The following is a 55917-nucleotide window of genomic DNA, read 5'->3' as shown; positions in this document are numbered from 1 at the left end:
CTACTGCACCGCATCTGATTGCCGTTTACCAACAGTTACTCGATCTCAGCCAGGGTATGCTGCGTCACGCAGCACAGGGCGAATGGGATGAATTGATCAGCAGGGAGATGGAGTATGTCAGCGCGGTGCAGAATTTAGCCCAGTCGACAGATAAGGCCTCGCCGTCGGCGCAGACGCAGGAGCAGCTGCGCCCGGTGTTGCGGCATATCCTGGATAACGAAAGTGAAGTGAAACGTCTGCTGCAGGCGCGGATGGATGAGCTGGCCGCGCTGGTGGGTCAGAGCAGTCGCCAGAAATCTGTCATGTCCGCCTATGGTAACCAGGGCGGTGTGGTGATGGTGCCCCGCGAAACCCTCTCCTGATCCCCTGCTCTACCACGCCGCCAGATTTATTTTTCTGCGCGGCGTCTCTTTTCTGCCGCTTACTCCATACTTGATTTTCATCATCCCCCCTGGAGAGCGGTACATGCAAAACCCAACGTTATTACAGTTTTTCCATTGGTATTACCCGGATGGCAGCAAACTGTGGCCTGAAATCGCCGATCGCGCGGCCTGGCTCAGCGAAACTGGCATTACGATGGCATGGTTACCACCGTGTTACAAAGGGGGTTCGGGTGGTTATTCTGTCGGTTACGACAGCTATGATCTTTTTGACCTTGGGGAATTCGATCAGAAAGGCGGGGTTGCCACCAAATATGGCGACAAACAGCAATTACTGGCCGCTACAGAGGCGCTGCGCAGCCATAACATCGGGGTGCTGCTCGATGTGGTGGTGAACCACAAAATGGGCGCGGACGAGAAAGAGGCGATCAGCGTTAACCGCGTCAATCCGGATAACCGCGATGAAATTGACGATGAGGTCGTCGAGTGTGAAGCCTGGACCAAATTCACCTTTCCGGCGCGCGCCGGGGAGTATTCGAAATTCATCTGGGATCACAAATGTTTCAGCGGCGTAGACCACATCGAAAATCCGGACGAAAACGGTGTGTTTAAAATCATTAACGATTACACCGCGGAAGGCTGGAACGACCAGGTGGATAACGAGCTGGGTAATTTCGATTATCTGATGGGGGCCAACATCGATTTCCGAAACAATGCGGTCAGAGAGGAGCTGAAATACTGGGCGCGCTGGGTCATGGAACAGGTTCCCTGCACCGGTTTCCGACTGGATGCGGTAAAACATATCCCGGCGTGGTTCTACAAGGAGTGGATCGACCATATTCAGGAGGTGGCCGAAGAGCCGATGTTTATCGTCGCTGAATACTGGTCGTTTGAAACGGAGAAGCTGCAGGAGTATGTGCATCAGGTGGAGGGCAAGACCATGCTGTTTGATGCCCCGCTGCATATGAACTTCCATCAGGCGTCAACCGCAGGCAGTGCCTACGATATGAGCCAGATTTTTGCCAATTCTCTGGTGGTCGCTGACCCGTGGCACGCCGTGACTATCGTGGCGAACCACGATACTCAGCCGCTGCAGTCACTTGAGGCGCCGGTTGAAGCCTGGTTCAAACCGCTGGCCTATGCCCTGATCCTGCTGCGTGAACAGGGCGTGCCAACCGTTTTCTATCCTGACCTGTTCGGCGCGACGTACGAAGATGAGGGTGGCGACGGTGAAACGCACAAGATTGAGATGCCGGTGATCCCGGAACTCGAAGGCCTGATCCGGGCGCGGCAGCAGTATGGCTGGGGTGTTCAGACCGACTACTTTGATCATCCCAACTGTGTCGCCTTCAGCCGCAGCGGCACGGAAACCCAGCCGGGTTGCGTGGTGATTATGTCAAACGGTGATGCGGGTGAGAAAAGCGTGCCCATGGGTGAAGGCTTTGCCGGTAAGGTGTGGCGCGACTATCTGGGTAACCGTGAAGAGACAATCACCGCCGATGAGCACGGCACCGCAGTGTTTGCCTGCAACGGCGGCAGCGTCAGCGTCTGGGTAGTGGCGGACTGATTTTTTGCTGACCTCAGTATGAAGCCCCGGCAGTCAGAGCATCAGGATGGCTCTGCCCTGCCGGGGCTCTTTTACAGCTGGCGTTATGACTGAGCGTTGTGCTCGGTAATCGATGTACGCAGTAACTGGGGTTCGATATTCTGGATCACCGTGGCTTTAGGTTGCTTTGCCATCTCCTCCAGCGCCTGCTGACACTCAACCGTCGGACGGGCCACTTTTCGCAGCGTCAGGCCATCGTAGCTAAGCTCGCCATTGTCGACATCCAGCGGCATCACACGCAGCTGACGCGTCACGTTAACGTAGTCGCCATTCAGTCGGGTCAGCTTGCCGGGCTTGGCGATCACCCGCTGCCACTGACGGCAATCCAGCGTGCTGCCATCCGCATTAATAATGATGCTGCCTGTCGCCTGGCTGCTGATCAGACCGCTCTGCGGTCCGACGGTTTGCCAGTTGCCCTGCAAATCGGCAGGTGCCGGGGTCTGCACCGCATTTTCATAATCGTTGATTTGCGCACAGCCACCCAGTGCCAGCGCCGCAATCAGCATCCACTTTTTCATGTTTAATCCCTAAAATCGCGTTAATGGCGGCTACGTTATAATTTTTTCCCCGCGCTGCGCAAGATATCTGACGGTTCGGGCTGCTGCTTCCCCCGGATTGCAGCCCATTTCTCACCTTATCCGTTACCTGGCGTTCCCGGCGCGGCCGTCTGCGGGCGGCCCCCGCCGCGACATTCCGGCGCGACGGTGCCTGACAACCGTAAGACAACCCGTTACACTGGCGCGCTGCAACAGACTTTCAGGAACAGAATGATGAAAACCCCAGAAGCCTACTACGCGCAGGCACGCGAGATGTTTTTTACCGCCCACCCGGACTTTCAGGCTGCCCTTGATGAACTGACTGAGAGCGATGCCCGCGCGGCCAATCTCTCACTGCGAGAGCTGCGCGAATGGCATGCTGAACGTATCTATGCAGCCTTCCTGCGTCAGAAGAATCTGGATGGCATGATTTTTTCTATCCAGCTCGCTGAGCCGGATAAAGCGGTGGCGGCTGAAGCTATCGAGGCTTATCTCAAATCGCATGCTGCGTCACTGGGGATGAGCTGGGAAGAGTTCTGCATTAAAAACGAACTCTGATTGAGGCGACCTCTGAAGACGCGTGCCGGTTAATCTTCTTCAGAGGTCAGTTTCACCCTGCCCGCGCGTTCAGGGGGTCCTGCCCTTCACCTCAACATAACTGGCCACGGCCAGCAGACGATTAATGTGGGTCAGCAGCAAATCAACATCGGACTGCATAAATTCGGCTGAAGAGCGGGAGGCGGTGACAATCGCATCCTGTACGGTTTCGGTAATGGTCAGGGAGTTATCCTGTTTTGCCTGTACCAGCAGCGCCGCAACCAGCAGCGACTGGGCTTCAATCTGAGCGGTCAGCTCTTTCGCATCCACATCCATTTTCGCCAGCTTAAGCAGAATATCGATTACCAGTTGTCGCATCGCGCAGGCCTCCTGAAGAGTAAGCCGCCATTATGTCGCGATGCGCGCGCATTTTTCCAGCTGAAGATGGCGGCCCGGACGGCATAAAAATTTGCGTCAAAACCGGCGCGCAACCTTGCTACTGTTTTTATTTACAGTATTATAGATCAGCGATTTTGCCCTGAATGGATTGCCATCATGTTTGTTGAATTGATTTATGACAAGCGCAACGTTGCCGGTTTACCGGGTGCTCGCGAGATGATTCTTGAGGAGCTGGAAAAGCGGGTGCATCGGGTCTTTCCTGACATTGAAGTTAAGGTTAAGCCGATGGAGCGTAATGCGATTGACACAGATTTGAGTAAGAACGATAAAGCGACGGTTGCGCGTATCGTGGAAGAGATGTTTGACGAAGCGGAAATGTGGCTGGTGGCCGATTAATCCCTGATCGGCCACCACATCAGTTAGCGGGAGAGGAATCAGCTCTCCTGCTCACTGTGATTAATTTCAATCTCAATATCCTGAATGGCGGCATCCAGGTCGTCCAGCAGCTTACCCTGTTTGTTGAGCAACGCATCGATTCGGTCAGCGTTGGTCTTGTCTTTATATTCACCGGCATCAAAGGCTAACCAGTGGCTGGAGAGGGTTTCAGTGTTGGTCTGCGCATAGTGGCGCATCTCTTTCAGCTGCGACGCTACGTCACGCAGATAATCGTTTTTGGTCTTGGTTTCGGTCGAATCGCTCATGCTAATTTTCCTTCTGGTCAGTTTTCCAAAGTGATTAGGCTTTGCGGTTCATCAACCAGCCAATCAGCGGGCCTGCATTTAAGATAGAAAATGTCGCCCGGAGATTTAAACGTAGTCGATAATAGCGAAGCCGCCCTAGGAATAATCGGAAGTTACGGCTATTGCCCCGTTTCGGCCGAAGGTAAATCGCCCTCTTTCACCACCTCTTTGACTTTATTGACCGTTTTATCTGCTGTGCGATCGGGCAGCGCATCAAGCTTATGCTGCAACGCCGCAACCTGATCCGTGAGCAGATCGACTTTGTCCTCACGGCGGGCGGCGATCACCCGGTAATCCGCCCGGATCTCCTCCACCCGTTTATTTGCGGTGTTGCTGACATAGAGAAAAATGATGGTCATCAGAATGCAGATCATCGAACAGCTCAGCAGAATCCCGCCAAGAATCACTTTTCGCCGGTATGTCAGAACGGTCAAAGGACTATTTATCGGTGTCATCGCTGCGATCCTCCAGAGTTGAGATAAGCCGATCAATTTCATTACGAAACTTATCGTTCTGATCGGTTTCGGTCATTGCCAGTAAAATACCCACTGCGTTTTTGATTAACCGGAGATCGGTTTCAAGCGTGGCAATACGCCGCAGATTTCTGTCGTGCCGTTCGCGTAACTCATCATTCTCCTCCCGTATCAGCGCATTGCTCTCTTTCAGCAACACCACCTGCTCTTTGTAACTGGTAATAATTTCGCCGCCTGCCCGATTACTGGTCACGATTGAGGCGATACCCGCCAACAACGGTTTCCAGAAAAGTGCTGCGGCGCCCCCACCCAGAACTAACGCACCCATACTGGTAATCAGACTACTTTCCATGCCACACCCCTTTTTCCGGTAAGGTCTCTGGAACTCACGGCATGCTTAACAGCCACCTTTTTCCCCCACGAATTTAAGATTGCTTAAATACCAGGTTTAAGTATACTTAAGTCACTCTTAACCAAAAAGTCAAGCAGATGAAAAACGAAACCCTGGGTGATCGCATCCGACTCCAACGCAAGTCACTGCAGTTAACGCAGAAGCAGCTGGCGCAGCAGGTAAACGTGTCCCATGTGGCCGTTTCGCAATGGGAAAAAGAGGAGACTCTGCCGCGTGGCGAAAACCTGCTCCGGCTCTCTGAAGCACTGGGCTGCGCACCGGCCTTTCTGATAGAGGGTGATGGTCCTGTTTTCAGCGAAAGCGCCTGGGCCGGGCTGCACCAGATTCCTTTGCTGGCGCAGCGCGATGTGGCGCAATGGCTGAGTGATGCCGGTTCTGTCCGGCAGGATCGTCTGATGCATAACGATATGGCGCTGTCTCAGCAGAGTTTTGCCTTTCGGGTAGAGGATCAGTCGATGGCACCGGCGATTCTGCGCGATGATGTGGTGATTATCGATCCCATCCTGTCACCGCAGCCGGGCGACAGCGTGCTGGCGCTACAGCAACAGGTCGCCCTGCTGCGAACCTGGCGTCAGCGAGGCAGTGAAGAGGGTGTCACGCAGTTTGAACTCGCGCCGGTCAATATCAATTTCCCTGAGCTGCACTCCCGGCGCGATAACCTGAAGCTGATTGGCACGCTGGTCGAACTGCGCCGCTTTCGTCAGCCATAAAAAAACCCGCCGGGTGCGGGTTATCGGTTCTGCATTTAACCGAAGTGGCAATATGTCGGGAAATCAGAGTGCGTCGGTCAGCCGATCGACAACCACATTACCCTGCAGGTCGGTCTGCATAATCCGGTAGCTGACCGGCCATGAGCGGCGGGTTGTGAGTTTATCGAACAGCGTGACGCCGCCCTTTTTAACCCCTTCGCGGTTAACAATAATCCACTCCGTGACCTCTTCCTGACCCCGATTTCGCAGGCTCAGCGACCGCTGCTCGATTAACTGGTCTTCCGCTTCAATCTTTAAATGATCTCGTAACATAATCTCTATCTCCTGGTAACGCAGCTCACTATATTCCTTTTATTAATCAGTTCAATCGAATTTTTTAATCGAAGTCACTGGCAGCCTGGTGCTGGCGTTACCCGCAGTGAAGAGAGATCCTTTCACGTCGATGTCTCTGACAGGGCCGGAGGCGAGATCTCAGCGCTGGTCTAGACTTACAGCACTGGGAACCAAAAGGAGCGAATGATGTTTAAGCATAAAACGAACGAAGAACGTAAGCATGAAGGTGATGTGAGCAAGAGTCTGCCGGAAGCAGCGCCGCACGTGGGCAACGCTTATGAGGAAGATGATCACCCTGCGACGGATGCCCCAAAAGATCACGGGGAAGTGCCGCGCAAAAATGATGACAGCCAGGATGATAAAAAAGATCCTTTCAAAGCGCAGTAACTCCTGTGAGGCGCGTCCTCCGGGCGCGCTGGTCTGTCACGCTCTCTGTCGCCCTCCTCACTGTAATTGACCGCTGAAGATTGACGGGTCTGATGCGCTGCCCGCTTTCCCCTCTTCTCTTTTACGACGCCTTAACAGCACACGAACATCGTGATGCAGCCGAATTATCATTGTGTAATTCGCTATTATCTGTCCGGAATGACAGGGAGCCGTTTTCTTTGTCACGACGCAGAGCGTCAGCAACGATGAGAGTATATGGAATGAAAAAAAGCGTTATTGCCCTGAGCCTGATTCTGCTGAGCGGATGCGTGGACATGGGACGCGTCGGACTGCATCCTCAGGTAAAAATGGTTTATTTTGACGGGCATCCCTGGCAGCTTGAGTCCTGCCTGAGTGAGGCGGCACAGAATCAGCAGCTTTACTTGGCTCAGGATGATCCGCTGCCGGGAGGAACAAAAAGATTTAATCTTGAACAGGATGGCGAAACGATCGCGTGGGTCGAGATTGACAGATTTAGCCGCAATCAGACCAGTGCCACCTTCTACGCTGACCCGAAGGCGTATGACGTTCAGGCCGCGATTTCAGATATGGTCACAGCGTGCCGGACATCACGATAGTCTGATAGCCTGGCCATGACCACGGCGTTTGCACGCAGGCAGTGAATCATGGCCTCCCCTGGTCCGATGCTGATCACCGGAAGCGGCGACACGCTGACAGAGGCGGCCAGGGCAGCCTGGCTTACTCCGCCTGTACGCAATCGTACGAACCGCGTATCCGAATCTGATTCTGGCTGGTTCGGACGATTTCAGCCCTGAGCTCTGCTTTCCCCGCGCGCGTTGTCTGCTCTAAATCAACCATACCCGGCGCCCGGGCGTTTTTGGCCCGCAGCTTTACCGTTGCGTTTTCGTAATCCCCCTTCTCCTTACTGAACGTCACTTTCTGCGTTTTCGCACGTTCGCCATTGACGGAGAACCAGTGATTCTTATCCGCTTTCAGGTAGAACGGCCCGCACTGCGTGGCAGAGAAGGCGGGGGCTGACATGGCGAACAGACAGGCTATCAGGGTGACTCTTTTATTCATAATGCTGGCGTCCTGCTGGAGCGAAGGGAAAGAGAGCAGCGATACAGGAGAAAGCGCGTTTCCTCCCTCGCCGCCCGGGATGTGAAGGAGTATAGCGAAGGATGGCGCGATTGCTGATGCCACTGTTCTCAGCGCCACCCTTCTGTGCAGACTCGGGAGGGAGGTCCGTTACGCGACCTCAACCTTCACACGCTGTTTTTACCCGTCCAGCCGGTTCAGCTTTGCTACACCTGCATATTCATAATCTCGCTGTACGCCGAGACCAGCTTGTTCCTGACCTGAATCCCCATCTGCATGGAGATAGAGGATTTCTGGAGATCGACCATCACATCATTCAGCGCCACGCCGGGTTTCCCCATCTCAAAATCCTGCGCCTGGGTGCGGGCGGTCGTCTGCGTTTCGCTGATCTTATCCAGTGCGGCCTTCATGGTTGCACCAAAGTCGATCTGATTTGTGGCTTCACTGCTGCGGTTGCTGGCCTGCAGTGAGGTGACCTGAAGCTGCTGGAGTACGCCGTCAATAGCCTGAATAGACATGAACGATACCTTATAAAAGAGGGTGGGATTTTTTCTGTGGGCAAAAGTTAACACGTTGTCAATGAGACAAAGGCGCTAAATGACAGCAAAAAACCTACCTTATCCACGCATCGAATTTTGCTTATCACCTAATAATGCCTGGCATTGAAGTGGAAATTTTATCTACGCAGGTCAGGGAGTCTGTTTTGCCATCTCAACTTACCCGGTCAATTACGTCAGGCAGGAATCGGTCATGAATGCGAGTACAGCCGCCACACCAGATCAAGAAAAGAAAGGCTTCGGTGACCTGCTCGCTCGCCTGCGCGCCAATCCGCGTATTCCTCTTATCGTCGCCGCCGCCGCCGTTATCGCGATCGTCATCGCGATGGTGCTGTGGGCAAAACAGCCCAGCTACAGCGTGCTTTACAACAACCTCTCTGATGAAGATGGCGGGGCTATCGTCACGCAGCTGACGCAGATGAACATCCCCTATCGCTTCGCTGAAAACGGCGGCGCACTGATGGTGCCTGAGGCTAACGTGCACGAGCTGCGTCTGCGTCTGGCTCAGCAGGGTCTGCCGAAAGGCGGCTCGGTGGGATTTGAACTGCTCGATAAAGAGAAGTTCGGCATCAGCCAGTTCAGCGAGCAGGTTAACTATCAGCGCGCGCTGGAAGGCGAACTGGCCCGCACGATCGAATCACTCGGCCCGGTCAAAAGCGCCCGTGTCCATCTGGCGATGCCAAAACCGACCCTGTTCGTGCGTGAGCAGAAAGCCCCGTCTGCCTCTGTCACCTTAACGCTGCAGCCTGGCCGTGCGCTCGATGAAGGCCAGATTCAGGCCATCGTCCATATGGTCTCCAGCAGCGTCGCCGGTTTACCGCCGGGCAACGTGACGGTCGTTGATCAGACCGGTCGCCTGCTGACCCGCTCCGACTCAGTTGGGCGCGATCTGAATGATGCACAGCTGAAATATGCCTCTGAAGTGGAAGCGCGTTATCAGCAACGTATTGAAGCGATCCTGAACCCTATCGTGGGCCAGGGCAACGTGCATGCACAGGTCACCGCGCAGATTAACTTCGATACCAGCGAGCAGACTGACGAGAAATATCAGCCTAACGCGAATCCGTCGAATACGGCGATCCGCTCGCGTCAGACCAGCACCAGCGATCAGTCGGGCAGCCCGTATCCAGGTGGCGTGCCGGGCGCACTCTCTAACCAGCCTGCGCCAGCTAACTCTGCGCCGGTCACAACGCCAAATAACAATGCGGCCAATGGCCAGAACGCCAATGGTCAGAATGCTAACGGACAGAACAACGCCGGCCAGACCACCAGCACGGCCACAGCCAGCGCGACGCCGACCAACTCACGTCGTGACGACACGGTGAACTACGAGCTCGACCGCACCATTCGTCATACCAAACTCAACGTGGGTGACGTACAGCGGCTTTCCGTTGCGGTGGTGGTGAACTTCCGTACCGATGACAAAGGCAAAACGGTCGCGCTGAATGAAGCGCAGCTGAAGCAGATTGAAGATCTGACCCGTGAAGCGATGGGTTACTCCCAGACGCGTGGCGACAGCATCAACGTGGTGAACTCGCAGTTCAACTCGACTGAGCCGGTGAGCACCGACCTGCCCTTCTGGCAGCAGCAGTCCTTCTTTGATCAGCTGATGAGTGCGGGTAAATGGCTGTTGATTGCACTGGTGGCCTTCATTCTCTACCGCAAGATGGTGCGTCCGCATCTGGTGCGTAAGCAGGCTGCCGAGAAAGCCGCCGCCGAAGCCGTTGCCGCCCGCGCCACGCAGCAGGAAGAAGAGGAAGCCTTTAGTGTGCAGCTCAGCAAAGATGAGCTGGAGCAGGAACGTAAGTCTAACAACCGCATGAGCGCAGAAGTGATGAGTCAACGCATCCGCGACATGTCAGAAAACGATCCGCGCGTTGTTGCGCTGGTGATTCGCGAATGGATGAGTAAAGAGCTATGAGTCTGACCGGAACTGAAAAAAGCGCCATCCTGATGATGACCATTGGCGAAGAGCGCGCCGCGGAAGTGTTTAAACATCTGAACCAGCGCGAAGTGCAGCACCTCAGCGCCGCGATGGCCAGCATGCGTCAGGTGTCACACAAGCAGCTGACCGAAATACTGCGTGAGTTCGAAACCGATGCCGAGCAGTTTGCGGCGCTGAGCCTGAACTCCAACGAATACCTGCGCTCGGTGCTGACCCGTGCGCTGGGCGAGGAGCGTGCCGCCAGTCTGCTGGAAGATATTCTCGAAACGCGGGAAACCACCAGCGGGATGGAAACGCTCAACTTTATGGAGCCGCAGGCCGCTGCCGACCTTATCCGCGACGAGCATCCTCAGATCATCGCCACCATCCTGGTTCACCTCAAACGGGGTCAGGCGGCCGATATTCTGGCGCTGTTCGACGAGCGTCTGCGCCACGATGTGATGCTGCGTATCGCGACCTTTGGTGGGGTGCAGCCTGCCGCGCTGGCCGAACTGACCGAAGTGCTGAACGGCCTGCTGGATGGCACCAACCTCAAGCGCGCGAAGATGGGCGGCGTGAGAACCGCAGCCGAGATCATCAACCTGATGAAAACCCAGCAGGAAGAGGCGGTTATCGAAGCCGTTCGCGACTTCGATGGCGAGCTGGCGCAGAAAATTATCGACGAGATGTTCCTGTTCGAAAACCTGGTGGAAGTGGACGACCGCAGCATCCAGCGCCTGTTGCAGGAAGTGGAGTCCGAGCAGCTGCTGGTGGCATTGAAAGGGGCCGAACAGCCGCTGCGCGAGAAGTTCCTCAAAAACATGTCAGCCCGTGCGGCCGACATTCTGCGCGACGATCTGGCCAACCGCGGTCCGGTGCGGATGTCTGCTGTAGAGAACGAACAGAAAGCAATCCTGCTGATTGTTCGCCGCCTGGCCGAATCTGGCGAGATGGTGATTGGTGGTGGCGAGGAAACCTATGTCTGATGCATTTTCTGCCCGCCCGTGGCAGCTGTGGCAGCCTACCGATCTGGGTCGTTTTGATGAGCCTGAACCGGAGGCACTGCCGGAGATCGCTGAATCTGACGACGGCGTTGATGAGCAGCAGCAGCAGCTTGAACGTCTGCAGCAGCAGATGCGCAAAGAGGCGCAGGGCCAGGGTTACAACGAAGGCTTTCAGCAGGGCGTCACCGAAGGCCAGAAAGCGGGCTACGATGCCGGTTTTCAGCAGGGTCTGGCCGATGCTCAGCAGCAGCAGGCCCCTCTGCAGGCGCGGATGTCCCAGCTGGTCACCGAGTTTCAGAACACGCTGGAGTCGCTGGACAGCGTCATCGCTGCCCGCCTGATGCAGCTGGCGCTGGAAGCCGCGCGCTCGGTGATTGGCCAGGCCACCACGGTGGATGGCACCGCCCTGCTGCGTCAGATTCAGGGTTTACTGCAACAGGAACCAATGTTCAGCGGCAAACCTCAGCTGCGCGTCCACCCTGACGATCTGCAGCGCATTGAACAGACCCTGGGTCCGACGCTGGATCTGCACGGCTGGCGGCTGATCGCTGACAGCACCCTGCACCCTGGCGGCTGCAAACTCAGCGCGGAAGATGGCGATCTGGATGCCAGCGTCGCGACACGCTGGCAGGAACTCTGCCGCCTCGCCGCACCGGGAGAAATCTGATGACCACCCGTCTGAACCGCTGGCTGGGCTCGCTGGACGCCTTTGAAAAACGCATTTCCCAGGTGCAGCCGGTACGCCGTTATGGCCGTCTGACCCGCGCGACCGGCCTGGTGCTGGAAGCCACAGGCTTACAGCTGCCGCTGGGCGCAACCTGCATCATCGAACGCAACGATGGCAAAAACATCAGCGAAATCGAAAGCGAAGTGGTGGGATTCAACGGTCAGAAGCTGCTGATGATGCCACTGGAAGAGGTGGACGGCATTTTACCCGGTGCGCGGGTCTATGCGCGCCAGAGCGGCGACAATCCGCAGGCGGGCAAACAGCTGATGCTGGGCCCCGAACTGCTGGGCCGCGTCCTTGACGGCAGTGGCCGGCCGCTGGATGGTCTGCCATCACCGGATACCGGCTATCGCGCCCCGCTGATCACGCCGCCTTTTAACCCGCTGCAGCGTACGCCGATTACCGACGTACTGGATACTGGCGTGCGTGCCATTAATGCCCTGCTGACGGTGGGTCGCGGGCAGCGTATGGGCCTGTTTGCCGGTTCAGGCGTGGGTAAAAGCGTGCTGCTTGGCATGATGGCGCGCTACACCAAAGCGGACGTGATCGTGGTTGGCCTGATTGGCGAACGTGGTCGCGAAGTTAAAGATTTTATCGAGAACATTCTCGGGGCTGAAGGCCGCGCCCGTTCGGTGGTCATCGCCGCCCCGGCAGACGTTTCACCGCTGCTGCGTATGCAGGGTGCCGCCTACGCAACCCGTATCGCGGAAGATTTTCGCGACCGCGGCAAGCATGTGCTGCTGATTATGGACTCCCTGACCCGCTACGCCATGGCGCAGCGTGAAATTGCCCTGGCGATCGGTGAACCCCCGGCAACCAAAGGCTATCCGCCTTCCGTGTTCGCCAAACTGCCTGCGCTGGTTGAGCGTGCCGGTAACGGTATCGACGGCGGCGGTTCCATCACCGCGTTCTATACCGTCCTGACCGAAGGTGACGATCAGCAGGACCCGATTGCCGACTCCGCGCGTGCGATTCTCGACGGCCATATCGTGCTGTCGCGCCGGCTCGGTGAAGCGGGTCACTATCCGGCCATTGATATTGAAGCGTCGATCAGTCGTGCGATGACCTCGCTGATCGATGAGAACCACTATGCCCAGGTGCGCCAGTTCAAGCAGTTGCTCTCCAGCTTCCAGCGTAACCGCGATCTGGTCAGCGTGGGCGCCTATGCCGCCGGCAGCGACCCGATGCTGGATAAAGCCATCCGGCTCTATCCGCAGATGGAAGCTTTCCTGCAACAGGGCATCTTTGAGCGCAGCGATTATGACGACGCCAGCCTGCATCTCCATGCGCTGTTTGGCGCCTCAACCTGATTAACGCGAGGTAATGGCTATGAAAACGGCAAATGCTATCGATACGCTGCGCGACTTAGCGGAGCAGGATCTCGAACGGGCCGCCATCTATCTGGGCGATATGCGCCGCGGTCAGCATGCCGCCAACGAGCAACTGACGATGCTGCTCGACTATCAGGATGAATATCGCAACAAACTTAACGATGACATGTCGAGCGGCATTGCCAGTACCCGCTGGACTAACTATCACCAGTTTATTCAGACGCTGGAAAAAGCGATTGAGCAGCACCGTAATCAGCTTAATAACTGGAATCAGCGCCTGGAGCAGGCGCTGATCAACTGGCGTGACAAACAGCAGCGGCTGAACGCCTATCAGACCCTGATCACGCGGGCAGCGGAAAATGCATTACGACAGGAAAACCGTCTCGACCAGAAACGGATGGACGAATTTGCCCAACGGGCCGCATTGAGGAGAGGCGAATGATTACGCTGCCAAACATTGCCATGAAAGCGACGGCTAAAACCGACGCAGAACCATCAGTCGCAACCGACGCTGCGGCAGGGTCAGATACCCTGCCACAGGACTTTCTGACCGCGCTGGGAAACCAGCTGCTTGGACTGGCAAAACAGCAGGGAAAAGCGGCGCAATCCGCTGACGCCAAAGCAGAAATGGCCGATGAGCGTCGACCGGCTTCTCCGCTCAGTGCGCTGCTGGCAACACGGGATAATCCTGCTGCCCTGGCTGCCCTGCTGAAACCGGAAAATATTAAAGCTGGGTCAAAATCAGCCGATGATAAAGAGAGCCTGGACGCGGCATCCTTAAGCGCCAGCGAGCTGCAGAATGTGCAGGCGCTGTTCGCCATGTTGCCGGGTGCGGCCACGGCGACAGCCAGCGCGCCACCGCCGATCAGCAGTGAATCGGGTGAGATGATTAGCCAGAGCGATGGCGGCCGTAAAGCGCTGACCGCGCTGACACAGATGCTGAACACGACACCGGAGAGCAGCTCATCGCAGAGCACTGCACCGGCTAAAGATGAGAAGCACGAGATAAAAGGTGCGGCGCTGAACGCGCCTGCAGCGAGCAACGCGGCGAGCCAGAGCAGCAGCACCGCGCAGAGCAGCAACAGCAGCCTGAACCTGGCCTCAGACAGCCATTTCCAGCAGGCACTGAGTGCGATGATGAAGCAGGATGATCAGGCCCCGGCGCACAGCAGCGCCAGCGACAGTGGTCTGAACATCAGCGGCCCGATTACGAGCGCCAGCACCCTGCCCGCGCCGGTGACCGCGTCAGCGACCAGCAGCACCCCCTCAACGCCGATGCTGAATGCGCAGCTGGGCAGCGACGAGTGGCAGCAGGCGCTGAGTCAGCAGATTGTGATGTTCAGTCGCAACGGCCAGCAGAACGCGGAGTTGCGTTTACATCCGGAAGACCTCGGCGCTATCCAGATCAGCCTGAAACTGGATAACGACCAGGCACAGATTAGTCTGGTTTCCAGCCACAGCCACGTCAGATCGGCGCTGGAAGCCGCGATACCGCAGCTGCGCAGCGCGCTGGCAGAGAGCGGTATCAACCTGGGCGAGAGTCAGGTGAGCAGTGACAGTTCCGCGCAGAGCCAGAGCTTCCAGAATCAACAGGAGGCGCGCCGCGACGGACAGCATGGCCGCTTCTCCCTCCCCCAGGACAGTGACACCGACATTACGCCGATTGCCGTCCCCGCCGCCCTTCAGGCTCGCGTCAGCGATAACAGCGCCGTCGACACTTTTGCCTGACAGCGATAAACGCTGAAGGTAAGCGTAAAACCCGCGTCTATTCTGCCCATTGGTTTGACTTAAGACGCGGGATAATCTGTCCCGTGAGCCGAGAGGCTTGCCCATAATTCACAGGAAGTAACTGCAACCATGTCTGATAACGCGAAAGCTAAAGGCCGCAAACGTAAACTCTTAATACCGGTGTTGCTCATTGTGACGCTGGCCGCTTGCAGCGTGGCAGGCTATGCAGTCTGGCGAATGATGAACAAACACGAGGGCGATAAGCCTGAGGTGGCGAAAGTTGAACCGCCTCCCGCTCCGGTCTTTTTTGCACTTGATACATTTACGGTTAACCTGGTCAATCCCGACAACGATCCTGACCGCGTGCTGTACGTAGGCTTTACCCTGCGTCTGGCCGATGAGGATACCCGTCGTCGGATGAATGACTATCTGCCTGAGGTGCGCAGCCGTCTGCTGCTGCTGCTCTCGCGTCAGAGTGCTTCGGCCCTGGCGACAGAGCAGGGAAAACAGGCGCTTGTTGAACAAATCAAACAGGCGCTGACACCTCCGCTGGTGAAAGGTCAACCTCCGCAGGCTGTAAACGACGTGCTGTTTACCGCCTTCATTTTGAGGTGAATCAATGGGCGATAGCATTCTCTCCCAAGCTGAAATTGACGCCCTTTTAAACGGCGACAGTGGCAGCGCGGAAGAAGAAAAGAAACAAAGCGGGCCGGAAGGCGATATTCGTCCTTACGACCCGAACACCCAGCGCCGCGTGGTGCGCGAGCGTTTACAGGCGCTGGAGATCATTAACGAGCGTTTTGCCCGTAGTTTCCGTATGGCGCTGTTTAACCTGCTGCGCCGTAGCCCGGATGTCAGCGTCGGGGCGATCAAGATTCAGCCGTATCATGAGTTTGCCCGCAATCTGCCGGTGCCAACCAACCTGAACCTGATCCACCTGAAACCGCTGCGCGGCACCGCGCTGGTGGTGTTCTCACCCAGCCTGGTCTTTATCGCCGTTGATAACCTGTTTGGTGGCGACGGACGGTTCCCGACTAAGGTCGAGGGCCGTGAGTTCACCCATACCGAGCAGCGGGTTATTCGCCGCATGCTGAAGCTGGCGCTGGATGGTTACAGCGACGCCTGGAAGGCGATTTATCCCCTGGACGTCGAATATGTACGTTCAGAGATGCAGGTAAAGTTCACCAACATTACCACCTCACCGAACGATATCGTGGTTAACACGCCGTTCCAGGTGGAGATTGGTAACCTGGTGGGTGAGTTTAATATCTGCATCCCGTTTTCAATGATTGAACCGCTGCGCGAGCTGCTGGTGAACCCACCGCTCGAAAACTCCCGCCAGGAAGATAACCACTGGCGTGACAACCTGGTCAAACAGGTGCAGCACTCTGAGCTGGAACTGATCGCTCACTTTGCCGAAACCTCGCTGCGTCTGTCACGGATCCTGCAGCTGAAACCCGGCGATGTGCTGCCGATTGAGAAGCCGGAACGCATTATCGCCCATGTCGATAGCGTCCCGGTCTTAACCAGCCAATATGGCACGATGAACGGCCAGTATGCGCTCCGTGTCGAACACCTGATTAACCCGATTTTGAATTCGCTGAACGAGGAACAGCCCCATGACTGACAGTAATAAACCGTCTGACGATATCTCTGCGGACGATCTGTGGGCTGAAGCGATGAATGAGCAGGTCGGCAGCAGCAGCGCGCCGCAAACCGATGACGTCTTTAAGTCATTCGACAGCCCGAATGTGGCAGGCTCACTGCAGGACATCGATCTGATTATGGATATCCCGGTGAAACTCACCGTGGAACTGGGCCGCACCAAGATGACCATCAAAGAGCTGCTGCGTCTGACGCAGGGTTCCGTGGTGTCACTGGATGGCCTGGCGGGTGAACCGCTTGATATCCTGATTAATGGCTACCTGATCGCTCAGGGTGAAGTCGTGGTCGTGAACGACAAATATGGCGTTCGCATCACGGATATCATCACCCCGTCTGAACGTATGCGTCGTCTGAGTCGCTGAATATGACCAGCCAGAATCAAACGCTGCAACCGGCTGCACCTCAGGCCCAGGCGATCTCCACCGGCTCGATGCTGGCTCAGGTCAGCAGCGTATTAGCGTTAATTATTTTACTGATTCTGGCCTGCGCCTGGCTGGCACGCCGTGTCGGCTTCGCGCCGAAAAAGGTCAGCAGCCAGGAGCTTAAGCTCACAGCCAGCGTCTCCGTGGGCCAGCGTGAGCGGGTGGTGATTGTGGATACCGCCGATGCCCGTCTGGTGCTGGGCATTACCGCACAGCAGATTACTCACCTGCACACCCTGCCGCCGGGTGAACCGGCGTCAGTGACGCCGGTCAACAGTGCACCACAGGATTTTCGTCAGCTGTTACAGAACCTGGTTAAACGTCCCGGAAAAAACCCATGATGCGTCGACTGCTTCCTTTACTGCCACTCCTGTTACTGGCACCGGTTGCCCATGCCCAGCTGCCGGGCCTGGTGAGTCATTCGCTGCCTAATGGCGGTCAGAGCTGGTCGCTGCCGGTGCAGACGCTGGTCTTTATCACGGCGCTGACCTTTATTCCGGCGGTGCTGCTGATGATGACCAGCTTCACCCGTATCATCATTGTGTTTGGTCTGCTGCGTAACGCGCTGGGCACGCCCTCGGCCCCGCCGAATCAGGTGCTGCTTGGCCTGTCGCTGTTCCTGACCTTCTTTATCATGGCGCCGACCTTTGACCGGATTTATCAGGATGCCTATCTGCCCTTCAGTCAGGACAAGATCAGCATGGATGTGGCGATTGAGAAAGGCGCCCAGCCGCTGCGTGATTTTATGCTGCGCCAGACGCGTGAAGCGGACTTAGCCCTGTTTGCCCGGCTGGCAAACGTGGCACCGATTGCCGGTCCGGAAGCCGTGCCGATGCGCATTCTGCTGCCCGCTTACGTGACCAGCGAGCTGAAGACCGCGTTCCAGATTGGCTTTACCGTCTTTATCCCTTTTCTGATCATTGATCTGGTCGTCGCCAGCGTGCTGATGGCGCTGGGGATGATGATGGTGCCGCCCGCGACCATCTCACTGCCGTTTAAACTGATGCTGTTTGTTCTGGTCGATGGCTGGCAGCTGCTGGTCGGTTCACTGGCGCAAAGCTTCTACTCCTGATCCCCTTTTCTTCCCGGAGCAACACATGACACCCGAATCAGTAATGGTAATGGGACAGGAAGCGATGCGCGTCGCCCTGATGCTGGCCGCCCCGCTGCTGCTGGCTGCGCTGGTCAGCGGCCTGCTGATCAGCCTGATCCAGGCGGCAACCCAGGTCAACGAACAGACCTTATCCTTTATTCCCAAGATCCTGGCGGTGGCGACCACCGGGATTATTGCCGGCCCGTGGATGCTGAATCTGCTGCTGGACTATATCCGCACCGTCTTTACTAACCTGCCTTACATCATCGGCTGATGATTACTCTCGACAGCAGCCAGCTGGTTCAGTGGGTCAGCCAGTTCTTCTGGCCACTGGTGCGTATCATGGCGTTGTTCGCCACCGCACCGATCCTCAGTGAACGTTCCGTCAGTAAGCGTGTCAAAATCGGACTGGCGGTGATGATCACCTGGCTGCTTATGCCGCTGCTGCCTGCTGTTAATGTCACGCTCTTTTCGCCTGCCGGATTCTGGCTGCTGATCCAGCAGATGCTGATTGGCATCGCACTGGGCTTCACCATGCAGTTTGCCTTCGCTGCCGTGCGCTGCGCCGGGGAAGTGATTGGCCTGCAGATGGGTCTGTCGTTCGCCACCTTTTTCGACCCCGGCAGCCGTCTGAACATGCCGGTGCTGGCCCGCTTTCTCGACATGCTGGCGATGTTACTGTTCCTGACCTTTAACGGACACCTGTGGCTGATGTCGTTACTGGCGGACAGTTTTCATACCCTGCCGATTGGCGGTCACCCGCTGAATGCCAATGCTTTTATGGCGCTGGTGAAATCGGGCGGATTAATTTTCCTTAATGGCATGATGTTAGCGCTGCCCTTAATCGTTTTGTTACTCATGCTAAATCTGGTACTGGGTTTGTTAAACCGCGTTTCACCACAGTTATCGATCTTCGCAATCGGCTTCCCGATTACCTTATCAGTCGGAATTTTAACCATCAGCCTGCTGATGCCCCTTCTCGCCCCGTTCTGTGAGCATTTGTTCGGTGAAGTATTTGATTTACTCGCCCTGTTCCTGACAGAACTATCCCGAACCTGAACATTAACTTTCTAACTATCTTTCCATCACCACACTTAAGTATCGCAAAACCATCCGTGCATTTTCCGAACCATGTTTTCCAGAATGCAACTAAGGATATTCTGATAAATGTGCGGAGAGTCTGAAAATAATTCTTATTAAACCGGGCTTCGCGTATTTTAGTTGGGTGGTTCACAGAAGCTCTCAGACTGTGAATGTGCAGGCAAATCGGTCAAACCATTGAAATTACGAAGAAAAAAACTTTAACGAATTTTTCTTGTTAAAAAATGTTTTTTCCGGCATTGTCAACGCACGCTGAGACATCACACTTTCGTAAAACAAATGTTTTTGAGAATTGTCCTATCAGAAAACTCCGGGTTTTCAGGGATAGTGACAAGGCTCCCAAAAACTGAGTAATACTTAACCTCCGGCATTTCACTGGCACTCCCCGCCACAGTCGGAGAATGTGTGACGTCAGGGCAGCACAAATTTTTTGCAGAACGGGTCAGGGATGAAGACTTTTACGGGCGATTGCCTGTTACCACACTGCACGAGCAGAATAAAAAAGTACCTAAGAAATCTCTCTCGTATCGCAACGCGTATTCATCGTTGATTTAAACGGATAACAAATTGGTGAGGGTCGCTATTATGCCAACTATTATTATGGATTCCTGCAACTACACACGCCTGGGATTAACAGACTACATGTCTTTGAAAGGAGTTAAGAAGAAAAATATCTCTTCCGTCTCCGACATTGAGCAACTACAGCAGAAATGTGAGCAATTAAATCCTGGTGTCGTATTTATTAATGAAGATTGTTTCATTCATGAATCCGATTCCAGTGAGCGTATCCGCAGCATTATTACGCAGCATCCCGATACACTCTTCTTTATCTTTATGGCGATTAGCAATATCCATTTTGAGGAATATCTCTACGTTCGTAAGAACCTGATTATTACATCAAAATCGATGAAAACGTCGACCCTGGATTCCTTACTCAGTACCTATTTGCAGAAGAAACTCAACCAGTCTGCGCGCATCTCTTCGGGCATGGATGTTCACCCGCTGACGCTGAGCCAGACCGAGTCAAACATGCTGAAAATGTGGATGTCAGGTCATGACACCATTCAGATCTCAGATAAAATGCAAATTAAGGCCAAAACGGTATCGTCACACAAAGGTAATATTAAACGCAAAATCAAAACCCATAATAAACAGGTGATTTATCATGTGGTGCGTTTAACCGATAATGTGACTTCGGGTATTTACGTTAATATCCGCTGATCGTTAAACCAGAAAAACCGGCTCCGATGGGCCGGTTTTTTTTTGCTCAGAATTGGGAGCCACGTCTCACTCTTACCGCTAAGTCTTTACTCTCCTTTGCCGATGTTAAGCCTTATAACAACAGCCCTGAGAGAGCAAGGATATGAACACTGCATTAGATAATGAAGGACAAAGAAGCGCGGGCATCTGGCAGAATCTCCGCCTGGTACCGCTGTTTAGCCTCATCTTCGGCGGCATTCTGCTGCTGTTTGCACTCTGTATTGGCGTCGCCAGTTACTTTCTTACCTTAAGCAATCACTCCCTCGATGATGCCACCGACGAAATTCAGGTTCGTATGGGGCTCGCCAACAGTTCAAACCATCTGCGTACGGCACGTCTGACGATTATTCAGGCCGGTGCGGCCGCCCGCATTGGCGAAATGGATGAGTTTCGGGCGAACGTCGCGGCAGCCGAAAAACGTATCCAGCAGGCCAAAGAGGGCTTTGCAGTCTATGAAGCGCGTAAGGTAAAGTCGCCCTCTGATACCGAACTCGATGCCACGCTGCAGGCACGCTTCAATAACTACATTACTAAAGGCCTGCTGCCGATGATCAATGCCGGTAAGCAGGGCAGCTTTGAGGGGATCATTGCTCAGGAGACGGATGTCACCCGCAAGCTGGATGATGAATATAATCAGGTGCTGCTGAAGGCGATTAAAATCCGGACCGACCGGGCGAATGCCATTACCGCTGAAGCCGATACGCAGTCACGCATCGGTTTTATTGCGATGGGCGTCGCGTTTGTGGCTGCACTGGTACTGGTTCTGCTGACCTTTGTCTTCCTGCGGCGGATTGTGATCAATCCTTTACGGCAGTCAGTGGAACGCATCGAACGCATTGCGCAGGGCGATCTGACCTCCGCTCCCCTGCCCTGTGGGCGCAGTGAAATCGGTACGCTGATCCATAACCTGCAACTGATGCAGCAGGCACTGGTCACCACGGTCGGAACGGTGCGAGAAGGCGCTGTCGCCATTTATCAGGGGTCCAGCGAAATCTCCGCCGGTAACACCGACCTCTCTTCCCGCACCGAGCAGCAGGCCGCCGCGCTGGAACAGACCGCGGCCAGCATGGAAGAACTTACCGCCACCGTGAAGCAGAATGCGGAGAACGCGCATCACGCCAGTCAGCTGGCTGCCGATGCCTCCGGCAAGGCCCGCAGCGGCGGCGAGCTGGTCAGCGGTGTGGTGAAAACCATGACCAATATTTCCGGCAGCTCGAAGAAGATTGCGGAGATCACTAACGTCATCAACAGCATTGCGTTTCAGACTAACATCCTGGCGCTGAACGCGGCCGTCGAGGCGGCGCGTGCCGGTGAACAGGGGCGCGGCTTTGCGGTGGTCGCCAGCGAAGTGCGGAATCTGGCCCAGCGCAGTGCGCAGGCGGCAAAAGAGATTGAGTCCCTGATTGCCGAGTCGGTCGCACTGATTAATGACGGTTCACAGCAGGTGGGCGCAGCCGGGAATACGATGGGTGAGATTGTCGAGGCGGTGCGTCGGGTGACCGATATTATGTCAGAGATTGCGGCCGCCTCCGACGAGCAGAGCCGCGGGATTCAGCAGGTCAGCCAGGCGGTGACCGAGATGGATAACGTCACTCAGCAGAACGCCTCGCTGGTAGAAGAAGCGACAGCCGCCGCCGCGTCACTGGAGGATCAGGCGGGTAAACTGACCCAGGCCGTCGCCGCCTTCCGCCTGCAGGCTTCACCGGCGGCCACCGCGATGGCTTCCCGTCCGGCTGCGCCGGTTAAAACGGTGGCCGTCGCGCCCCGCCCGGCGCTGGCTGGCAGCAACGAAAACTGGTAAACCTTCTGAGTCATTAAGCAGGATCGCGGGCGACAGCGCTCAGGCCCCCTTTATGTGCAAAAAGCCGCCTCCGGGAGCCGGAAAGGCGGCTTTTTTATGCGCGTCAGGCTCAGGCGTCGTGGTAAGGCTCAACGAAGATCCCATCCGGCTGATGCGTCTCATTAAAAAACCAGATGCCCAGCGGATAATCTTCGAGCGCAACCAGAAACATTGTGCCCTCGTTGAACGGCTCCATCGCCAGAATGGTGCCCACGCGACGCGGGCCGCCATCCGTTCTGACGCTGACGCGGTCATTTACCTTCATGTCGGTTCTCCTGATGATTTACTGCGTACAGTCTAACCGAAGAACCTGAGGGATGCAGCGCGTTAGCGGCGGGCAATGACCCATACGGCATGGATAATGCCGGGGATGTAGCCACAGAGGGTCAGCAGGATATTCAGCCAGAACGCGCCGCCAAAACCGACCTGCATGAACACGCCCAGTGGGGGTAGCAGGATAGCGATAATAATTCTTAAGAGGTCCATAACCATTCCTTTAGGTATTGAAAAAATTCAGCTTTATTCTCAACTATAGCTGAATCTGCTCTGTTAACAGGAAAAGTCAGGTAAATCTGAGTAAGGATGCCCTTTTTCGATTCTTTAACAGTGCACGGCAGGATTTCTTACGCGCCTGACCGTTACACTCTCCCTGCTGCATCGCCCCCCCGGCAGCGCAGCATTCCTGCAATAACAAGGATTTTGCCCGCACTCTGCGGGCTTTTTTTGATCTGCGATTAACCCTTCCTCGCCTTTCTCTGCCGCCTTCTATACTTACAGTTCTGTTTGCTCTCAGGAGTCTGAAAATGACAGAGGAAAAGCACGACAGCGCGGCGCAGCCAGCCGAACTCAGAGTGGATATGGAAGGATTACTGGCGGCGATTCAGGCCAGAACGTCGGATGAGATACGGGACGCTATGGAAGCAGGACCGTCGCCACGACGCGAGATTGATGGTCAGGTTTTTCGTTCCGGCGCCGAACTGGGGGAGGCGTTTGAGATCGACATCAGTGACTGTCGCGCCTGTGAAGCTAACCGCTGAAATCGATTTCAAAAAAATACCCGGCATGGAAGCCGGGTAAAAATTCAATTCGTTACACCAGGGAATTCTTAACACCGTTGCAGAATACCTGATTGCCCGGACTGAACAAGTATCAGATATGCACGTTTCTGCAACCGCCCCACTCACGCTGACGCGATACAGGTTAAAAACACCGCGCTGCACAGTCACTTAGCCCTGCACAATTCCTGCATCCCCCACTTTCCTGCGGGCCTGTTTTTAAGAATAATCCTGGATTTCTGACCGGTGTGGCAGGAAAAAAAGTGTGCGCCATATTCAACTATAATATTGAAAAATCGCTGCTTTAGCGGCGAACGTGATGAAAGGAGCCTGTTCATGCCCGATCTTCAGCACCCCTTAATGGTAATTACCGATTTGGATGGTTCACTGCTCGACCATCACAGCTATCGCTGGGATGCGGCCACGGAATGGCTGACCACACTCCGGGAGCATGCGGTGCCGCTGGTCATCTGCTCCAGCAAGACCGCAGCTGAAATTGTCCCGCTGCAGAAAAAGCTCGGCATCGCCGGTTCCCCCTTTATTGCGGAAAACGGTGCCGTGGTGCAGACCCTGGATCAGCAACGGATTCGTCTGCCTGATAGCGCCCTCAGCTATGAGGCGCTCTGTGAGCGTCTGGCTGGACTGAAAAGCCACTTCCGCTTCACCGGGTTTCACGACTTCTCCGATCCGGAGGTGGCCGCCATGACCGGTCTGAGTGAAGCGGATGCGGCCCTCTCCCGTCAGCGGGATGCGTCAGAAGTAGTGGTCTGGCGCGACAGCGATGAGGCCTTTGACCGGTTTCATGAGGCACTGCATGCAGAAGGGCTGGCGCTCACTCAGGGCGGCCGTTTCTGGCATGTGATGCCGGCAGGCAGTGGCAAAGGCGAAGCCCTGCGCTGGCTGCTGGCACACTCTCCCGGCGAGCCACGCGTCACTATCGGGCTGGGGGATGGGCCAAACGACGCCCCGATGCTGGATGCGGTGGATTATGCGGTCGTCATCAAAGGCTACAGTAAAACGCCGGTGACCCTCAGACGCACCGATCAGCAGCAGGTTTATCACACCGCTCACCACGGCCCTGAAGGCTGGCGTGAAGGGCTCGACTATTTTTTGACTCAACCTCAATGAGCTGCCCATGGGCATGAAAAGGATGAAGCGATGAGTGACTTTTATCAGAATGGCGTAATCACCAACTTCCATAACCTCACCCACCGCAGCGTGGAGTCGCTGGAAAAAGAGATGGTTCGCTTTGCCCGCAAACGCAAAATGGGGCTGATCCTGCCGTCGCTGTTTTCCGAACTTGAAGGTCCGGCACTGACCAATATCGTCGATGAGCTGGCAAAAGTGCCCTACCTGGATGAAATTGTGATCGGGCTGGATCGGGCCGACCGCGACCAGTTCCTGTTTGCCCGCGACTTCTTCTCCCGGCTGCCGCAGCGCCACCGTATCCTGTGGAACGATGGCCCGCGCCTGAAGGCGATCGATGCGGAGCTGGATAAAGAGGGGCTCTCCCCCACCAATCCGGGTAAGGGGCGCAACGTCTGGTTCTGTACCGGCTACACGCTGGCCTCCGACCGCACCAGCTGTGTGGCCCTCCATGACTGCGATATCGTCACCTATGAGCGCGGCATGCTGGCACGTCTGCTCTATCCGCTGGCGAACCCGGCGTTTCAGTATGAGTTCTGTAAGGGCTTCTATGCCCGCGTGGCCGACGGCAAGCTGAATGGCCGCGTGGGCCGCCTGCTGGTCGGGCCGCTGCTGCGCTCGCTGCAGAAAGTCTATGGCCACTCAGAGTATCTCGATTACCTGTCGAGCTTCCGCTATCCGCTCTCCGGCGAGTTTGCCATGCGCACCCATGTACTCAACGGCATTAAAATTCCTGGCGACTGGGGACTGGAGATCGGCGTGCTGTCCGAGATTTACCGCAACTACACTACCCGCCAGTCGTGTCAGGTTGAGATCGCCGATAACTATGACCACAAACATCAGCCGCTGGCCGAGGATGATGGCACAGGCGGCCTGAAGCGAATGAGCAGCGACATTGTTCAGTCACTGCTGCGCAAGCTGGCCACCATGGGCGTTCCGCTCACCAGCGACTCATTCCGGGTGCTGAAAGCGACCTACTATCGTAATGCGCTGGATATGATGGAGACCTATAACCACGAAGCGGTCATGAATGGCCTGAAGTTCGATCAGCATGTGGAAGAGGCGGCGGTCGAGATGTTTACCCAGTCGATTCTGGAGGCGGGTCAGGCGTTTATCGAGCGTCCGAATGACAAGCCCTTTATTCCGAGCTGGAGCCGCGTCCAGTCAGCGTTTCCTGACGTGCTGCAGCGTATCTATCAGGCGGTAGAGGAGGATAACGATGGTAACGTCTGAGCAGGAGCGGCACAGGGAGTGTGTCCGCGTTCACAAGGAGGAGGCGCAGAGCCTCAGTAAAGCTTCAGGATAGAAGAAGAGGCCTGCAGAGTGGCAGGCCTTTCAGGGATAAAGCGCCGCAGCCTGACAGGCCCGTTTTTCGCGGCGCGCTGCCCGCCTGCGATTCAGCTCGCCAGCTGCTGCTCAGGATTCAGCGCGCAGAGTTCATCGCTGCGAAAGGCTTCACGGCGCACCGCATAGCCGTCATACCAGCGACACTCGACCATGCCACTGGCGTAGCCGGTCACCACCATGGTGTGCCCTTCTTCCTTGTGCTGAACCTCTTCACTGATTGCGAAAACCATGCTGCGCTCCTTTTTATTAACCTGAGTGATTATTTTCTTTATAGCAGGCGAATGCGGTTCCTGCCTGTTAAGGCACGCATAAAAAGGGCAAATTCGGAATTAAGCAGATGGATATAGTGAAAATAAAAAAAGCGGATAAAAAATATTATCCGCGTTGATGAGGAACCGACGCTGACGTCAGATTTTACAGCCTTCGCAATCGGCTTCATCACCGAGATCGTCCGGCACTTCGCTAGCTTTTTTCTCTGCTTTCGCTTCCGCCTGCTCAAGCTGTGCGTCAATATCAAATTCAAACATATCGTCGTTCATCGTCATTCTCCTGACCGTAAATCGCAGTGCGCTTTATACCGATTTTCCACGCACTCTGGCAATAAGGTTGACCACTAACAGCACGATCGACCCAATGATAAAACCGAGCACCAGGTTCGCGCCATTGCTGAGCAGCGTCGCAATCCAGCCGCTGAAGCCAGCACTGACCTCTTCAATCAGGTGATGCAGCGGCGTAATGCCATGCACCACAATGCCGCCGCCCACCAGGAACATGGCGATGGTGCCCACGACCGAAAGGATCTTCATCAGCCAGGGCGCCGCCGCCAGCAGCACGCTGCCGATGCCCTGCGCAACGCGCGACGATTTCTCCCGCAGCCAGAAGCCCAGATCATCAATTTTTACGATGGCCGCCACGATGCCGTAGACGCCAATGGTCACCAGAATGGCGATGCCCGCCAGGATAATCACCTGATTGAGCAGCGGCGATTCGGAAACGATGCCCAGGGTAATGGCAACGATTTCGGCCGACAGAATAAAATCGGTGCGCACTGCGCCTTTGATTTTCTTTTTCTCAAACTCTGCCGCGTTCTGCTTCGCCAGTGAATCAAGCCGCTGCTGGCGCGCCTCCGGCGATTTGCTCTGCTTGTCATGCTGCAGGCTGTGCATCACCTTCTCGACCCCTTCATAGCAGAGATAGGCCCCGCCCAGCATCAGCAGCGGCGTAATCAGCCAGGGCGCAAACGCAGAGATAACCAGCGCCAGCGGCACCAGGATCAGTTTGTTCAGAAACGATCCTTTTGCCACGCCCCACACCACCGGCAGCTCCCGGTTGGCTTTCACGCCGGTGACCTGCTGGGCATTCAGCGACAGATCGTCGCCCAGCACGCCGGCCGTTTTTTTCGCCGCCACTTTCCCCATGACGGAAATATCGTCCAGAAGTGTTGCAATATCATCAAGTAAAGTCAGTAAACTGGTTCCCGCCAAAATTGTATCCTTAGTCTGGTTCGTTATGTTGACAACATGGGCAGCGCTCAATTTCCGTTACGGTCATGTCGGCGATGCCCTCACATTCCCACTCCACCCGAATCGTCTCGCCTGCTGTTCCTTCAGCATGCAGGTATTTGCTGACCGGGCTTTCGGTCATGCCGGTGATCTCCTCCGTGGCAATCAGCCTGTCGCCGCTGTAGACCCGCGCAGTGGCGCGGGTATTCACCATCCGCTCGTCGCGAAGCTGGTAAAGGCGTTTTACCGTCAGTTTTATGCTGCTCATCTCAGGCTCCTTCCTGGCCACGGAGAAAAGGCCGATCTAATCAATTATGACTCTGATTAGCAATCAGCGTTGTAATGATGAATGCCCTGATGATCGATTTCGGCACTCTCCGGCATGACCAGCAGCCACTCCTCCAGCCGTTCCAGCAGATCCTGATCCGCCAGCCGCAGTTTGCCGCGCAGCGCGCACTCCCAGATGATCAACACTTTCCAGCCACTCGCCTGCAGTTGCTGCACATAGCGCCGGTCACGTTCAACATTGCTGTTAATCTTGCCCGTCCAGAACTCTGTGCGGGTGGCCGGCAGTTTAAACAGGTAGCAGTGATGGCGATGCCAGAAGCAGCCATGAACAAAAATAATCGCCTGCTGGTCGTTGAGAACAAAATCGGGCCGTCCCGGCAGGTTTTTATCCTGCACACGAAAGCTGAATCCCCGGTCTTTCAGCAACAGCGCGATACGTTGCTCAATGGCCGTATCCTGAGCGCGAATGGCACGCATATTTTTGCTGCGTGTTTCGCTGGAGTGAACATCAGCCATAGCCTCTCCTTTTTTGCTGGTTATTCAACTTTAGTCTGCGCCACGAAAAGCGAAAGCTGGCAACCGAACCTTCATAACGTGCGCCGCAAAAACAGACGATTCCGGCGCGCCGGCTCAGGGCACATCGGGGCAATTTCCTCACTGCCTCAGGAGTGATAGCATAGGCGCCTCACTGTTAAGGAAAAACGCATGCATCCCGCCGCCCTCGCTGAACCACTTTCTGCTGCACATTCACTTCCTGAAGCGTCCGATCGCTTACAGCAGGTCCTGGCAATCTATTCGGTTCGTGATCTTACGGCCCGCCTGCAGCAGGCGGGCTTCTCCCGCTGGAGTCCTGCGCTCCTGAACCGGATCCGCCAGGGCAAATGCGCCGTGCCGCCGCTGAGTGAAGCCGAACAGCTTCTGCTGCAGGATCTGCTGCCGGCCCGGCCCGCCCATTATGATAATCCTGAATTTCGCTTTATCGATCTCTTTGCCGGGATTGGCGGCATTCGCAAAGGATTTGAGGCGATAGGCGGTAAGTGTGTCTTCACCAGTGAATGGAACAAAGAGGCGGTTCGCACCTATAAAGCTAACCACTACAGCGATCCGCTGGAGCATCACTTCAATACCGATATCCGTGAGGTCACACAGCCAGCGGGCCTGAGCGACGATGAGGCGATCTATCGCGCTATCGATGCTGCCATCCCCGATCATCAGGTGCTGCTGGCGGGCTTTCCCTGCCAGCCCTTCTCACTGGCGGGTGTCAGCAAAAAGAATGCGCTGGGCCGCGCACACGGGTTTGAATGCCAGGTGCAGGGGACGCTGTTTTTCGACGTGGCGCGCATCCTTGCCGCGAAGAAACCGCCCTTTTTCGTGCTGGAGAACGTGAAGAATCTCAAGAGCCACGATAAAGGCCGCACCTTCGCCATTATCATGGAGACGCTGGATGAACTGGGCTATGACGTCGCGGATGCCGGTGACACCAGCCCGGATGCCAAAGTGATCGATGCGCGTCATTTCCTGCCGCAGCATCGCGAAAGAATTGTGCTGGTCGGGATCCGCCGTGACCTGAAAAAACAGGATTTCACGCTGCGCGATATCCGCCGCTTCTTCCCGGCTCAGGTCCCTGCGCTGCAGAGCCTGCTGGAGAGCGACCCGGATGACAAATATATCCTCTCGCCGGTGCTCTGGCGCTATCTCTATCAGTATGCGAAAAAGCATAAGGCGAAAGGCAATGGCTTTGGTTTTGGCCTCAACGATCCGCGTAATCCGCACTGCTGCGTGCGCACCCTGTCGGCGCGCTACTACAAAGATGGCTCGGAGATCCTGATTGACCGCGGCTGGGACAGCGCACTGGGGGAAGCGGAGTTTCACGATGCCGCAAACATGGCGCGCAGACCGCGCCGTTTATCACCACGCGAATGTGCGCGGCTGATGGGCTTTGATGTACCGGGCCACGAGCCGTTCCGCATCCCGGTCTCAGACACGCAGGCTTACAAGCAGTTTGGTAACTCGGTGGTGGTCCCGGTGTTCGCCGCCGTGGCGCAGCTGCTGCTGCCCCATATCCGTCAGCTGAAATCCTGATTCCTGAAAAGAAAAACCCGTCTGGCGACGGGTTTCATGTTTATTTCTTCTTCTTGCTCTGCTTTTTCAGCAGCAACCGTATCTGTTTCAGTTCGCTGGCGCTTAATCCATCGGCCTGTGCATCAGAAGCGGCTGAGGCTTCCGCCGCCGCTTCGGTAATGTCCTGATTATCAATCGCCGGATGCGGATGCGTTTCCAGACTGGCCTGCAACCGCTGCACAATCTCCTGACTCATGGAAATCTGGTTTTCCAGCGCCAGCTGTTTAATCGTTTCTTTTAATTCAGGATCAATTTTAATCGTTAAATTAACAGTTTCGGTCATCAGGCAGCTCCTTTTTTGTTATTGCTCACACGCTACCGGATGACCGTTTCGATTAACATACTGTCATAAAAATTTAATATTCACTGCGTAGCGGCGTGAAATCCCGCAGTACGGCCTCGTCCATTCCCACCAGATTACCCTGAAGCTCTGCATAGAGTTTCGCCATGTAGCGCACCAGGAAATCTGCGTTGTGTTCAGCCAGCATCCGCCCCACTTCCGTGTGCATCGTTTCCGGCAGACGCAGCAGCTTTTTCTGGAAATGATCCAGCGTCCACAGTGCATCATTCAGTTCGCGATCTTTTGCCAGCGGGTCCTGACTGTCGAACAGCGGACGGTTCAGGGCCCCGGCGGTATAGAAAACCCGTGCCAGCCCGATGGCGCCTAGCGATTCCAGCCGGTCAGCATCCTGAACGATTTTCGCTTCCAGCGTCTGAGGCGGGATGCCGGCGCTGAAACTGTGGGTTTTCACAGCGTGCATCACCGCCTCTATTTTTTCAGCCGGGAAGTCGAGGAAATCCTGCTGCAGGATGCGCTGGGTTTCCGTGGCGGCATAGGTGGAGGCCAGATGACGTTCCGGATGATTCTTCGGCAGATTGACCACATCGTGAAAATAGCAGGCGGTGAGCACCACCAGCGGATCAGCGGGAGTACCGTTCAGGATACGCTGTGCGCTCATCCAGACACGGCGCAGATGGGCGATATCGTGCGCGCCGTCGTCATGGATCCAGTTCGCCTGAAACCAGCTTTCATAACGGGATTGCCAGAGTGTAAGTGACATAGTCTATCTCCCTGTGGTGATCGACAGCAGTTCTCTGTCGTAATCGGTGCGCGAACGTCAGGCCATCATAGCGACTGGCTAATGACATTTTTTTTACAGAGCGGTTGATAAGAGCGGGGCTGCCAGCGATTTCCGGCAGAAAAATGAGATCTGGATCATCTGTATAGCATCTCTGTCAGACAATAACCGCAATTTCATCGGTTTTCAGCCTTTCCTTAATAAATTGTGGCTAAGAAGATTAGTTTAACGGGGGTAATGTTTAATCTGAACAGGATAGCCTTGCCAGAGGGTACGGAAGAGGCTTTTGTCACGTCATTATTTGTAAAAGTGTGGCCGCTGACAGGGGAAAAAATCTGAAAAGGTTCCCATTTTTACCGTTATAACGTACTGTATCCCGGCTATTCGTCGTCTGGCGAAGGTTGCATGATAAGCTCTGGTGCACTTTTTGCATTTTGCGGAATACTGACTACCTCTGTGACAATTTTAAAGTGACTGTCAGGCGACAAATTATTAAGCAAAATGATTTAAAGCTTTTATGATAGTTATGAGATGTGAAGCAAATGGACGTATACAGCAGTAACCGGGTTTTACTAATAACAAGAGGTATTCCATGAAAGAACGGCCGATTCTTTTTTCCGAACAGCGTGTCCGTGCCCTGTTGGTTGGCCAGCAAACGCAAACCCGGCGCATTATGAAAACTCAGGCTTTTGGTCCGGGTCAGGATCATCATGAAGGCGTACACGCTTTTGATGTCAGTGCGAATCATCTGCACGGCTATAAACTGATGTCGATGAGCGACATCAGCTATCACTGTCCTTATGGTAAACCGGGTGATCTGCTGTGGGTACGCGAAACCTGGCGCGGTCCGATGGTGCCGGAGAGCGATCTGGCCGAATATGAGCGTGACCCGACGCCGTTCCGCCTGCCGGAATATTGTCAGTACCGCGCCGATAGCAATGAGCTGGGTCAGCACGCGATGAGTACCCCGGAAGCGGAAGAGTTTGGCTGGCAGACCGCCATCCATATGCCGCGCTGGGCCAGCCGCATCAATCTGGAGATCACCGGCGTTCGCGCTGAGAAGATTCAGGATATCAGCGAAGATGACATTATGGCGGAGGGCGTACAGACCGATTCGCACTTCCTCAATAACTTCTTCACCATGAACGTGAACTCAGAGTCGCCTAAAGAGGCCTATCGCAAAGCCTGGCAAAAACAGTATGGCGCGACCAGCTGGGAAGTGAATCCCTGGGTCTGGGTGATTGAGTTTCAGCGGGTGGGTCGCAACTAGCCCTTCAGCCCTGCGCTTTGCGGGCTGTATCACAGACAACGGCCGCGCTAACGGGTTGAATAGACAGCCCTCAGGCCTGCAGCCGGATCAAAGGTGCCAGCATTCGATGCTGGCATTTTTATATCTGGCGCGTCAGGATAGCGAAAGAGTCCGGTTCTGTGCAGGAGTTGCGATGTTTAAATGGCCCTGGAAAACGCAAAACGACACCCTTCTGGCTGCGCTGCCCTGGCAGCAGGGGCTGGCCCAGCCTATCTTCAGCCTGCTCAGTGAAGACGAACAGCAGGCGCTTACAGCGCTGGCGCAACGCTTCCTGCAACAGAAGAAGCTGGTGCCGCTGGAAGGAACAGCGCTGGATGAACTGCGCAGCGTGCGCATCGCCCTGCTCTTCTCTCTGCCGGTGCTGAAACTGGGTCTGGAATGGCTGGACGGTTTTCATGATGTGCTGATCTATCCAGAGCCGTTTAAAGTTGACGATCAGTGGCAGGATGAGGATGGGCTGGTTCACAGTGCGCCTGCCGTTCACGCCGGTCAGAGCTGGACGCAGGGGCCGGTGGTGCTTAACTGGCTCGATATTCAGGACTCTTTCGATCTCTCTGGTTTCAATCTGGTGATCCATGAAGTCGCCCACAAACTTGATGCGCGCGGCAGTGGCTACACCAGCGGCGTGCCGGTGATCCCGCTGCGCGACGTGGCGCAATGGGAAAAGGATTTGCATGCTGCGATGGCGGAGATAGAGAGTGAAGTCGAGCTGGTCGGAGAACAGGCGGCGACTATCGATCCCTACGCCGCCAGCGATCCGGCTGAGTGCTTCGCTGTACTCTCCGAATACTTTTTTACCGCTCCGGTTCTGCTGGCTGAGCGCTTTCCGGCCATGTATCAGCATCTGCGTCAGTTCTATCAGCAGGATCCCCTGAGCCGAATCGCCACTGAAGGCGTGCAAATTGCTTAAATCGCGATCGCTTTGCGTTAATCCTAGCCAGTTGAATGATAATGTATTTTTTGCTGTTGACACCTCGGGGCGACCCCGTTAATATTCGCCTCGTTCCAACGATTCCTCTGTAGTTCAGTCGGTAGAACGGCGGACTGTTAATCCGTATGTCACTGGTTCGAGTCCAGTCAGAGGAGCCAGATTAGAAAAAGCAGCTATCCCCGGATAGCTGCTTTTTTGCTTTTCAGATGCCCCACTCTTTGTTCATCTCAACAGCCCTGTTCTCCCGCAACGCTGACTAAACCAGAACACCGTAAATGCTCTCTGCCCTGTCAGAAATCCTTTATCACTGTAAGCGGCAAATAAAAACCAGCAGGCCACGCTCTGTGAACTGCTGGCTGCTGAATATTCCGGAATAATTAACACCTGACCTGGCGCGATGTTATCCGGATTGCTGAGAGTATTTTTGTTGGCCTCAAAGATTTTCATATAATGAGAGGCATCGCTGTAGAATGCTTTTGCAATGGCGCTGAGCGTGTCACCGGATTTTACCGTGTAGGTTCGCTTGCCTGCTGCGGTGATATCAGGCTTATTTTCAACATTCTTATTATCGGTATTTAACAACTCCTCACCTATATTTTTAATACTATCCAGAATGCTCATAATTCTTCTCCCGTTGTTTCCGATACGTTTAATTTAATTAAGAAAACACCATTGCCAGATAAAAGGCAGGCGGCGTACGATACACCCGCTCTTAATTGACGAATTAAACCACAGTTAAACGCTGATAGGATTAATAAAAAAATAAAGGATGCAGGAAATGGGTCTATTGTCATGGGTAGTATTTGGGTTGCTGGCCGGCATCATCGCCAGATGTATTATGCCGGGTAAGGAACATATGGGTATTTTCATGACCATGATACTCGGTATTGTGGGTGCGTTGACTGGCGGGTTAGTCAGCACCTTTCTGGGCTTTGGCAAGGTCAGCGGTTTCAATATATACAGCATTGCTATTGCGACAGCGGGATCAGTTATCGTGCTGTTCGTCATTCATAAAATCAGAGCCTGCAGGCAGTCCTGATATCTTTTAAATCGGGGAATAACGGAATGGTTTTACTGGACCAGGTGCTGGCCATGTGCGGCCTGAATAATCAGACCAGCCAGGAAGTGAAAGGTGTGCTGGAGTGGGTTGAGCAGCAAGGCGGTTTACACGCGATTGTGAACCATCTTCAGAGTGGTGAGTACAGTGAGGTAGTGAACTCCTGGCTTGGCAATGAGGAGAATGTTGCCCTGAGCCGTGACATGGTGCAGAAGATGATTAACTCAGAAGCGATTGAACAGCTCGCTTCACGACTGGGCATCAACACCGATGAGGCGCTGAATCTGCTGGTGAAATACCTGCCTCAGCTGGTGGACAAGTCTTCAGCGGAAGGTGTCGTTAATAAAAAATTCGACGTGACCGGCGTGATTAGCCAGTTGATGCATTGAGGATGAGATAAAAGGAAGATAAAAGCCTGTTGCGAAAGTATGAGGCTTTTATCTTTTAAATGAGTCAGGATGAATTAAGACAATTACTGAAAAACCCTGCTAAAGGTTGATGAAAGGCATTCATTTACTTTTATAAAAAAATTTTTATCTTATCCTTCACTCTCTGCCAGACGAAATCTATAAACTATTTTACTACCCACCTGAATGAATGATACTGCTTTTTCCTACCTTTTGGTCAGGCACATAATAATATTTAGTTTAGGAAATAATTAAGGCTGACACGCATCATAATCAGTGATATGCATGCCCAAAACCGCCGCCAGCAGATCACGGTCGCATGATTACGCAGTAGGATGCCCGGCTAATAAAGGCCAGTCAAACCCGCTGCCACAGCTGACCATCAAGGGACGCTGGCTGGAAGCGCTGGGCTTTACGACCGGGCAGAAGATCGAAGTGATCACCGGGCCGGGACAGTTGATCATCCGGCTGACGAATGAAGGATAACTGGCTGACCTTTAAAGTAGAATGCCGGCTCAGCGGCCGTGATATAATATTATTACTATAATAGCCTATTCTTAGATTAATTTATTTTTAAGCCAATTAAAATCAATAGGACTAATATTATCTGAAAATTCAACCTTTACATCATTTACACTATCTTCTTGTTGTAAAATTGCAATAAACTCGTCATTTCGAGAAGTTTCAGCTATCAGGCTTTCATAATCTACATCATTAGCGATGACAATTTTTAAATTATCTTTACAATTCTTAATCACGATTCCAAAAAGCAACGGAAATTACCTTAAGGATCAAATCTGGCCCCCGGCCATCTTGGGCGATGACATCAAATCTTCCGAAACGACTTCCTTCTTTTACAGACACGCCAGGTGCTTTAACTATACCCTCTTATATTTCTGTCTCTGTTCATTGATCTGAGCAGGAGTTCCTTTTGCGGCAGGATAGATACTTCCCTTTCGGCTGCCTTGTTTTTATAACGCCCCACCTGCAACAGTAAATTTGCCATATTTAGCGGCTGATTCAATATTGGCTCCAGTTTTGGCAAGAGGATATAATTCAATCTGGTCAAACTTATCGGCATCAATCTTGCCAGTACCTGAAGGAATATTCTTCGTCTCATTAGCCGCCGCAGCTTCCGCTTTCGCCGCCGTCGCCCCGGCCGCTGTCTTGTCGATACTTATCGCGCCGCCAGCGCCAACACCGCCCGGCACGATCTCTTCCGCCCCCTGGATACCGGCATTATTCAGGCAAAGCACCACATTACCCGTACAGGCCTGTATCATTGCTTTCGCTGCCGCTGCTATTTCCGGTGTAACCGCTGCCAGCGTTCCAGCCCCGAAGCCCGCAGGAATAGCAACCATCAGCGCCTCATTCACCGCCAGACCACGCTGGCAGGCTGCGCCTGTCGGATTATCCGCAGAGGACATCACGTCCTTGCCATGTTCTCTGGTGAAACTTTTCTGACCGCTTTCCGTTCCGCCCAGAAGATTATTCTCAACGTATAGGAATGCCAGCCAGCAAACCAGGATTCAGAACTCAGTTCAAAATATCCGCTGACACATTACCAGTATCAAAAAATTCTTTAAATGTCCTAACGACAAGGTCAAAATCATTTGTTAGTTGGCTTTCAGGCCAGTAATCCCCATAAATTTGGATTTTTTTATTGTTACCAGATTTTGATTTATTCCAATAGGAACGGACTGTTAAATCAGATTCCGAACACTCTAGTAACGTCATGAGATAGAAACTATCCTCTGTAGACACATCTAGATTCATTGGTCCAATATCAGGTTCGGGTAAGATACGTAGCCTTACACCACCAGAATTTCCTTTTAATTTCATTAGAAATTCTTCTACATCGCTCCACTTGGGAGAGCGAACTCTCGTAAAAGAGTTTTTAGCGTGTAGATAGTAATCAACTTCGAACCCATTTTTCATAAGTTTATTTCCTGGTGAATTTTTTCATCCCTTTTTCCCAATACAAGGTGTCGCCGCTTTTCTCTTCAAAAATTGTAAGCGATTTCAAACCAGATTTCTCAGCCATGCTTTTTACATCGCTGAGACAGTAACCGCAAACTGGCTTACCAGATACTCTCATTTCCATACTACGACCAGCTGTCATACCTTGATCATAGGCTTGTTGAATAGTACCTACTTCAGCATGGGCTGTAGCCATATTTCCATTTGGGAAATTTTTATCCGGTTGATTCATTACTTTTGCCTGTACAACATCATTAATAAGCGTTGGCTTGCTAGCATCTCCCAAGAAGAAATCAGGTCTATTCCCCTGATTTGTATCCGTAAAGACTTTTCCAGTCTCAGGGTCTGTCAATTCAGCAGTAACTTTCGGGATAGAAGAATGTGCATTTTTATCAATAGACTGAGAATTGTCTGGCCACCCAGCCCCTTTATTTGGAGAAACTATTCCTGTTTCAGTTTTCGTGATTACGCTATTTCCAGCCACACTACCAAAGATAGCCGCTGTACCCAAGCCTACATTAAGTGCGCCTTCCCCGTAATTACCATCAACGATCTGACCAATTCCTGTCCCCGTCTGATAACCACCACCAGCTGCCAGAGTAGAACGAGCAATAATCCCCGGAGCGCCAGGCAATGCCAATAAAGCATCAGTTCCCAATGCAGCCTGACCAGACTGCACGCTATATCCTTTAAGATAACTTAGTGCTTCATTATAAGCCTGAATATTCCCAGTGGATGCCACAAATGCTGTACCCGACAGGAGTCCCCGTATAGCCTCCTCAGCTTTCTGTGGGGTATATCCATACATAGACTGAAGTTCATAACCATACTGGTTAAGTAATCCAGCTAGCTCTTGCTTCTGGCCTTCTGTTAGTGGTTGGCCTGATTGGAACTGTTGCAGCAACAAATTGCTGGCTCGATCAGCATTCATCAGCCTGACGATATTCTGTGAAGCTTCTAACAGGTTTTTACCGGCTTTCTGTTCCTCGATGGATTTATTAAATGTTTCGGCTTTCTTCACGCTCAGAAAATTATTCTCAACCGCATTCTTTCCAGCAACCGCCCCCTGAACCCCGCCCTCTATAGAACCGGATGCCGCTCCTGCCGATAGTTGTGCTGCCAGCTGGCTGAGCGCGCTGATTACCTGCTTCTCATCCTGCGACAGGTCGCTGGCCTGCTTGCCAGGATACATCGTGCTGAGGATAGTGCGGGCCATAAGCTCGCCACCTGCCGCACCAGCTGCCCCTGCAGATGCGTTGTTGCCCGCCAGCTGCGCCAGTACAGCGCCCGCTACCGCATGCGCCATAGTGTTAGCCAGAACGTTAGTCTGTTCCTGCCCGTTAACAAATGTGCTGGTAGCGTGCTTGATTTTATTGGCGATATAAGGCGCCATTCCACCTGCTGCGGCTGATCCCAGATTGCCTGCGCCCAGCCCGCCCAGCACGCCTGTCACCGCTGCCGCCGCCATAGAATAGCTGCCACCAGTGCCCCACTTCTCTGCAACAGCCTTATAGCCCGCATCCTGAACAATCAGATCGTTTAACGCAGCCTGAGATAAACTGGCATTTTGCGGATTTGCTTTCAGCAGCCTTTCTTTGGCCTCGTCCTTAGCTGCCTGCATCTTGTAGCTGCTGACATCGCTTGCAACACGCTGACCCAGCTCCTGAATTCCCTGTGCGAACTCCAGTTTGCGGGCGACCTTATCCTTGTCGAATATCTTGTCGATATGGCCGTTGGCGTTATCTGTATCTCTGCTCAGATCTGCGACATTCTGCGTCTGCTCCTCACTGTTACGCACCGTGATAGTGCCATCCGCTACGGCTGAACGGGTGGTACCGGACGCACTGGCATTGCTATTGGCAGAGGTCGGAATCGCACCGCCTGACATTTGATGATTTTCATTACCGCCACCCATACTGATTGATGAACTGCTGGCTTTATAAGATGCATGGTTGTCGATGTCTGACCAGCCCAGCGTGCCGGTAGAGAGTGCATTGTTTGCGGATTGCGCGGTTGAGGCGATCACCGCGCCATTAAGTTGAGTGTGGTTACCCACATAAACGTCATAACCCCCGTTACCGGCAAACAGGCCGCTCTGATCGCCCACGCTCGCGTACTCACTGTTCACTTTACTCTGGCTCAGACTCAGGCCAGCCGAGCCGGTCATGCTGCCGAACGTAAAGCTGAAGCCACCGCTTGCGCTCTGCTGTTTGCTTTGATAATCATCGGTATCCTGCAGGCTGGTCATCGTCAGATCATGACCAACATCAGCAACAATTCGGTTACCCAGCGCCTGCGCGCCAGACAACACGGTATCGTTGCCGCTGCTCAGGGTGAGGTCATTGCTGGCGTTCACACGGCTGTTGACGTAATCGGTGGTTTTGCCGTTCTCCTTGCCGCTGGCCATAAAGCCGCTGGCCTGCACACCGATGCCTGTCTCTTGACCTATCGCGATATGGATACCGCCACTCCAGCCAGAAGCTTTATTGCTGCTCTTCTGTTCTGTGTTATTGGTTGCCGCAGTGAGGTTGAGATCGTGCGACGCAGCAAGCGTGACATTTTTGCCGGTAATGCCGCTGCCAGAGAGAGTAATATCACCGCTACTGCCGTTGGCACCGGTCGCCACCACGGCAATGTTGCCGCCGCCATTGAGAGAGCTCCCTTTAACGGCATTGGCGTTATATTCCGATGAGGATTTACTCTTACTTGCGCCGACACTGAGCTCAATTTTAATCCCTGCTTCGCTCATATTGCCGTTTGCCAGAGCCTGACCAGACTGCATGGCTTTTCCACCAGACATCGCCCAGCCACTTTCCAGAGCTTTTACCGCGCCCAGGGCTTTAAGGCGATCATCGCCCGCCTCACTGGCCGATTTTGCCTGTTCCCCGAGGCTTAATAAGGCATCGGTGATCGGGCTGGTCAGCTGCAGTGTTAAGCCGCTTTTCTTCTGTTCATACACCTGACGACGGCTAACAAGATCGTTGCCAGGATCAATATTCACAGAGCCACCGACCACGCTGATATCTTTTTTAGCGATAACATCAGAACCAGCGATGTGTGCATTGTTACCGGCAATCAGGGCGACACTGCCGCCAGTGCTGCCTACAGCACTGGCACTCTGACTTTGTGTGGTACCGTCGCGATTAAGTTGCTGACGAGTGGAAGCACTGCCGAACGTCACACCAATACTGCCGCCGCTCATCATGCCGCTCTTTTTGGTTTCTTTCAGGCTATAGCTATGCTGCTCTTCAGTTGCCGCTGTAACCGCAAGATCACGCCCTGCCTTCAACGCAACGCTGTTATCGCCAACCACGCTGGAACCGGTTACGGCCACATCGCGTCCAGCGACAATCGCGATATTGTTGCCACTCAACGCCGAAGATTGTTCAGTCGTCGAAGAGTTCTCATGAACCGTGTGCGTGGTCTTTTTAGAGAAAAGCTTTTTCTTAACTTTTGTCTCTTCGTCGTAGTGATAATCGCTTTCGGTTGCCGTGCTAATCGTCACATCCCGCCCTGCCTGGACGGCAAGATCGTCGCGGGCATCGACTCTCGCGGCTTCAGCGACCACATCCCTGCCCGCCTTAACCGCCGTACTCCCACCGCTGGCAATTTCCGTGCCCTGCTGGCGTATCGACTCATTAATCTCAACCTTCTTACCGGCTTTATAGCTATTGCCAGAACCGGTTTCCGCAGCCAGCAAATTGACGTCACGCCCTGCCTGTAAGGTGACGTCTTTGTCTGCGGCCATGCCTGCCGCCTGGCTATTAATATCGCGTCCGGCCTGGAGTGCTAAATCACCGCCACTGGTCAGCGTCGTGCGATCCACACCGGTTGAATGGGTTTCACGTTTGCCCTTCACCTCATTCTGACTGCTGGTCGCGCTGTTGAGATTAAGATCGTTACCGGCTGCCAGCGCCGCGTTTTTATCAGCCTTGATGTTGCTGGCGGAAACCGTCAGGTCGTGGCCTGCCTGCATCGCCATGTTGCCGCCTGCGGCAATCTGGCTGCCGACGGTATTGACGGTCTTAGTGCTGGTCGCATCAACTTTTTGCCAGCGATTTCCGGAACCGGACTGCGCGCTGCCAGTGACGTTCTGATTGCCGGTGATGGCAATATCATTCCATGCGTTCAGCAGCAGATCGCCACCCGCTTTGAGGTTCGCGCCGGTGACAGTAATATCATTGCCCGCCTTGAGGCTAAGTGAATCCAGTGAAGTGATGCTCGCCGTTGGCCCGCTTAGGGTTTCGGTATAGGATTTCTTCGCACCCTTACCGTTATCTGCATCCAGATGCCAGAGCTGCGACGTAGTCAGATTGTTGATGTCACCGTTAATACTCTCCAGTGCCACCTTCTTACCGCTGATGGTTGCGCTGACGTTATTGATATCATTCAACGCGCTGAGCTGCAGATCGCCACCCGCATGGAGCAGACCGGCATTGAGGTTACTGAGCGTATTCTGGCTGTCGATGGTCAGATCGTTTTTAGCCATCACGCTACTACCGGTGTTGGTAACGTTGCCGCCTTTCAGCGTCACGTTATTACCGGCGATCACACTGCCATCACGCACTTCGACATCTTTTGTCGACAGATAGAGCTTCGGCACCATTACCGTTTCACCGTTGATCGTGGTGGCTTCCCACCAGAGCATGCTCTTGTCTAATGAAGCGAGTTGTTCTGCAGAGAGTGAAACACCAAATTCCAGGCCCATTGACTGCTGAGCGGCGGCAGCGTTATCCATCAGATAGCGCATCTGCTCAAGGTCGGAACCCAGGCCATTGATATAACGGTTACCCGTCTGATTCAGTACCGCGTTGCTGACATAGCGGGTATCAAACGCCGCATCGCCGAGGAAGCGATAATCATAATCTGGCTTCAGGTTAAGACGGTCGAGCATGTACGAGGAGCCAAGGAAAGCCTTCTCGTCTGTATATTGAGGACGCGTTTCCTGAAGTGGCGTGGTAGCAGGCTGTTTGCCAAGGAGTGTATTCAGGTCATTGAACAGACCCTGATTAACCTGCCCGAGGCCGTTGAGTTTAGGGTTAACGGTAATCAGGTAGCGGCTATTGGCTTTTGACGCGACAAAGTAGCCGTTTTCGCCCGAAGGTAAAGGATAGGCACTGATATCAACTTCAGCAGCCTTGTAGTTATGCAGTGTCGCAGATCCCTGAGCAGCGTTATTCAGGTTAAGGGCCTTGCCCAGAAGTGCGTTGTTTTTACCTGCCGTTGCGTACTGCGTCAGCGAGGCGCTGCCAGGTGAGGCCGTCTCCAGCGCTCCTGCGCCATTGACCTGCTGCAGCGCATTCTGCAATTGATCGCGCCATTGCGGTGTATTAATTGCGGCTTTATCAGCATTAGCCAGCTGCTGGTGAGACTGCGCGCCAGCGGTGCCTATGGAAGTTAATCCGCGCAGGGCCGGAGCAGAAAGCGTATTACCACTCCAGCCAGCATTTGCGGTGGTATTGGTATTACTGATATCGCCGCTGAAGTTAGCAGAGACGTTACCGCCTGCCTGGATAACGGCGCGATAGAGCTCTCCCGGTGTGAAACTCGTCCCCTGATCTGAAAGTTTATATGTTATTGATTTTACTTTCGGCTTATTCCGAGAGCCGGTGGTAGCATAAGTATGTTGATAACCGTAGTCACTAGTACTTGTATATAGGTGTGCGTAATCAAACAATATCCCTTCATACTTATAAGTAAAATAAGTACTTTGTGTCCCAGCCTGCCAGGATTGGTTGTTCAATTGATTTCCGGAGAGAGATATATCTCTCTGCGCCAGAACATTACTGGCCTGATTATCAAACATAGCTGCTCTTATATTCATATCACGGCCCGAGGCTATGCGGGCTGCACCACCATTACTGCTAACGTTTATCGTGGTGTTAGATGATGAAAAATTCTTAGTCTCGGCTTCTTTTGTTGGTACGTAGTAATATGCTGTTGAAGTTTTACAACCTTGCCCATTCTTTCCCCATGAATCACATGTTTTTTTTGAGTTTACGAATACCCCATATTCCTCTGGTTTAAATTCAGAGATTGGAACCTTTATCAGGTCTACTCCTAAGCCCGTCTGGTTTGAAGCGGTATGCGTTTCAGAAACACTCAACCCATCTCTTGTATTCAGCAGATGCCCCGTATTAATCGTGATATCGCCGTTCTGCGTTTCGATGGTGCCGGAGGTGTTAATTACTTCGCTGTTGGCATTCCCCGCCGCGTCACCCTGAAGCCACATACTGCCGCCTGCCAGCATATCGGCACGCTGGTTACGAATGCTGTTGGCAAACAGAGAAAGGTTACCGCCCGCATAGAGCAGCGCGGTGTTAACGATACTGCCTGGTGCGCTGAGCACCAGATTGCCAGCAGTCCCGGTGAACCCGTCCAGCGTGATATCGCTGCGGCTGGCCAGGTTGATGTTACCGCCGCCCTGCAGCGTGCCATTCCCGTTCATGGCGATGCGATTGCCGCTTAATGCACTGTCACCGGCACCGGTAGTGAGCTGACCATTATTGGTGAGATCGCCGCCTGCACTCAGCATCAGCGCCCCGCCCTGCATCGTGCCCTGGTTATCTATCGCGCCGTTACTGCTGACGGTGAGTCGCCCGCCTGCCGCCAGTACATCGCGACCGGTAAAGCCATTGGCGATGTCCAGCGTGGCGTTACCCAGCGCCACTACCTGACCGCGCTGATCAAAGCCGTTGCTGTGAACCAGCAAATCGCCGCCGCTGAACAGGCGACCGCTGCCCGGCTGGCCCACCTGAGCAGCCATCACGCTCAGCCGGTTGTTACCCAGCAGCGTTCCGCTGTTGTTGACCTGCTGATAATTGACCTCAAGATTGCCGCCCTGAGCTGTGCCCTGGTTGCTGAAGCCATTACCGGTCAGTGTGCCCTGGCCGTCGGCCAGTAGCGTGCCGTTGTTGCTGGCATTGGTCGCATTGAGAATCAGCTGCGACGCCTGTAACCAGCCGTTGTTATTCAGCTGCGGCGTATTCAGCGTCTGCGCACCACCCGAAAGCCACCGGCCATCGTTTTGTGTTAAACCGGTTATGGTCGCCACACCGTTGCCGTTGCCCTGAATCAGGCCAGAGTTGAAGAGTTCCGGCCCGGTCAGCGTCAGGGTATTTTGCGTGATCAGGGTGCCGCTGCCGCCATTGGTAATGCGTCCGCCGGCATTAATCAGCAGATTGCTGTCACCCTGTAAGCGCCCGTTGTTATCCACCGCACCACTGGTGATCTGCAGGTCGCCGCCCTGCACGCGCCCGGCATTATTGAGCGAGGATGACTGAAGCGTTAACCTGCCTGCGCTGAGCAGCGTTTTATCCTGCTGCTGGGTCAGTGCGCCATTCAGGCCCACCGTCAGCGCCTCGACACCGGTTACGGCACCGTTATTGTTTAACGTGTCGCCCCGCAGCGTCAGGTTACGGGCGATCCATTCGCCCTGATTGGCCAGCGTCAGAGCCTGCAGCGCCGCCGTACCATTCGCCGAAATCTTACTGCCTGCGCCCGCATCAAGGCGATCGGACAGAATCAGCTGCAGCGCATCCGCACTCTGGATCGCGCCATTATTGGTCAGCTGCCAGGCATTCAGCAGGATCTGCTGCCCCTGCCAGCTGCCGTTATTCACCACGTCTCCGCCGTTGATGTTCAGCGTGCCCTGCGTCAGCAGCGATCCACCCTGGTTATTCATTAACTGGCGTGCTGGCGCGGCCAGTGCTCTGAGCAGCATCCGCCCGCTGACCTGCGGCATCGCCGCAAAGGTTAATGCCTGCAGGCCGATCAGGCTGCCCTGATTAATGACGCTCGCGGGCGTAATGGTCAGGGTTTTACCCTGCACCGAACCGCGGTTATTCAGGATGGCTCCGTTCAGGGTCATCGCCCCTTCACCGAGCAGTGAACCGCTGTTGTTCAGGGTGTTGGCCGCGATCTGCGCCCTGCCCTGGCTCAGTAAAGCGCCGGCGTTCTGCAGTTCGTTGCTGATGCTGACGTTCAGATCCTTGCTGCCCAGCAGCGATCCCTGATGCAGCCAGTTGTCCGCGTTTACCGTTGCCTGCTCACCCTGCAGCACACCCTGAGTGGTGAGCTGGCCCGCGTTCAGCGTCAGCGTTCCACCGCTCAGCGTTTTGCCGCCGGCCAATTGTGTGAGGTTATCAGCCTGTGCAGTCAGTGCCGTGCTGCCCTGCAGCAGACCGTCATTGTTCAGGCGGGTAGCCTGTAACCCCAGCCGGTTCGCCATCACTTTGCCGCTGTTGTTCAGCGTGCTGGCGTTGAGATCGCTATCACCCTGACTGACCAGCGTGCCGCTGTTAGACAGATCGCTGGCGACATGACCCTGCAAAGCATGGATGCCAGTGATGCTGCCGTGATTACTGAGCGAGTCCAGTGTGAGATCGAGTTGCTGACCCTGCCAGCTGCCATCATTGACTGCGCTTCCACCCTGGATAACCAGCCGATCGCCGCTCAGCAGTTGACCACCGTTGCCGTTATGGAGCTGGGCGAAGCGGAGATCCAGCAGCGTCTCGCCCTGCAGCAGCCCGCTATTTTCCAGCGTGTTGCCGCTGGCGCTGAGCTGCTTCGCCGCAATCTGCCCGCTGTTGCTGAGCGTCTGCGCATGCAGATCGGCCTGGCTGGCGCTGACGATCTCTCCTGTGCTGCTGTTACTCAGCGAATCGCTAATCTGAAGACCGAGGTTATCGCTTAACAGGCGTCCGCTGTTGCTGAGACGATTGCTGTTGATTGCCAGCGCCCCGTTGACCTGCAGCAGGCCCTGATTATCGAGTTGATCGAGCGTCAGGGTTAGCGGTCCCCCGGCGATCAACTGGCCGTCATGGAGGTTATGGAGTTGCTGATGGTCGAGCGTCAAGCTGCTGTTGCCCTGCAGCAGCCCGGCGTTGCTAAGGGTAGGTGAATGGAGGCTGAGGTTATTCGCCGCCAGCGTTCCCGTGTTCTCAATGGCTGTGCCCTGCAGATTCATCTGCTGCTGGCTGAGCAGACTGCCGCTGTTAGTCAGCGCACCATTGACCACGGCGGTTAACGCTTTGCCGGCGCGGACATTGCCGCCGTTCTGCACCCTATCGGCGTTGAGCACCATCTCATCGGCCTGCATGGCGCCGTGGTTATTCAGCGTCGCCACGTTTCCGGTGAGCGTGCCATCCGTGAGCAGCTGGCCTCCCTGCTGATTGTCCAGCTGGCTGCCTTCCAGTGAAAGCTGACGATTACCCTGCAGCAGACCGCTGTTAATCATGTCACCGCGCAGCGTCAGTACCTGGGCCATCAGCCAGCCGCTGTTGTCAGTGTGGTCAGCTTTCAGCCCGATGCCCTGCTGCCCCAGAATTTTTCCGCTATTTTCCAGCGTACTGCTTTGCAGATCGGCGTCGGTCTCACTCAGCGCATTGCCGCTGTTCTGCCAGCGGCTGGTCTGAACGGTAAGCTGTTTGCCCTGCAGCAGTCCGCTGTTGTCCAGGGTCTGCTGTTTCACGCTCAGCTGCCCTGCGCTGAGCAGCGTGCCGCTGTTGGTTAACCCGCTGCCCTGCAGCGAGAGAGCCCTGTTACCCTGCAGCGTGCCGCTGTTTTCCAGCAGGCTGACGTCACTGTTCACCGCGCTGGCAGCGACTGTCCCCTGATTGTTCAGCGCATCACCCTGCAGGCGGATCTGGTCGTCCGCCAGCAATTTTCCACTCGGCTGATTACTTACGCGTCTGAATGTGCTGCTCAGGCTGGCGGCATTAATCTCGCCACTGTTGTTCAGCTGGTCACCACTCAGCAGCAACGTTTTGCCGCTGGTGATCAGTCCGCTGTTACTGAGTTGTGGCAGGCCAAGCGTAAAATCGTTGTCGGAGCTGATTGTCCCCGCAGCAAGATTATCCAGCTGTGTGGACCTGATGGAGAGTAATCTGTTGCCCTGCAGCAGGCCGCCGTTGCTGAGTTGCGCGGCGTTCAGCGTCAGTTCAGGCGCGGTTAATGACCCGCTATTACGCAGCTCTGCGCTGTTCAGGATAAGGGCGTTCTGACTGCTGATAGCTCCCTGATTTTCCAGCCAGCCACGGGCGGTCATCTGCGCGTCACCGCGGGCTGTGATGGAGCCATTCTGCTGCAGCGTATCGGCGTTAACCACGGCATCGCCGTTGCTGACCATTTCGCCGCTGTTTTTCAGGGCCGTAGTGTCAATCTGCAACCGCTGACTGACGATGTTGCCACTGTTACTGAGCGCGTCGGCGAGGTTAAGCGTTGCGTTACCCTGTACAGAGAGTGCACCGTCCTGATCCAGACGTTTCGCCGTCAGCGTGGTGTCACCGCTGCTGATGACTTTTCCCTTGTTCGTCAGCGTACCGCTGTTGATATCAAGACGGCCCGCGCTCAGCTCCCCGCTGTTACTTAGCCGATCGGCCACGTTCAGCTGCACCCTTCCCTGAGAGGAGAGCGTTCCATCCTGCTGCAGGCTACCGGACGTGATATCCGCCTCCTGACTGCCCAGCAGGCTGCCGCTGTTGAGCAGCGAACCGCTGTGAATCGCCAGACTGCTGCCACTCAGTTCGCCACTGTTGTTCAGTTCTGAAGCAACATTCAGCTGATTACGGTTAGTGGCGGATAGGATGCCGCGCTGCCTGACGTGACTGGCTGTGATCAGCGCGTCACCGGCGCTTAACAGCCTGCCGCTGTTGTCGATCGTGTCGCCCTGAACGTTCAGGCTGCCGCCGCTGATCTCCCCGCTGTTGTTCAGCGCACCGGTCACGTTAAGCTGATTTTTTCTGCTGGCTGAAAGAGTGCCGCGCTGCTGAAGAGTGTTCGCTGTGATCAGGGCATCCCCGGCGCTTAACAGCCTGCCGCTGTTATCGATGGTGTCGCCCTGAACGTTCAGACTGCTGCCGCTGATCTCCCCGCTATTACTCAGGTTGCCGGCAACGACGACCGTGTTGGTACCCTCAGAGAGCAGCATGCCCTGCTGCTGCAGGCTGTTGCTGCGGAGCTTCGCCTCGCCGTGGCTGGTCAGGCTGCCACGGTTAACCACCTGTGCGGCCTGGATATCCAGTTGTTTAGTCGCGGTCAGCTGACCCTCATTCTGTAAAAGAGAGGAGGCGGAAAGCTGCATCCGGTCAGCCGCATTGCCGCTGCTGTTTTTATCGATGCTCAGAGCGCCACTGCTGAGACGGGCGCTCTGGCCTGCGGTCAGGCTGCTGCCTTTAAGCGTTATCTGCCCCTGACTGTTAAGGTCGAGCGGCGCGTCGCTGCCGAGTTTTGCGCCTGTTAAGGCAATCTCCTGCTGTGCAGTCAGTGCGACATTCCCACCGGCTTTATGCTCACCCTGCAGCGCAATGCTGCTGCCTCTGGCCGTCAGGTTACCGCTGGTCAGGCTGTTATTGATGCTCAGCCGCCCCTGCGCATCCAGCACCATATCGCCCTGACGGGCGTTCAGGTTGCCGAGATTAACGCCGACCCCGTTTTCGCTGGAGACCAGATGGATGCGGTTTGCATACATCCCGCCCAGCGCACCGGTATCCACGGCGACTGACGGCGCAGCCCCTTCGCCCGCGACAGGTGTCACGCTGCCATCAGCACCGACCCGGTTTGCGCCCAGCGTGACATTGAGATCTCTGGCATGAATGTCCGCGTTAATTTCTGTTGCGCGCGCGATGATCGAGACAGCGTCGGCCTGGCTGCCATCCAGCCCTTTACCCTCAATGGTGATGGCGCCTTTCGTCACTTCCAGCGACCGCAGATTCCCCTGCGCATCAAGCTGCGGTTTACCGGTGGTGAGCGTCACATCTGGCGTATTGATAAAGCCGCAGCCATTACAGGTGATGCCGTAGGGGTTGGCGACCATCACATTGGCTGCTTTTCCCGCCACTTCGGTGTAGCCCTGAAGCTGCGAGCGGTTGGCCCCCACCACCTCGTTGATGATTGCCCGGGCTTCCTGCCCCGCTTTCAGATTCGGGTTGTTCTGGATGAGTCCACCCAGCTGCGTCTGCGTCAGCCGGCCGGTGGCGTTGTTCAGGATCAGCCCTTCCTGGCCGACGTTGTAATTCTGGTACTGGTTGTGTGACAGGCCCGACGCATTAGGGGTCGCGATGTTAATGACCGGCACGCCATTTCCGGCGGCATCCACCTGCGTTCCGGGCGTCGCAGGCGTAATCACGGCAGAAAAAGCGGGCAGCAGAGGCTGAAACGCAATCAGCGAGCAGATGAGATAGCTCAGCAGACGACGCGGCAGTGAAATCGGTAATTGATCATCCATAATCAGGGCCTTTTTTTAGAAAACGAGTCCAATACGTGCGTAAACGCTGAGGCGATCGGGCGCCAGGTAGTCGGGATAGCTGACGGGAATGCCCAGCGACAGCTGCGTGGAGACATGGGCGTTGCGGGTACCCAGTCCCAGCGAACTGCCCCACAATGTGCCGGCGGCATAGCGATCCTGTCTGTCGCTCTGCAGCCATCCACCATCCAGAGCCAGCGTGGAGCTGACTTCGCCAATCACTGGCAGCGTAAACAGCGTGTAGTTGAGTTCGTTGCGCAGGTAACCGCCGACATCGCCGGAGAGGTATTGCTCTTTGTAGCCGCGAACTGAGCTTTCACCGCCTATCGTCAGCCGTTCGCTGCCGTAGAGGCGATCGGGCGACCACTGGGCGTAGAGGCTGCTGAGCCACCACATTTTCTGCGTCAATGGTCGCTGATAGCTGCTGCTGACACTCCACTTGCGGAATTGCGCTTTGGGGAGATCGTCGCGTTTACCGCTGTCGCTTTCGGCATCGAACCACGGCATCCCGCGGCTCAGCATTGGATTAAAGGTTGCCACGCCGCCTGCCACTTTGTGCGTATGATTCACGCCGAGTTGCAGACTGGTGATTTTGCGGCTGCTGCTCTGAAGCAGTGTCTGATTCAGCCAGTTATGGCTGACATAGTGGCTGAGTCCGACCTGAACACCGGTTTTGATCTGTCCATTACGGAACAGGACCCACGAACCGCTGAGGCGGTTTGAGATGTTATCGCCGTTGCTGTACCAGTCGAAGCTGTTCGCGTTGAAGCGGCTGTGGTAGTTGCTCCAGCTATAGCTGTAATCCAGCAGCCCGTAGCCATAAGGCACGCTGACACCCGCCTGAAAATTCTGCGCGTCACGCCAGTCGCTGAACGCACTGCTGCGACCGCCGCTCACAAACCAGCGATCGGCCAACCCCAGAAGATCGTTCCCCACCAGCGAGGCGGAAAGCTGGCCGACACCGGTGCTTCTCTGCCCGCTGTTATCCATGTTCAGACCCAGCGTCAGCGGAAATTCAGGTTTACTGGTCAGATTAACGATGGAGTAGCCTGGCTTAGTCGACGGGATGATCTCAATCTGCACCGGCTCTGTGCGGAGGCGGTTGATCTGCTCCATGCCCTGTTCAATATCACGCAAATTTAAAATGCGACCGGCCAGGCCCGGAAAGGCCATTTTCAGCTGGTGTGAAGGGGTACCCTGCAAACGAATTTCTTCCAGCCTGCCTTCCAGCACCGTAATCGTTAACACTCCGCGGGAGAGATTCTGCTCCGTCAGAAAAGCACGGCTGGTGATATAGCCGCGCTGGACATACCAGTCGGATATTGCGCGTACCAGCTGGTTAATGCGTTCCAGCGTCAGGCACTGATTGATATAAGGCGCGACGAGTTTCGCCTGCTGCGCTGGCGTGATTAAGGTGGCCTGTTGCAGGATAATCTGGCGAATATCAAAGCAGGGACCGCCGACCTGCGCGGGCTTACTTTGAGGCAGTGCCACCTGATGTGACTGCGTTAACGCATCGCGCTGCTGCTGATCCTGTTGCAGACGCTGCTGCTGCTGATTCTGAATAACATCAAGGTCGCCGGGCGTGACCGGCGCCGCCATGACGTTGCTCATAAAAACACTGGCTCCGAAAGCCAGCCACATCCCTGTCTGCGGCATTTTCATCGAAGGTTTAACAACGCTAATTGTAAGTTTTGTGTAAGGACAGGCGTGCAGATTAACACCTTAATAATCAGAAGTTCCTTATTGACTTAAAATAACAACCTCATGACGGCAAAAGTAAAACTGGCAATGTAAAAACATTTGTTAAGCCAAATTTTTAATGCGCATGAGACATTATTTACAAAGGGTATTTTTGCGAGTGTTAACGATGTGAATGTAATCAGATGCGGTTGTGAAGGAATATCGACGCAGGATGTCTGATTTAAGTAACAGCGCTGAGGATTGAGCGGGAATTAAATGTTGTCTCGCTCAGGGTTGCGGTCGGGTGTCATTGCCACTTATAGAACGCAAAAAGGCCCGCTCAGTAAGCGGGCCTTTAACCGGGAAGAGAACAACCGCTATTTTTCATAGTAGCGATGCACCGCCGGGTAATATTCCAGCCCATAGAGCTGGCTCAGCGGCAGCAGCAGTTCGACGTTAATATCGCGCCCGGCATCATCCGTCGCAGGGCCGCTCAGCAGCTGTTCAAACCAGGCTTTCAGTTTCTGTTTCATCTCAGACTCTCCGCATCAGTTGATGCCCTGAGTAAACCTGCTTATCCGCCGGATCTGAACCAAAAATTTCTGCACTGCTTATGCCGGAACTGGCATAACGCGCCCTGCCCGGCCAGCCAGCCACCGGATGGCGCCGCTTTACTGCGCGATGAGCGTAACCCAGTTAGCCCCTTTACCGGCGCGGGCTTCTGACACCCGTTTCAGCTCGCCGCTGGCGGGATCGATGGCGTAGCTGCTTATCACTGCGCTTTTCTCTCCACTGACGATCAGCCATTTTCCCTGTGCATCAATCGCGATACTGCGCGGCTGTTTTTCCACCGGCCAGCTGCCGATCAGCGTTAACTCACCAGACGCTTTATCGACCCGGTAGCCGCTGACGGTGCTGGATGTCCGCTCGGTCACATAGATAAAGTGCCCGTCCGGCGTGATTTGAATGTCTGCCGCCCAGATACGTGGCGTGGGATCGCTGTAGCCCGCCGGGCGCTGCTCGCCGTGCTGCAGGTTATAGCGCTTCGCCACCGCATTCGGCCAGCGCTTCAACGCCGTCAGGGAGCCATCCGCCCCCCGCCGGAACTGGGTGACGGTGCCGCTCATCTCCGCGAGGTTATAGACAAAGCGATTATCCGGTGAGATCACCGAATGCCGCGCCCCGCTGTTTTTCTCGCCCTGAACGAACCCTTTACCCAGCGGGGTGATGACGCCATCGTCACTGAAGGCATACTGCAGCACCCGATCGGTGCCCAGGTTGCCGACGTACAGGGCGTGATTGCTGACGTCGGTGATCACCGAATGGGCGTGCGGCCCGGTCTTCACCTTCCCCGTGACCTGCTCCGTCACTCTTCCCTGGTTATCGATCCGGTTGCTGGTAACGATATCGCTGTCATAGGAGGCCGCCAGCAGAAAGTGACCGCGCCGGTCGGTGGTGATCCACGGAAAACTGGCCGCGACCGGTGTCACCGTCATTCTCTGCAGGTCGCCATGCGGACGGGTCACGCGCCAGCTGACGATGGCGTAAGGCGGGCTGCGCAGTGCGCCATAGAGGTGCTGGCCATCCGGGCTGGCCGCCAGCGGCATAATCTTTCCCCCAGCGGGGGTCTCGCCGCGCCAGTGCAGGCTGCCAGTGGTCTCATTAAGCGCATAACGGGAGACGGTACCCGACTCCGCATTCGAAACATAAACAAAGGTCGTTGCCCATACTGACGGGCTACAGAGCAGCGGCAGAAGCGCCAGCGCCGTTTTAAAACGGTTCATAGAATCACCTTTCTGATTATCGGGTCCGGGCATCCGAATGACGATAGCCAGGTCGGGCGCGTCGCGCATTGTGCAACTGCCTGAACGGTAGCGTAAAAGTCTGGAGATGTGACGGCGGAAGTGTTTCAGACCGGAATGCGCCACGCCTTCCCCGCACCGGGGAAGGCGTGAGCAGGCCGCTAACCGATTCTGGCAAGCATCTGACGATAGCGATCGAGCCACTTGCCGCTGTTAAGTCGCCACCAGAAGAAGACGCCGCGCACCGTCCAGTCGAGGAACATCCCCAGCCAGACGCCGGTGACGCCCATGCCCAGTTCAATGCCGAGCAGATAGCCCGCGACCACGCGCGCGCCCCACATACTGAACATCGACACGTACATGGTGTAACGCGCATCGCGTGCGCCCTTGAGCCCGGCGGGCAACACCCAGGAGGCGGCCCAGAGCGGCATGAACAGGGCGTTGAGCCAGAGCAGGTGTTTCGTCACGTTTATCACCTCGGGATCGCTGGTGTAAAAGCGCGCCAGCAATCCGGCCAGCGGCACCGTCATCAGCGCTATCGCGCTCAGACAGATCGTCGCCAGCCAGAAAACATGCCGCACCTGGCGCTCCGCCTGAAACACCTGATTTTTACCCAGCCGGGTGCCGGTAATAATGGTCGAAGCGGATCCCAGCGCATTGCCCGGCAGGTTGATCAGCGACGCCACCGAGAAGGCAATAAAGTTACCGGCAATCTCGCTGGTGCCCATCCCGGCGACAAAGACCTGAGTCAGCAATTTACCGCCGTTGAACAGCACCGATTCGATGCTGGCAGGCACGCCGATACCTAAAACTTCCATCAGGATGCTGCTGTTCCAGCGCCGGAAATAGCTCGACAGGGTGATTTTCAGGGAGGCGTTAAAACCGATCATCAGCACGTAAATCACGGCGATTGCCCCGATATAACGGGTAATGGTCAGCCCCAGCCCGGCACCGATAAACCCTAAACCGTCCCAGGAGAAGCAGCCGTAGATCAGCACGCTACTGATGATGATGTTAAGGATATTCATGCCGCCGTTAATCAGCATCGGGATTTTGGTGTTGCCTGCGCCGCGCAGCGCCCCGCTGCCAATCAGGGTGATGGCGGCAGCCGGATAGCTCCAGGCGGAAGTCTGCAGGTAGCTCAGCGCCAGCGCTTTGACTTTGGGTTCGGCCGATCCCGCAATCGCATCAATAATCAGATGCCCCCAGAACTCAATGGCGATCACCAGCACAAAGGCGAGTATCGTCATCATGGCCAGCGACTGACGCGTGGCGGCGCGGGCGCGCTTGCCGTTGCGTTTAGCCAGGCTGAACGCCACCACCACCGTGGTGCCGAGATCGATGGCGGCAAAGAACGAGATGATCACCATGTTGAAGCTGTCGGCGAGGCCCACGCCCGCCATCGCCTCTTTGCCCAGCCAGCTGACCAGGAAGGTGCTCAGTACGCCCATCAACAGCACACAGGCGTTCTCGAAAAAGATAGGCACTGCTAATGGCGATATTTCACGCCAGTAGAGCGTGCGATAAGCGCGACGTTTCGGGTACCACGCCGTGCGCCTGATCGCCTGCATCACTGCTACGCCGGGATTTTGCAAAGGATTACCAAATCAGAAGAGACTGGACAGGAGTTCTAATGATGATAGTGGGCAGAGAAATATGCAAAGTCTTTCCGGGACAAATTAATCATCGTTACAAACTTTTTCGGGCTGTCACGGCATTTTCTGCCCCGTCGCCCTGCCCGCTGTAGCAAACCTGTTTATTTCCCCGACGTTACAAACGCTCAGCGCGCGCGAGCGGGTACCCATCCTGCCCTCTTTTCGCCTTTATAATGCGGGCAGCGTAAACAAAACCCCGGCCTGGATCGTGAAGATTTTCTTATGAGCTTTCAGCGCCGCTCACGGGCGCATCCGGCCACGCTGTTCAGATTATCCGCCGGGTTCGTGCAAAAAAAAGGCGATCACACATTCTTCACCAATCTCTGCAACAAACCCGCTAAGCTTGGGGCAAACTGCGGAAAAAAATGGAAGGAGAAACCATGCCGACATTACGGAAAAACCTGACCAGCCAGCAGGCGCTGGATGAACTTGAACGCCTTTACAGTGGCGCGGTCGATGCACTGCGTGCGGCGATTAAAACGTTTACCGAAAACGGCACGCTGCCCGATGCCGACGCCCGGGAGCAGGGACTGTTTGTTTACCCGGAGCTGCGCATCACCTGGCGCGGTGACGGCCCGCAGCAGAATCGCACGCGCGCCTGGGGACGCTTTACGCATACGGGCAGTTACAGCACCACCATTACCCGCCCGGCGTTGCTGCGCCCCTACATTGCGGAACAGCTGGCAATGCTGGAGAAGGAGTATGAGCTGGAGATTGACGTGGTGCCTTCCCGCCAGGAGATCCCCTATCCCTATGTGATTGACGGCTCCGATCTCTCACTGGATCGCACCATGAGCGCCGGTATCGCACGCCACTTCCCGACCACCGAGCTGTCGCAGATTGGGGATGAGACCACCGACGGGCTGTTCCACGCGGACGCTCAGTTTCCGCTCTCCCACTTCGACGCGCTGCGGACCGATTTCTCGCTGGCCCGTCTGCGCCACTACACCGGCACCAGCGTGGAACATTTCCAGCCGTTTGTGCTGTTCACCAACTACACCCGTTATGTTGATGAGTTTGTCCGCTGGGCGATCGAGCAGGTGCGCGACCCGGAGACACCGTACGACAGCCTGGCCTGCGCCGGGGACGTGGTGCTGACGGCCGACACGGCCGACAGTGAGGCGATGCTCTCCGATCTGGCGTGGAAGAAGCATCAGATGCCCGCCTGGCATCTCACCTCACCCAACCGTCGCGGCATTACGCTGATTAACATCGGCGTTGGCCCGTCGAATGCCAAGACCATCTGCGATCATCTGGCGGTCATGCGCCCGCACGCCTGGCTGATGATTGGTCACTGCGGCGGTCTGCGCGAAAGTCAGCGGATTGGCGACTATGTGCTGGCTCACGCCTATCTGCGCGACGACCACGTGCTCGACAGCGTGCTGCCGCCTGACATCCCGGTGCCGAGCATCGCCGAGGTGCAGCGTGCGCTGTATGACGCCACCAAAGCGGTGAGCAACATGCCGGGAGAAGAGGTCAAACAGCGGCTGCGTACCGGCACCGTGGTGACCACGGATGACCGCAACTGGGAGCTGCGCTACTCTGCGTCGGCGCTGCGTTTTAACCTGAGCCGCGCGGTGGCGGTCGATATGGAGAGCGCCACCATTGCCGCTCAGGGATACCGGTTCCGGGTGCCTTACGGCACGCTGCTGTGCGTCTCCGATAAGCCGCTGCACGGTGAAATCAAGCTGCCGGGTCAGGCCAACCGTTTCTATGAAGGCGCGATTTCGGAGCATCTGCAGATTGGTATCCACGCCGTAGAACTGCTGCGCGCCGAGGGTGACAAGCTGCATTCGCGGAAGCTGCGGACGTTTAATGAGCCGCCTTTCCGGTAAGAGTGTTGCTGCCGGGGGGTGTTCGCTGCGCGAACGGGGCTTGATTGCGCTTGCTGCGCGAGCGGAGTCTGAGAAGATTTCGTTCGGCTGGTCGCCTGGGCTAATGGGTTCGCTGCGCGAAGGGGCACTGAGCAGTTTTCGTTCGCCCAACAGGTTGGGCAGTTTCAGCTTCGCCTCTGCAGGCGACCGACAAGGGGGCGCCAGTCGCCGCGC

At 55.2% G+C, this 55917-nt stretch carries 57 protein-coding genes, 1 tRNA gene and 1 pseudogene (1 of these 59 only partly in view); 33 read left to right on the top strand and 26 right to left on the bottom strand.

All coding sequences use genetic code 11. The features are described 5' to 3' along the window. Positions 1 to 362 carry the 3' portion of a flagella biosynthesis regulatory protein FliT gene (gene fliT, locus HFD97_RS20560; protein WP_009089609.1) on the top strand. It extends 4 nt beyond the left edge of the window, so only the last 362 of its 366 coding nucleotides appear in the window; its start codon lies beyond the left edge, outside the window; it ends in the stop codon at positions 360 to 362. Positions 363 to 465: 103 nt separating this feature from the next. Continuing rightward, a complete protein-coding gene (gene amyA / locus HFD97_RS20555) occupies positions 466 to 1947 on the top strand; it encodes an alpha-amylase (protein WP_167431527.1) in 1482 nt (493 codons plus the stop codon). An 83-nt stretch (positions 1948 to 2030) separates the two neighbouring features. Here amyA and yedD read toward each other — a convergent pair whose 3' ends face one another. Next, complete coding sequence (yedD, locus tag HFD97_RS20550) at positions 2031 to 2504, bottom strand: lipoprotein YedD (RefSeq protein ID WP_058958303.1); 474 nt, start codon at positions 2502 to 2504, stop codon at positions 2031 to 2033. A 252-nt stretch (positions 2505 to 2756) separates the two neighbouring features. Between yedD and HFD97_RS20545 the strand changes: the two genes are divergently transcribed. Next, the gene (locus tag HFD97_RS20545) at positions 2757 to 3080 is read left to right on the top strand and encodes a DUF6388 family protein (protein WP_009089604.1); all 324 of its coding nucleotides are present in this window, start codon (positions 2757 to 2759) and stop codon (positions 3078 to 3080) included. A 69-nt stretch (positions 3081 to 3149) separates the two neighbouring features. Here the strand turns inward: HFD97_RS20545 and iraP are convergent, their stop codons facing one another. Further along, the gene (gene iraP / locus HFD97_RS20540; protein WP_009089602.1) at positions 3150 to 3437 is read right to left on the bottom strand and encodes an anti-adapter protein IraP; all 288 of its coding nucleotides are present in this window, start codon (positions 3435 to 3437) and stop codon (positions 3150 to 3152) included. A gap of 177 nt (positions 3438 to 3614) precedes the next feature. Here iraP and HFD97_RS20535 point away from each other — a divergent pair, with 177 nt between their 5' ends. Further along, positions 3615 to 3854, top strand: coding sequence for a DinI-like family protein (locus HFD97_RS20535; protein ID WP_009089600.1), 240 nt, complete (start codon positions 3615 to 3617; stop codon positions 3852 to 3854). A gap of 38 nt (positions 3855 to 3892) precedes the next feature. Here the strand turns inward: HFD97_RS20535 and HFD97_RS20530 are convergent, their stop codons facing one another. From HFD97_RS20530 to HFD97_RS20520, 3 genes are all read right to left on the bottom strand, one after another. After that, entirely contained in the window at positions 3893 to 4159 is a 267-nt protein-coding gene (locus HFD97_RS20530) for a hypothetical protein (RefSeq protein ID WP_009089598.1), read from the bottom strand. Positions 4160 to 4317: 158 nt separating this feature from the next. Next, complete coding sequence (locus HFD97_RS20525; protein WP_033736205.1) at positions 4318 to 4653, bottom strand: hypothetical protein; 336 nt, start codon at positions 4651 to 4653, stop codon at positions 4318 to 4320. Next, positions 4637 to 5023 carry a hypothetical protein gene (locus HFD97_RS20520; RefSeq protein WP_009089595.1) on the bottom strand — a complete coding sequence of 129 codons (387 nt, stop codon included), beginning with the start codon at positions 5021 to 5023 and terminating at the stop codon, positions 4637 to 4639. The genes HFD97_RS20525 and HFD97_RS20520 overlap by 17 nt, the downstream gene beginning before the upstream one ends. A gap of 137 nt (positions 5024 to 5160) precedes the next feature. Here HFD97_RS20520 and HFD97_RS20515 point away from each other — a divergent pair, with 137 nt between their 5' ends. Next, positions 5161 to 5793 carry a helix-turn-helix domain-containing protein gene (locus tag HFD97_RS20515; protein WP_167431526.1) on the top strand — a complete coding sequence of 211 codons (633 nt, stop codon included), beginning with the start codon at positions 5161 to 5163 and terminating at the stop codon, positions 5791 to 5793. 63 nt (positions 5794 to 5856) lie between these two features. Here the strand turns inward: HFD97_RS20515 and HFD97_RS20510 are convergent, their stop codons facing one another. Then, positions 5857 to 6105, bottom strand: a complete 249-nt coding sequence (locus HFD97_RS20510) for a hypothetical protein (RefSeq protein WP_046102074.1) — start codon at positions 6103 to 6105, stop codon at positions 5857 to 5859. 207 nt (positions 6106 to 6312) lie between these two features. Between HFD97_RS20510 and HFD97_RS20505 the strand changes: the two genes are divergently transcribed. Continuing rightward, on the top strand, positions 6313 to 6513 hold the full coding sequence (locus tag HFD97_RS20505; protein WP_046102075.1) for a hypothetical protein: 201 nt from the start codon (positions 6313 to 6315) through the stop codon (positions 6511 to 6513). A gap of 260 nt (positions 6514 to 6773) precedes the next feature. Then, positions 6774 to 7130, top strand: coding sequence for a hypothetical protein (locus tag HFD97_RS20500; protein ID WP_167431525.1), 357 nt, complete (start codon positions 6774 to 6776; stop codon positions 7128 to 7130). 121 nt (positions 7131 to 7251) lie between these two features. Here HFD97_RS20500 and HFD97_RS20495 read toward each other — a convergent pair whose 3' ends face one another. Continuing rightward, entirely contained in the window at positions 7252 to 7593 is a 342-nt protein-coding gene (locus tag HFD97_RS20495; RefSeq protein ID WP_154927800.1) for a hypothetical protein, read from the bottom strand. A gap of 224 nt (positions 7594 to 7817) precedes the next feature. Then, on the bottom strand, positions 7818 to 8129 hold the full coding sequence (gene fliE, locus HFD97_RS20490; RefSeq protein WP_009089566.1) for a flagellar hook-basal body complex protein FliE: 312 nt from the start codon (positions 8127 to 8129) through the stop codon (positions 7818 to 7820). 232 nt (positions 8130 to 8361) lie between these two features. Between fliE and fliF the strand changes: the two genes are divergently transcribed. The 15 genes from fliF to HFD97_RS20415 all read left to right on the top strand — a co-directional run bounded on the left by fliF (position 8362) and on the right by HFD97_RS20415 (position 22224). After that, the gene (gene fliF, locus HFD97_RS20485) at positions 8362 to 10089 is read left to right on the top strand and encodes a flagellar basal-body MS-ring/collar protein FliF (RefSeq protein ID WP_150029823.1); all 1728 of its coding nucleotides are present in this window, start codon (positions 8362 to 8364) and stop codon (positions 10087 to 10089) included. Continuing rightward, positions 10086 to 11078, top strand: coding sequence for a flagellar motor switch protein FliG (gene fliG / locus HFD97_RS20480; RefSeq protein WP_009089561.1), 993 nt, complete (start codon positions 10086 to 10088; stop codon positions 11076 to 11078). Before fliF ends, fliG begins: the two co-directional genes overlap by 4 nt. After that, on the top strand, positions 11071 to 11763 hold the full coding sequence (gene fliH / locus HFD97_RS20475) for a flagellar assembly protein FliH (protein ID WP_046102078.1): 693 nt from the start codon (positions 11071 to 11073) through the stop codon (positions 11761 to 11763). Before fliG ends, fliH begins: the two co-directional genes overlap by 8 nt. Continuing rightward, positions 11763 to 13133: a flagellar protein export ATPase FliI gene (fliI, locus tag HFD97_RS20470; RefSeq protein WP_009089558.1), complete on the top strand. Its 1371-nt coding sequence runs from the start codon at positions 11763 to 11765 to the stop codon at positions 13131 to 13133. Before fliH ends, fliI begins: the two co-directional genes overlap by 1 nt. 19 nt (positions 13134 to 13152) lie before the next feature. Continuing rightward, positions 13153 to 13596 (top strand): flagellar export protein FliJ, encoded by a 444-nt coding sequence (gene fliJ, locus HFD97_RS20465; protein WP_009089556.1) that lies wholly within the window; start codon positions 13153 to 13155, stop codon positions 13594 to 13596. Further along, positions 13593 to 14882: a flagellar hook-length control protein FliK gene (locus HFD97_RS20460; protein ID WP_167431524.1), complete on the top strand. Its 1290-nt coding sequence runs from the start codon at positions 13593 to 13595 to the stop codon at positions 14880 to 14882. Before fliJ ends, HFD97_RS20460 begins: the two co-directional genes overlap by 4 nt. A 129-nt stretch (positions 14883 to 15011) precedes the next feature. After that, positions 15012 to 15497, top strand: a complete 486-nt coding sequence (gene fliL / locus HFD97_RS20455; RefSeq protein WP_009089553.1) for a flagellar basal body-associated protein FliL — start codon at positions 15012 to 15014, stop codon at positions 15495 to 15497. A 4-nt stretch (positions 15498 to 15501) separates the two neighbouring features. Then, positions 15502 to 16509 carry a flagellar motor switch protein FliM gene (gene fliM, locus HFD97_RS20450; RefSeq protein ID WP_009089551.1) on the top strand — a complete coding sequence of 336 codons (1008 nt, stop codon included), beginning with the start codon at positions 15502 to 15504 and terminating at the stop codon, positions 16507 to 16509. Beyond that, on the top strand, positions 16502 to 16909 hold the full coding sequence (gene fliN, locus HFD97_RS20445; protein ID WP_058957683.1) for a flagellar motor switch protein FliN: 408 nt from the start codon (positions 16502 to 16504) through the stop codon (positions 16907 to 16909). The genes fliM and fliN overlap by 8 nt, the downstream gene beginning before the upstream one ends. Positions 16910 to 16911: 2 nt before the next feature. Then, complete coding sequence (gene fliO, locus HFD97_RS20440; RefSeq protein ID WP_046102081.1) at positions 16912 to 17310, top strand: flagellar biosynthetic protein FliO; 399 nt, start codon at positions 16912 to 16914, stop codon at positions 17308 to 17310. Then, the gene (fliP, locus tag HFD97_RS20435; protein ID WP_009089546.1) at positions 17310 to 18041 is read left to right on the top strand and encodes a flagellar type III secretion system pore protein FliP; all 732 of its coding nucleotides are present in this window, start codon (positions 17310 to 17312) and stop codon (positions 18039 to 18041) included. The genes fliO and fliP overlap by 1 nt, the downstream gene beginning before the upstream one ends. Positions 18042 to 18066: 25 nt before the next feature. Beyond that, entirely contained in the window at positions 18067 to 18336 is a 270-nt protein-coding gene (gene fliQ / locus HFD97_RS20430; RefSeq protein WP_003854466.1) for a flagellar biosynthesis protein FliQ, read from the top strand. Continuing rightward, positions 18336 to 19121 (top strand): flagellar biosynthetic protein FliR, encoded by a 786-nt coding sequence (gene fliR / locus HFD97_RS20425; RefSeq protein ID WP_009089544.1) that lies wholly within the window; start codon positions 18336 to 18338, stop codon positions 19119 to 19121. Before fliQ ends, fliR begins: the two co-directional genes overlap by 1 nt. Positions 19122 to 19748: 627 nt before the next feature. Further along, positions 19749 to 20384: a transcriptional regulator RcsA gene (rcsA, locus tag HFD97_RS20420; RefSeq protein ID WP_009089542.1), complete on the top strand. Its 636-nt coding sequence runs from the start codon at positions 19749 to 19751 to the stop codon at positions 20382 to 20384. A 142-nt stretch (positions 20385 to 20526) separates the two neighbouring features. Further along, positions 20527 to 22224 carry a methyl-accepting chemotaxis protein gene (locus HFD97_RS20415; protein WP_167431523.1) on the top strand — a complete coding sequence of 566 codons (1698 nt, stop codon included), beginning with the start codon at positions 20527 to 20529 and terminating at the stop codon, positions 22222 to 22224. 109 nt (positions 22225 to 22333) lie between these two features. Here the strand turns inward: HFD97_RS20415 and dsrB are convergent, their stop codons facing one another. Then, complete coding sequence (dsrB, locus tag HFD97_RS20410; RefSeq protein WP_009089538.1) at positions 22334 to 22528, bottom strand: protein DsrB; 195 nt, start codon at positions 22526 to 22528, stop codon at positions 22334 to 22336. Between the two features lie 62 nt (positions 22529 to 22590). Next, a complete protein-coding gene (locus HFD97_RS20405; RefSeq protein WP_009089537.1) occupies positions 22591 to 22749 on the bottom strand; it encodes a YqaE/Pmp3 family membrane protein in 159 nt (52 codons plus the stop codon). A gap of 317 nt (positions 22750 to 23066) precedes the next feature. On the opposite strand from HFD97_RS20405, the gene HFD97_RS20400 reads away from it, so the two are divergent. From HFD97_RS20400 to HFD97_RS20390, 3 genes are all read left to right on the top strand, one after another. After that, positions 23067 to 23300 carry a DUF2525 domain-containing protein gene (locus HFD97_RS20400; protein WP_150029821.1) on the top strand — a complete coding sequence of 78 codons (234 nt, stop codon included), beginning with the start codon at positions 23067 to 23069 and terminating at the stop codon, positions 23298 to 23300. Between the two features lie 354 nt (positions 23301 to 23654). After that, on the top strand, positions 23655 to 24446 hold the full coding sequence (locus HFD97_RS20395; protein WP_167431522.1) for a mannosyl-3-phosphoglycerate phosphatase-related protein: 792 nt from the start codon (positions 23655 to 23657) through the stop codon (positions 24444 to 24446). A gap of 30 nt (positions 24447 to 24476) precedes the next feature. Next, complete coding sequence (locus tag HFD97_RS20390) at positions 24477 to 25697, top strand: glycosyl transferase (protein ID WP_009089531.1); 1221 nt, start codon at positions 24477 to 24479, stop codon at positions 25695 to 25697. 164 nt (positions 25698 to 25861) lie between these two features. On the opposite strand, the gene HFD97_RS20385 is transcribed toward HFD97_RS20390, so the two are convergent. From HFD97_RS20385 to HFD97_RS20370, 5 genes are all read right to left on the bottom strand, one after another. Continuing rightward, the gene (locus tag HFD97_RS20385) at positions 25862 to 26041 is read right to left on the bottom strand and encodes a YodC family protein (RefSeq protein ID WP_009089530.1); all 180 of its coding nucleotides are present in this window, start codon (positions 26039 to 26041) and stop codon (positions 25862 to 25864) included. A gap of 177 nt (positions 26042 to 26218) precedes the next feature. After that, positions 26219 to 26350: a hypothetical protein gene (locus HFD97_RS22420; protein ID WP_003854444.1), complete on the bottom strand. Its 132-nt coding sequence runs from the start codon at positions 26348 to 26350 to the stop codon at positions 26219 to 26221. Positions 26351 to 26383: 33 nt separating this feature from the next. Continuing rightward, a complete protein-coding gene (locus tag HFD97_RS20380; protein WP_009089528.1) occupies positions 26384 to 27295 on the bottom strand; it encodes a DUF808 domain-containing protein in 912 nt (303 codons plus the stop codon). Positions 27296 to 27305: 10 nt separating this feature from the next. Then, positions 27306 to 27581 (bottom strand): hypothetical protein, encoded by a 276-nt coding sequence (locus HFD97_RS20375; RefSeq protein ID WP_009089527.1) that lies wholly within the window; start codon positions 27579 to 27581, stop codon positions 27306 to 27308. A gap of 56 nt (positions 27582 to 27637) precedes the next feature. Further along, entirely contained in the window at positions 27638 to 28117 is a 480-nt protein-coding gene (locus tag HFD97_RS20370; protein WP_009089525.1) for a very short patch repair endonuclease, read from the bottom strand. 189 nt (positions 28118 to 28306) lie between these two features. On the opposite strand from HFD97_RS20370, the gene dcm reads away from it, so the two are divergent. Beyond that, positions 28307 to 29683 carry a DNA (cytosine-5-)-methyltransferase gene (dcm, locus tag HFD97_RS20365; protein WP_140922892.1) on the top strand — a complete coding sequence of 459 codons (1377 nt, stop codon included), beginning with the start codon at positions 28307 to 28309 and terminating at the stop codon, positions 29681 to 29683. A 40-nt stretch (positions 29684 to 29723) separates the two neighbouring features. Here the strand turns inward: dcm and HFD97_RS20360 are convergent, their stop codons facing one another. After that, positions 29724 to 30005, bottom strand: coding sequence for an Arc family DNA-binding protein (locus HFD97_RS20360; RefSeq protein WP_046102088.1), 282 nt, complete (start codon positions 30003 to 30005; stop codon positions 29724 to 29726). Positions 30006 to 30078: 73 nt separating this feature from the next. Then, entirely contained in the window at positions 30079 to 30783 is a 705-nt protein-coding gene (locus HFD97_RS20355) for a phosphohydrolase (RefSeq protein ID WP_154927723.1), read from the bottom strand. Positions 30784 to 31393: 610 nt separating this feature from the next. On the opposite strand from HFD97_RS20355, the gene HFD97_RS20350 reads away from it, so the two are divergent. The 3 genes from HFD97_RS20350 (at position 31394) to HFD97_RS20340 (ending at position 33199) form a co-directional block, all read left to right on the top strand. Beyond that, positions 31394 to 32071: a hypothetical protein gene (locus HFD97_RS20350; protein WP_046102090.1), complete on the top strand. Its 678-nt coding sequence runs from the start codon at positions 31394 to 31396 to the stop codon at positions 32069 to 32071. Between the two features lie 172 nt (positions 32072 to 32243). Next, the gene (gene mtfA / locus HFD97_RS20345; RefSeq protein WP_185155368.1) at positions 32244 to 33020 is read left to right on the top strand and encodes a DgsA anti-repressor MtfA; all 777 of its coding nucleotides are present in this window, start codon (positions 32244 to 32246) and stop codon (positions 33018 to 33020) included. Between the two features lie 103 nt (positions 33021 to 33123). Next, positions 33124 to 33199, top strand: a tRNA-Asn gene (locus HFD97_RS20340). Between the two features lie 211 nt (positions 33200 to 33410). On the opposite strand, the pseudogene HFD97_RS22415 reads toward HFD97_RS20340, so the two are convergent. Continuing rightward, positions 33411 to 33578: pseudogene (locus tag HFD97_RS22415) on the bottom strand (LysM peptidoglycan-binding domain-containing protein); the annotation flags it as partial. Positions 33579 to 33819: 241 nt separating this feature from the next. Between HFD97_RS22415 and HFD97_RS20330 the strand changes: the two are divergent. The 3 genes from HFD97_RS20330 (at position 33820) to HFD97_RS20320 (ending at position 34991) form a co-directional block, all read left to right on the top strand. Then, the gene (locus HFD97_RS20330) at positions 33820 to 34080 is read left to right on the top strand and encodes a GlsB/YeaQ/YmgE family stress response membrane protein (RefSeq protein ID WP_167431520.1); all 261 of its coding nucleotides are present in this window, start codon (positions 33820 to 33822) and stop codon (positions 34078 to 34080) included. Further along, complete coding sequence (locus HFD97_RS20325; protein WP_341874291.1) at positions 34065 to 34487, top strand: YidB family protein; 423 nt, start codon at positions 34065 to 34067, stop codon at positions 34485 to 34487. The genes HFD97_RS20330 and HFD97_RS20325 overlap by 16 nt, the downstream gene beginning before the upstream one ends. Positions 34488 to 34790: 303 nt before the next feature. Continuing rightward, entirely contained in the window at positions 34791 to 34991 is a 201-nt protein-coding gene (locus tag HFD97_RS20320; protein WP_167431519.1) for a SymE family type I addiction module toxin, read from the top strand. Between the two features lie 71 nt (positions 34992 to 35062). Here HFD97_RS20320 and HFD97_RS20315 read toward each other — a convergent pair whose 3' ends face one another. From HFD97_RS20315 to HFD97_RS20280, 8 genes are all read right to left on the bottom strand, one after another. Beyond that, the gene (locus HFD97_RS20315; RefSeq protein ID WP_244319741.1) at positions 35063 to 35278 is read right to left on the bottom strand and encodes a hypothetical protein; all 216 of its coding nucleotides are present in this window, start codon (positions 35276 to 35278) and stop codon (positions 35063 to 35065) included. Between the two features lie 198 nt (positions 35279 to 35476). Then, positions 35477 to 35932: a hypothetical protein gene (locus tag HFD97_RS22410; RefSeq protein ID WP_244319740.1), complete on the bottom strand. Its 456-nt coding sequence runs from the start codon at positions 35930 to 35932 to the stop codon at positions 35477 to 35479. 109 nt (positions 35933 to 36041) lie between these two features. Next, the gene (locus tag HFD97_RS20305; protein ID WP_167431518.1) at positions 36042 to 36443 is read right to left on the bottom strand and encodes a hypothetical protein; all 402 of its coding nucleotides are present in this window, start codon (positions 36441 to 36443) and stop codon (positions 36042 to 36044) included. A 4-nt stretch (positions 36444 to 36447) separates the two neighbouring features. Then, positions 36448 to 48711, bottom strand: a complete 12264-nt coding sequence (locus HFD97_RS20300) for a hemagglutinin repeat-containing protein (RefSeq protein ID WP_167431517.1) — start codon at positions 48709 to 48711, stop codon at positions 36448 to 36450. 15 nt (positions 48712 to 48726) lie between these two features. Then, positions 48727 to 50394 (bottom strand): ShlB/FhaC/HecB family hemolysin secretion/activation protein, encoded by a 1668-nt coding sequence (locus HFD97_RS20295; RefSeq protein WP_167431516.1) that lies wholly within the window; start codon positions 50392 to 50394, stop codon positions 48727 to 48729. Positions 50395 to 50789: 395 nt separating this feature from the next. After that, on the bottom strand, positions 50790 to 50945 hold the full coding sequence (locus HFD97_RS20290) for a hypothetical protein (protein ID WP_167431515.1): 156 nt from the start codon (positions 50943 to 50945) through the stop codon (positions 50790 to 50792). A 138-nt stretch (positions 50946 to 51083) separates the two neighbouring features. Next, entirely contained in the window at positions 51084 to 52196 is a 1113-nt protein-coding gene (locus HFD97_RS20285; RefSeq protein WP_167431514.1) for a beta-propeller fold lactonase family protein, read from the bottom strand. A gap of 179 nt (positions 52197 to 52375) precedes the next feature. Continuing rightward, complete coding sequence (locus HFD97_RS20280) at positions 52376 to 53785, bottom strand: EmmdR/YeeO family multidrug/toxin efflux MATE transporter (RefSeq protein WP_140028916.1); 1410 nt, start codon at positions 53783 to 53785, stop codon at positions 52376 to 52378. 464 nt (positions 53786 to 54249) lie between these two features. Here HFD97_RS20280 and HFD97_RS20275 point away from each other — a divergent pair, with 464 nt between their 5' ends. Next, the gene (locus HFD97_RS20275) at positions 54250 to 55704 is read left to right on the top strand and encodes an AMP nucleosidase (protein WP_167431513.1); all 1455 of its coding nucleotides are present in this window, start codon (positions 54250 to 54252) and stop codon (positions 55702 to 55704) included. Positions 55705 to 55917: the final 213 nt, after the last annotated feature.

It is taken from the genome of Pantoea sp. EKM103V, from assembly GCF_011800365.1.
GTDB lineage: Bacteria > Pseudomonadota > Gammaproteobacteria > Enterobacterales > Enterobacteriaceae > Pantoea > Pantoea anthophila.
The sequence above is the reverse complement of the archived record's forward strand: the minus strand, read 5'-3'. Positions and strand labels throughout refer to the sequence as shown.

Bases quoted from the DNA above. Each gene is read 5' to 3' on its own strand.
- amyA (WP_167431527.1), top strand. From the start codon at position 466: ATGCAAAACCCAACGTTATTACAGTTTTTCCATTGGTATTACCCGGAT.
- yedD (WP_058958303.1), bottom strand. From the start codon at position 2,504: ATGAAAAAGTGGATGCTGATTGCGGCGCTGGCACTGGGTGGCTGTGCG.
- HFD97_RS20545 (WP_009089604.1), top strand. From the start codon at position 2,757: ATGAAAACCCCAGAAGCCTACTACGCGCAGGCACGCGAGATGTTTTTT.
- iraP (WP_009089602.1), bottom strand. From the start codon at position 3,437: ATGCGACAACTGGTAATCGATATTCTGCTTAAGCTGGCGAAAATGGAT.
- HFD97_RS20535 (WP_009089600.1), top strand. From the start codon at position 3,615: ATGTTTGTTGAATTGATTTATGACAAGCGCAACGTTGCCGGTTTACCG.
- HFD97_RS20530 (WP_009089598.1), bottom strand. From the start codon at position 4,159: ATGAGCGATTCGACCGAAACCAAGACCAAAAACGATTATCTGCGTGAC.
- HFD97_RS20525 (WP_033736205.1), bottom strand. From the start codon at position 4,653: ATGACACCGATAAATAGTCCTTTGACCGTTCTGACATACCGGCGAAAA.
- HFD97_RS20520 (WP_009089595.1), bottom strand. From the start codon at position 5,023: ATGGAAAGTAGTCTGATTACCAGTATGGGTGCGTTAGTTCTGGGTGGG.
- HFD97_RS20515 (WP_167431526.1), top strand. From the start codon at position 5,161: ATGAAAAACGAAACCCTGGGTGATCGCATCCGACTCCAACGCAAGTCA.
- HFD97_RS20510 (WP_046102074.1), bottom strand. From the start codon at position 6,105: ATGTTACGAGATCATTTAAAGATTGAAGCGGAAGACCAGTTAATCGAG.
- HFD97_RS20505 (WP_046102075.1), top strand. From the start codon at position 6,313: ATGTTTAAGCATAAAACGAACGAAGAACGTAAGCATGAAGGTGATGTG.
- HFD97_RS20500 (WP_167431525.1), top strand. From the start codon at position 6,774: ATGAAAAAAAGCGTTATTGCCCTGAGCCTGATTCTGCTGAGCGGATGC.
- HFD97_RS20495 (WP_154927800.1), bottom strand. From the start codon at position 7,593: ATGAATAAAAGAGTCACCCTGATAGCCTGTCTGTTCGCCATGTCAGCC.
- fliE (WP_009089566.1), bottom strand. From the start codon at position 8,129: ATGTCTATTCAGGCTATTGACGGCGTACTCCAGCAGCTTCAGGTCACC.
- fliF (WP_150029823.1), top strand. From the start codon at position 8,362: ATGAATGCGAGTACAGCCGCCACACCAGATCAAGAAAAGAAAGGCTTC.
- fliG (WP_009089561.1), top strand. From the start codon at position 10,086: ATGAGTCTGACCGGAACTGAAAAAAGCGCCATCCTGATGATGACCATT.
- fliH (WP_046102078.1), top strand. From the start codon at position 11,071: ATGTCTGATGCATTTTCTGCCCGCCCGTGGCAGCTGTGGCAGCCTACC.
- fliI (WP_009089558.1), top strand. From the start codon at position 11,763: ATGACCACCCGTCTGAACCGCTGGCTGGGCTCGCTGGACGCCTTTGAA.
- fliJ (WP_009089556.1), top strand. From the start codon at position 13,153: ATGAAAACGGCAAATGCTATCGATACGCTGCGCGACTTAGCGGAGCAG.
- HFD97_RS20460 (WP_167431524.1), top strand. From the start codon at position 13,593: ATGATTACGCTGCCAAACATTGCCATGAAAGCGACGGCTAAAACCGAC.
- fliL (WP_009089553.1), top strand. From the start codon at position 15,012: ATGTCTGATAACGCGAAAGCTAAAGGCCGCAAACGTAAACTCTTAATA.
- fliM (WP_009089551.1), top strand. From the start codon at position 15,502: ATGGGCGATAGCATTCTCTCCCAAGCTGAAATTGACGCCCTTTTAAAC.
- fliN (WP_058957683.1), top strand. From the start codon at position 16,502: ATGACTGACAGTAATAAACCGTCTGACGATATCTCTGCGGACGATCTG.
- fliO (WP_046102081.1), top strand. From the start codon at position 16,912: ATGACCAGCCAGAATCAAACGCTGCAACCGGCTGCACCTCAGGCCCAG.
- fliP (WP_009089546.1), top strand. From the start codon at position 17,310: ATGCGTCGACTGCTTCCTTTACTGCCACTCCTGTTACTGGCACCGGTT.
- fliQ (WP_003854466.1), top strand. From the start codon at position 18,067: ATGACACCCGAATCAGTAATGGTAATGGGACAGGAAGCGATGCGCGTC.
- fliR (WP_009089544.1), top strand. From the start codon at position 18,336: ATGATTACTCTCGACAGCAGCCAGCTGGTTCAGTGGGTCAGCCAGTTC.
- rcsA (WP_009089542.1), top strand. From the start codon at position 19,749: ATGCCAACTATTATTATGGATTCCTGCAACTACACACGCCTGGGATTA.
- HFD97_RS20415 (WP_167431523.1), top strand. From the start codon at position 20,527: ATGAACACTGCATTAGATAATGAAGGACAAAGAAGCGCGGGCATCTGG.
- dsrB (WP_009089538.1), bottom strand. From the start codon at position 22,528: ATGAAGGTAAATGACCGCGTCAGCGTCAGAACGGATGGCGGCCCGCGT.
- HFD97_RS20405 (WP_009089537.1), bottom strand. From the start codon at position 22,749: ATGGACCTCTTAAGAATTATTATCGCTATCCTGCTACCCCCACTGGGC.
- HFD97_RS20400 (WP_150029821.1), top strand. From the start codon at position 23,067: ATGACAGAGGAAAAGCACGACAGCGCGGCGCAGCCAGCCGAACTCAGA.
- HFD97_RS20395 (WP_167431522.1), top strand. From the start codon at position 23,655: ATGCCCGATCTTCAGCACCCCTTAATGGTAATTACCGATTTGGATGGT.
- HFD97_RS20390 (WP_009089531.1), top strand. From the start codon at position 24,477: ATGAGTGACTTTTATCAGAATGGCGTAATCACCAACTTCCATAACCTC.
- HFD97_RS20385 (WP_009089530.1), bottom strand. From the start codon at position 26,041: ATGGTTTTCGCAATCAGTGAAGAGGTTCAGCACAAGGAAGAAGGGCAC.
- HFD97_RS22420 (WP_003854444.1), bottom strand. From the start codon at position 26,350: ATGAACGACGATATGTTTGAATTTGATATTGACGCACAGCTTGAGCAG.
- HFD97_RS20375 (WP_009089527.1), bottom strand. From the start codon at position 27,581: ATGAGCAGCATAAAACTGACGGTAAAACGCCTTTACCAGCTTCGCGAC.
- HFD97_RS20370 (WP_009089525.1), bottom strand. From the start codon at position 28,117: ATGGCTGATGTTCACTCCAGCGAAACACGCAGCAAAAATATGCGTGCC.
- dcm (WP_140922892.1), top strand. From the start codon at position 28,307: ATGCATCCCGCCGCCCTCGCTGAACCACTTTCTGCTGCACATTCACTT.
- HFD97_RS20360 (WP_046102088.1), bottom strand. From the start codon at position 30,005: ATGACCGAAACTGTTAATTTAACGATTAAAATTGATCCTGAATTAAAA.
- HFD97_RS20355 (WP_154927723.1), bottom strand. From the start codon at position 30,783: ATGTCACTTACACTCTGGCAATCCCGTTATGAAAGCTGGTTTCAGGCG.
- HFD97_RS20350 (WP_046102090.1), top strand. From the start codon at position 31,394: ATGAAAGAACGGCCGATTCTTTTTTCCGAACAGCGTGTCCGTGCCCTG.
- mtfA (WP_185155368.1), top strand. From the start codon at position 32,244: ATGTTTAAATGGCCCTGGAAAACGCAAAACGACACCCTTCTGGCTGCG.
- HFD97_RS20330 (WP_167431520.1), top strand. From the start codon at position 33,820: ATGGGTCTATTGTCATGGGTAGTATTTGGGTTGCTGGCCGGCATCATC.
- HFD97_RS20320 (WP_167431519.1), top strand. From the start codon at position 34,791: ATGCCCAAAACCGCCGCCAGCAGATCACGGTCGCATGATTACGCAGTA.
- HFD97_RS22410 (WP_244319740.1), bottom strand. From the start codon at position 35,932: ATGTCCTCTGCGGATAATCCGACAGGCGCAGCCTGCCAGCGTGGTCTG.
- HFD97_RS20305 (WP_167431518.1), bottom strand. From the start codon at position 36,443: ATGAAAAATGGGTTCGAAGTTGATTACTATCTACACGCTAAAAACTCT.
- HFD97_RS20300 (WP_167431517.1), bottom strand. From the start codon at position 48,711: ATGGATGATCAATTACCGATTTCACTGCCGCGTCGTCTGCTGAGCTAT.
- HFD97_RS20295 (WP_167431516.1), bottom strand. From the start codon at position 50,394: ATGAAAATGCCGCAGACAGGGATGTGGCTGGCTTTCGGAGCCAGTGTT.
- HFD97_RS20290 (WP_167431515.1), bottom strand. From the start codon at position 50,945: ATGAAACAGAAACTGAAAGCCTGGTTTGAACAGCTGCTGAGCGGCCCT.
- HFD97_RS20285 (WP_167431514.1), bottom strand. From the start codon at position 52,196: ATGAACCGTTTTAAAACGGCGCTGGCGCTTCTGCCGCTGCTCTGTAGC.
- HFD97_RS20280 (WP_140028916.1), bottom strand. From the start codon at position 53,785: ATGCAGGCGATCAGGCGCACGGCGTGGTACCCGAAACGTCGCGCTTAT.
- HFD97_RS20275 (WP_167431513.1), top strand. From the start codon at position 54,250: ATGCCGACATTACGGAAAAACCTGACCAGCCAGCAGGCGCTGGATGAA.